Below are 42,244 nucleotides of genomic sequence, written 5' to 3' on the forward strand. Positions count from 1 at the left end.
AGATCCTGGATTTGTGTCAGGGAAAAAGCAGGAAGATAGTGATAATGCTGTTGATCAGCGGCAAGATGATCAATCAGCTGATATGCAGGATGAGCAAGGCACTGAGCGAGGAGCTGAGGGACTTGGAGAACTGGATGGAACGAATCCTGGTTCTAATCATCATCCTATGGATAGTTAAACTTAAAAAAGATGGACATGGCTGTCAAAGCGCTGTCAACGCAGCTTGGGGAGCAGCTGGAAGATTATTTTAATAATAAACCTGTTTAAATTAATGATTATGGATCCTTTTAATATCATTATCAATGCCGGCGGCGAGCAGATTGACCTGAACATTCACCCGCAGGAATCCGGTACTTACAAAATTGTATACCATGGTGCTCTGATAGGTGAGATTTTCTTAGGCAGTGATGGTGAAACGTGGCGGGCTTTAACTGCTGATGAGTTGCAGCCGGGCGGGTTTCCGGTTTATGAATATGACGAAACTTCTGGTCATCAGGACATTCTGCTGGCTGAGGATATGGTGCAGGAAATTGGAAGACAGATACCTAGATAATCTTACTGTATCGGATAATCATCTGATCTATCTGGGGATAGTTATGTAAAATAATAAAAATTTTAACACTTATTGGATACTAAAGAAAATTTTGGTGTGCAATTGGTACTTAATTATTACAACATATGGAGGAAACCACTACAATTCCCAAGGGTAGCGATGAAGGAAATATATGGATTTTGGAAGATGACCCGGATATAGGATATATTTTACAATTGATATTGAACGAGGAAGGATTTGAGACAACATTGTTTAACTCTGCCGTTACTTTTCGCATTGCAATTGCTCGTGAACTGCCGGATTTGTTGTTGATGGACGTAATGTTACCTGATGGAAATGGCGAAGAGTTATGCGCTGAAATCAAAAATGACCGACGGTCTGAACATTTGCCTGTTCTGATGATGTCCGCACATGCACGATTAGAACAGATCACTAAACATTGTGCCGCGGATGGGTTTATTTCAAAGCCTTTTGATTTAACACGCCTTTTGGCTATTGTACATCAGCAATTATCTTAAATGATGTCATCTAAATAACACAGGCGTAAACAACAAAAAATCTATGTTAAGAACTTTTGCGGAAAAAATAATTGACTTCAATTTCCATTTAGCTTACTCTGGAGCATTGCCTCCAGATTTCGGGGTGATAAATCCCTATTTGGACAATCCTGAAACGATAAATGTAATGAAGCAGTTTTATTATAAGTATTATAATGACAGCAGTCCCAGAAAATTTGTGATCGGTATCAATCCAAGTAGACATGGGGCTGGGGTAACGGGTGTTCCCTTTACTGATACAAAGAGGCTGAAAAGTGTTTGTGGTATTGAAATGAAGTCTGCTTATACACATGAACCTTCATCTGTATTTATATATGATATGATCAACACATTTGGTGGCCCAGTCGATTTTTACAAGCGGTTTTATATCAATTCACCCTTTCCGCTTGCCATTGTAAGACAGACAAAAGAAGGTAAATGGCTGAATGCAAATTACTATGATGATCGGACGCTTTTTCAGATGGTGAAAAGTTTTATGATCACTTGTTTGGAAAAACACATCAGTCTGGGATTGGAGACCGATGAGGTTTTTATTTTGGGGAGGAAAAATGCCAGGTTCATTGAAATATTGAATAAGGAAGCAAACTTGTTCAATAAATTGACTGTTTTAGATCATCCGCGTTATATACAACAATACAAATCAAAAGAAAAACAACAATATATCGATAAATATCTGCTGGAATTAAACAACTGAGAAATGAACAGACAAATGTAGTTTTGTTGCTTGTTCATAGCCAGGATTAACGACAAAAAACCAATTTATTATGATCAAAAGAATTCATGTGCTTGAGGATGATGAGGATATCAGGTAAATTATCGGAGTATTGTTAAAAGATGAAGGTTATGTGCTGTAGCTTTCTTCTTCAATTTTTCTTTCTTACAAACCCAGTTTGACTGCTGTATTTGTTGATTCTTTCATGATTAAGTTTCCGAGGGATTCTTGGTTTCGAGATATGAAAGATTATCAATTTTTTTGCATTTATTATTTGCCAAATGTGCGTGATTACTTCACTGGGAAGCTACACCATATAATGTGATTTGCTGATTTTTTGTTTAATGTTTCTTTAAATTATTGAAACATTTTCCCAAGTAAGTGGTTATTCTCTGGCAGTCCTATCGCAAGCTTATTTTTTATCTGATAGATTTTGAGGTAACAAGTTTTTATGCGCCTAACAGAATAGATAATGGAAACAAATAATTGTTGGATGTGAATCGGTGGACAGAAATTGCTGGTGGTGGAATGTCGGATTTCTTTCTTACTGACGAAACTGGTAATCTGGTGCAGCGAAAGCGACAGGTGGAGATCACATTAGGATCGATATTCCAGGGCTTGGCTAATTACCGGCTGAATTGAAACGTATAAAATGTTAACTATTTAAAATACTGAATTATGAAAAATCATTGGATATGTTTATTAGTTATTTGCTTTACCAGCGGGCTTCTGGCCTGTAATAATGCCGATCGTAATGGTCGGGATGAGACTGCAAAGGAGATGGTTGATTCTTTGAGTGACACTTCCGACAGGGCGCAAGCGCTAACTGCAGACGTTGATCTTAATGGTGACGGTAAAGTTTTCATCTTAAGTGCGGCCAATGGAGGAATGATGGAGGCTGAGGCTGCAGGTATAGCCATTAAACGAAGTAAGAATAAATTGGTTAAGGATTTTGCTGAGCAAATGTTGAAAGATCATCGTGCCGCTAATGCGGAACTAAAAAGAATTGCAGAGGGAAAGGGGATTGGTCTGGGCACTTCCTTACCGGATGAACTGGCTGCTCACCTGGCTAAACTAAACAGCCTTGAGGAGCGGGCTTTTGATTTGCAGTATATGCGCATGATGATTAATAATCATCAAAAAACGGTTGAATTATTTACATCTGGTACCCGTCTTGAGGATGCTGGATTGAGGGCTTTTGCTGTCAAAACGCTTCCGATTATCCAGGATCATTACCAAACTGCTATAGCTATTGGAAAAAAACTGAACATTACCAATGCAAATAACGGTGATGATGTTTTGGGAATTAGTCCTGCCAAAGTGGAAGATAAATAAGGTTGAAATTTCAAAAAGATTGTTTTCCAGTATACTCAATAGCTGTAGCAGTGTTTAAATGAAGAGCCAGGAGTTATTCTTGGACATATGTAAATATACTATGGAAACAAATCAAGAAATCATTAGTGACCTTAAAGGATTGGTCATTCTTGCTGGTTTAAAATAACCGTTTGTAAGCCTCCCGTTGCTTTCTGTTGGTGGTAATCTTTTGCTGGTGTTTTCATAATGTCTGGAGTGTTGCGGTAAGTGAGGGAAATCTATTTTTCTTATGTTGAAAATCATGATGATCAAAATTACATTTATAAGATCAGGGTAATATATTTATTTATACAACAAAGGCGCTTATTAAAACCAGCGCCTTTGTTGTATAGTTATAAATCACTTCCAGGGGTTGTTCCTGGTTCATGACTTGATCCAAGTGGTTTGTGTTTTCGCTCTGGTCTGGAGATTAAATCCGTTCTTCCCAGATCGGCTACCGATGAGGTTTCTCCGCTATCAGGCTGTTTTTCATTGATACGCTCTTCTGTTTCTTTATAAACTGTTTTTTTTGGCGTTTGCTCTTTTCCGTGGTTATCTTGTTTATTTTCCATAGTCTTAGGGATTAATGAAAATTGTTCCTTTAAAAGAACAACCAATTCAGGTATATGTTTTCTTTTTCTATAGTGTGACGCTTTAGATATCGTGCTTGCTCAGGAAATCGTTCAGGAGAAACGAGAGTGATATTGATATCCATATATTTGAGCCAAAAAAAATATTTGGGCGCAATGCCTTACAGTATAGGGGATGTGATGAGCACATTACCAATGTTTATGATAATAAAATCCCTGTCATAAATACTTCTATCTTGTTTTATCCTTTTATACGCTTGAAAACCCTTTGCTCCAGGCGTTCTTGAACTGAGCTTATCCTATTTCCGTTTTGATCCCATTGGACTGGCTTTGACCTTAAGTACAGCTTTCCTTTGATAACTTCCATTTCTAAATAATCATTTTGGTCCTTCACTGCCGGCAAGACAAGCAGGTTGTTCTTTAGGGTTAATTTAAATGTTCTGGAGGGGGCTACACCTGTACCGATATCGATAAACATGGCATAATCTTTACCTTGCTCAAAGTGTATTTTGAGTGTAAGTTATCAAGAGCGGGAACTTTTCTGTGTACCCATTCCATACTAGCCTCTCCAAACCTTGCATATACCACTTTGGCGATATCTGTTTGGTTTTTCAATGTTTGTTCCAAAAGCTTTTGGCTTTCTGAGTTCGTCCAATAAGTTTCTGTTGCCAAATTTACTAACGTGTCCCAAGCCCGACTTCCGTTGCTGTCAAAATATTGTTCAAGTTTGTTCATAGGTGGATATCATATCGTTTTTTGTTTATTGCTGTTTTATTTTGACTGCATCATCGCTTTGTGTTTGTAGTAGAGTTTGGAGCATCTTTTAGAAAAATCAAAATATACTTTATCGCTAAAGCCAGCTAAGTAGGTTTTATTAAACCACATTTTTGTTTTAATAGTGGGGATTTTTACCAGGTTTCCTTTTTCATTATTGGCCAGGTTATCATAAAAATTCCAGTTACCTATATAATCCCCGGTGAGTAAATTGACACTGGATTCGCCACTGCCATTGTTGTTGGCAGGGCCAAACTCGTAACGGCTCATACCAATTAGCTGGATCTGTTTTGTGTTTTTATCGTAGCGAAACTGGTTGTGATATCCGGCACGCATCCAATGGTTTTGAAACTCAAAGCCGTTTTTTGTTGCACTAACTCCGCTTTGCTGGTTCAGTATTTCTATGGGCTGGCTTTTTATGGGCTTGTACTGTCTGGAGGAAAGAAGGCACACAATAACTGATTCACCTGTATGTACATAAACGGTATCGTTCTTTCCGTCAAAATCAATGTCTTTGACCAGTTTTTGCTGTGCCTTGGATTGGCCAAAAGAAAATAGGATAAGGAGCAGGGGAGTGTATATTTTCATTTGTATCGTATATTCCTATATTATAAATTTATGCTTTTTTAATATGTTTTACGATGTCTATCATCTTTCTATTATTGGTTCCTAATTATTTTTCCATTGGGCAAAACCTCGTAATTTTTCGCTTTCTTGACCGGTCGGTTCTCAATCTAGCTGATTTCATCGACTATAATTTTATCCATTATCAGCAGGCTTTCTTTCCAAAATTGTGATTCTGCAATTTCATCATAAGCGATATCAACCTTACCAAGGATATTATAATCACTATCATAATTTATGTAATCAACTCATGTTCGTTGGGATGATAGCTAATGACCACAGATTTAAATTGAGTGGAGAATGGAACGGTATATCTGGAATAAAAATTATTTACAATTGGTTTACACGAAAATAGCAAAAACAAGAAGAGGTTATAATGCAAGTTTTTCATTTAGTTTCTGTTCTTTTTTATATCCATCGATTGTACAATTTGTTACCCCCTGAGTTTGCTTTCTTCATCCTTCAGGACTTTTATTTACTTATAGACAATGGAAGAACATGCAAAAGATTCCAGTTTGATGGACTTTCTACTGAACTTATTGGATTTGTTACCGCCCTGAGCAGTTTCAATTTCGATCAGATTCTCTTCAATGGCTAGTAAGTTAAAACTGATGTTGGATTGTGCAGTATGTCTGTCTACTGCTTTATTGAGCTGGTTAATTTGTTTTAGGCGATAATTGAGTTTTTATTGATCTGACCACACTGCCAATTCATTTCCTGATGGATCAACGAATTGAAATCTTTTTCCTCCTGGGAAGCTGAAAATATCTTTTGATAGTTGTCCGCCTGCATGGATAACATTGGCTTTCGCCACGGTAAGGTTTTCATGGTAAAGGATCACAAGGACTCCGTTTTTTATTTCCTGATCACTTTTGTAAAATCCTCCATCTAAACCGCATCCTGAAAATGCAATATAGTTCGGTCCGTAATCGGTAAACGACCAACCAAAAGCAGCGCTATAGAATTGTTTAATTGAAACAAGTTCTTTTGCCTGAAACTCGATGTAGTTGATGTGATTGTTTTGCATGTTGTCTAATTTAGTGATTATTCCATAAATAGGATAGTCTATCAAAATTTGATTAGCATGTCATAGTGATAAAATTCTCAAAAGTATTTTCTCATCATGCTATCGACAACTTCGTTGTCTTCTACTATAAAAACTGTATGTGCCACGTGATTTGTCTTAGTTATTAAATGGATTAGTTTTTGGATGGTGTAAACAGGGGAATGGTGAAATGGAAGGCTGAGCCATTTCCTTGTTCACTTTCAACCCAAATCTTTCCACCGTGGTCATTGATAATTTTTGAGGTGATGTACAGCCCCATCCCGAGTCCCGGGTGGCTGTCTGTGATTTCTTTATTCCGGTAGAATTTCTCAAATATGCGCTCAACATTTTCTGTGGACATGCCGACTCCCTTATCAATGACAGCAATTATGATCTGTTCCTGGGCTATGGTGCCTGTGATTTTTATGACTGAATTTGGTGTGGAATACTTGGATGCATTTCCGATCAGATTGGTCAGTACCTGTTCCATGCGTAGTTTATCGAGATTGACTTCAGTTTCGTCGCAACTGCTCCACTCCAATTCATTTCCCGGATAAACATGTTTAAGTACAGATAGCACCTCAGCTACAAATTGATTAATTTTAGTTGGTTCAAAGTTGTACTGTAGCTTACCGTTTTCAACTTTGGAAACGTCCATGAGTTGATTGGCTAAATAGCTTAGTTTATTGGTTTGCCCGTTTAGCCTGTCTATGATTTCATTGGCTTTTTCGCTGCATTCAGATCGCAGCATTTTGAGCATTTGCGCGTAGGCTTTGACGATGGTGATCGGGGTTTTGATTTCGTGACTGGCAATGGAGATAAATTCGTTTTTCTTTTCGTTGATTTCTCTTTCCCGTTTAATTTCTATTTCTTGTTCCCCTGTGATTTTATGGAGTACGCTGTTTTTGTGTTTGATTTGTTCATATGCGTTGATGGGTTCTTCTGTTTCAAAAAACGTTTTGATTAAATTGATTTTCAGCTGATCCAGTTTGAGGAATCGGGGAAGACCGATACGCATGGTAATTAAATGATCTGTACCGGAGGTATTCATTTCAAATTCCGGAACCAGTTTTTGAGCGTAGTAAAACCCTTCGTCCGATTTGGTTAATCTGGCTTCGCTGCTGAAGATAATTTGGGCCATCAGACTGAAGCGGGGGATGGCACCGTCGATATAAATGTTCAACAGGCCGTTGTTGGTATAATCTATGACAGTTCGGGCGACTTCTGATACGGCGGTTGCAAAAGTGGTCTGTGTAGCGATGGTGAGGCCGAGTTTTTCGGCGGCTTTCATGGATCTTTTATGGGCCAGTACCAGGTCCATTTCGTTTTCAAGCGATATGGTTATAATCTCGGTCATCTCTTAGTTGATTTTAATGATAATGATGGACATGTCATCTGTTCTGCGTGCCTGGTCTTTATAAAGTGCTGCGCAAAAAATTGCAGGGTCACATTTTTGGATCATTGGATATTTATTCATTTCCCAGCGGGTTTTGATTCCATCTGAGCATAAGATCAACTGGTTGTACTCTTCACTGCTATATTGCTGATCGTTCATGCTGCCGGGTATGTTGTGTCCGACTATTCCGTTGTAGCTCATGTGATTTTTGCTGGTACCTGGACCTAGCCATCTTGCGGCTATGTTTCCGATACCCGCTGAGGTCCATCGTTTCGCTTTAAAATCGTAATGGACAACATTTGCCACCATACCTCGCGTTTTTTTAATAGAATTATGGATGAATCTTAAGGTTTCCGTTGGGCTGATGTCGGGGAATACGCGGAATGAGGCTGCTGCTTCATTAATGGCTTTATTGGCTTCAGGTCCATGACCGAGTCCGTCGCATAGCATCAGCTTGATCCCGTCTTTGGTCAGTTTATAGGCGATACCGTCACCACTGGTAGTTTCTCCAGGTTTTGAAAGGACAAGTGGACGGATGGTCACTGGTTCCTTTTTTTGTGGTTTGCCTTTGACGTAGATTCGGCTGAGTATGATTGTTCCCCATCCGACTTGGGAATAAATGTCGAAAGTATCGGATAGTCGTTTAATGCTGCCCAAACCATGTCCCATAGTGTTACCTGTGGACACACCGTCGACAAGCATTCTGGATGGGTTGTGCATTCCCGGGCCTGAATCGATACAAATGAGTTCAATATAAGGCGCCTCCCCGTTTTGAAATGTACCAAACAGGATTTCCCCACTTTCTCCGTATTTGAAGAGGTTGCTCGTCAGTTCTGCTACAATAATGTCCAGTTCTGAAATACGCAGTTTGGTTAGGCCTGCAGTTTCAGCCAGGCGGTGTATATCTTTTTTGAGTAAAGAAAAATAGCTCCTGTCATTTGCCGGGAAGCTGGTATGTGTTGCATCAACCATTGGCCCATTTTAAAATCATCACTATCGTTCCTTCTCCTACTTTACTTTTTAAATCAAATTCATTGACGAGTCGTTTAGCGCCCGGAAGACCAAGTCCCAGGCTTCTTCCTGTTGAGTAACCGTCTTTCATGGCAAGCGAAAGATCTGAAATGCCGGGACCTTTATCGGTGAACGTAAGTCTGACGCCGTTGTCGCGGCCTTTTGAAACAATTTCAATAAGACAGAAGCCACCTCCGCCATATCTTAACATATTACGCAGCAGTTCGCTGGCAGCAGTAATCAGTTTGGTTTGGTTCACAAGGCCCATTTTGATCTTAACTGCGACTTCTTTTACACGATTCCGCAATAACACGACATCCTGCTCTTTTACGACCTGGATATTATCCTTACTCAGTGAGATAATCATCGTCTTCTTCTTCAGGTTCTTCTTCGGTGGTACCGATCATAGATTTAAGAAGATCCATGCCACGTTCCACATTCAATGCAGTATGGACGCCTTTTAAGGGAAGTCCTAGTTCAATCAGTGTGATGGCTACAGCAGGTTGCATGCCGACCACTACGGTTTCAGCATCCATAATTTTTGACATACTTGCGATATTCCCGATGATGCGTCCCATGAAAGAGTCCACTATAGAAACAGCCGAAATATCAATTAAAACACCTCTTGCATTGGTTTTGCTAACCATTTGTACCAAATCTGCTTCCAGGTTCAGTGCAAGCCGGTCGTAAAGGTCTACTTGTATGGTAACCAGCAAGAAGTTTCCCATCCTAAGAATAGGAATTTTATCCATGGCGATATATTTTAGTTTTTAGCGATTGTTGTTCTTTTAACTTCCAGTTTGAGCACTTTAAATGCATACGCAAGGGCTGTTGCCAAACTTGCTTTGGTGATGATGTTGGATAGATCAATACCAAGATGTACCACAGTTTGCGCGATTTCTGGTCTGATGCCGCTAATGATGCATTCTGCGCCCATTAACCTGGTTGCACTTACTGTTTTAATTAAATGTTGCGCAACTAATGAATCGACTGCAGGGACACCTGATATATCCAGGATGGCGATGCTTGAGCCTGTTTCTACGATCTCCTGAAGAAGGTTCTCCATTACGATTTGCGTTCTGGAACTGTCCAGAGTTCCGATGATGGGTAGGGCAAGTATACCGTCCCAAACGCGGATGACTGGGGTAGATATTTCGGCAATTTCATCTGTTTGTCTGAGGATTACTTCTTCACGACCTTTGATAAATGTCTCAAATGTAATGATGCTCAGGTTGTCCATTACACGGCTGATCTTGCTGGATTCTTCAAACAGTACTTTAGGATCTGAGATCTCTTTTTGTAAGATAGACAAAAGTGCATCTTTCAGGGAGAAAACAAACCGCCCAGTTTCTCTAGGACTGAATCCCTGTCTTGCCCTTGTAATGGCAATTCCCCCAAGTATTTCAATCACAGGATTCCAGTTGTCGCCATCCAGATCTTCCATGTCGTTAGAAGTCAAGTTATTAACTAATGAGGAGATGAGTTCTTCAGATTGACCTCTTAGGTCTTCATTGCTGATCAGATCTTCACGAAGACCTTCATCTGCGAGTTGGTTTTTCATCCAAAGTTCAAGGATGTTTTTTTTTTGTTTTTGTAGCAATTTGTGCAAGTTAAATGACATGTTGAATGACAGGTTAAGGGTTTAATCTAGACTCACCAGACGTGATAATTTATTAGGCACGAAAGGTATGAATATGGTTTTGTAAAAGAAAATATTTAAAAAAATAAACAAACCTTTAGTTTACTTTTCTTTTGATTTCGATTTTATCCTTTCCCACGATATGAATGGACCAATGCTTTTTTGTTTTCAAGATAAATGGTCTCAAACATCAGGCCCTAAGATAATTGGTTAGTGCTTCAGTTATCTCAGTCGAAAAGGATTGTCCGGTTTTGTTATTCAGTTGATGCTGTCCGGAGTTGAATTTTTCTATATAAGTGCCTGTTTTGCTATTGAACTTGAGGTAGCCCTGATCAAAGTATCGTTCCTGTATTTCCCCTGAAGAATCCATAGAACGGAAGACTAACTTTTGAACATTTCCGGATTGTTTTTCGAGGATTAACCATAGGTAAACATCAGCAATATCAGCTTTTTCATCCAGGTCATAGCGTTTGATTTCAATGACGGCATGTGTTTGGTTTTCCAGAAAGTATAGGCAGGTAAAATCAGGTTTCATTTGTTTCAACAATAGGTAATGTTAAAGGCGAAAATATAAAAAAACATTGATGCTTGTTAGTGATATTTAATTTAACAAATGATTTTAGGAACGGTTTTTATTAGAGGTTTCACTTGAAGAGATAGAAGTAGAACATGGCTTTTAAGATCTGGCTCATGGAGCGATTGCCTGTTACCCATTCGCCCTGAGCGGTTTCAATTTCGATCAGATTCTCTTCAATGGCCAGTAAAGTAAAACTGATGTTGGATTGTGGGGTATGCCTGTCTGCTGCTTTATTGACCTGGTCAATTTGTTTGCTGGAACTATAGCTCTTTACTAAGCGCTGGCTTTGAGCCTGCTTTGTTTAGCCTTTTTCCTGATTAGTTTTATGGTGCTGCCTGCAAACCGACCTTTGGATTTCAATTCCTGGGCAAGCATTTCTTTAGTAATGGATTGATAAAGTGCCTTTGTCGAGCTATCTGCTTCGGCAAAACCGGGTACCGAGCTGATCACTATGGCCAGTGCATAGTCTAGGACTTGAGGTAATTTTTTCTTGAATAATCTTGCTTTCATGGTAGACCATCAGCAGTACAATATTTGTGCCTGATTTTGCTGGAATAGGATAGTTTTCAATAGCTTGACATGGCGTTTTATTCTGGAAGGTTTCAAACCAGAATTCTGCCTTTGGGCTTCCTGTCCACCTCTTCAGCTTTATCGAGTTGCTTTGATTTTGCAGATTCAATCTCGCGCAGGGATATTGTCAATACGACATATAAGGCCATTTGCAGAAATTCGCTTTCTAAGTTTTCAAATGTGGCTGAAATGAAGTGCCCGCTTTGGAGGTATGTTCCCAAGCCAATCTCCTAATCTCAGTGTTCCCCAGGATGATAGGTTTACGTTTACTACTGCTAAGCAGTGTTGCAGGTGATTGTTCTTATTTGACCAAATACTAGTCAGCCCCTTTATTCAAGGGGCTGACCAGATTTTTAGGCTGCCTTTCGGATCACACCCAGTACGATTTGATAGGCTATTACTTTAGTCTGGAATATTTGCTCGCTGGCGTGCAGTATTTTAATATCATTGAGTACTGACGGTTTTGCGGTTACTTTGTTTAGCATAATTTGCTCCAGTAAAGGTAGATCAGTATTACCAGTAGCACCAGTTGCTTTACGGTTTAATAAAGCCAGGCATTGTTTGATGCGTTCCTTTTGTTGTGGTAGATCAGCCGAGGTTAATGCCAGCGCTTTTTTAAGTTCATCCGTAAATACTGCTGCAGTTAGTTTTTCTATAACCTTACCGTATTTCTTTTCTGAGGTAAGAAACCCGTTGAGTTGCTGAAGGTATAGCTCTGCTAAATCAGTGAGGACTGGTTTCATAAATTATACGGATAAGCCTGCGTATTGTTTAAAATCAGTTTCCTCCGCGTAGGTCTTAAAGCGCTGGATATCTTCCCGGATCATTCGCTCGAATATTCCATTAAATAAAGATGCTATGCCTCTGCCAACACTGCCAGCTGGTGGAAAGTAGTCGATTTCTATGTGCAGTTCAGTTCCTGTGCCGTTTAATGTTTCGCGGAATTCTATTTTGCCTGCGTTGTCTATCATTGATCCTTCCAGGGATTGCCAGCCAAGATAGGTTCCTGTTTCTTCTCTGGTAATTTCAGCATTCCAGTTTAAATCTATTAGTCCACCCGGGGTATTGGCCGTCCAGAGCGAAACTTTCTCACTGATTTCCTCCACGCTTTTCAGATGTTCCATAAATTTTGGGAGGTTTGATAGCTCGCGCCAGAAGGCATATACTTTATCTATTGGGGCATTGACGGTGATGTCTTCGGTAATATTGATGGCCTGGGGATCTGTGGTGTCTTTTCCGAGTTTTTGAGAGAGGGGACAAACTCCTGTAGCTCCACGGTAAAGCATCAGTGCGCCAGCAGCAGTGCCTTGTAGACCAAGGAAGGGATGTTTACCAATTTTCTTTAAACTTTTGTATAGTAACCAGCTTCCTGCCAGTACGGAGACAATTCTTTCTCCCTGGTCGATGTTTTCTTTTCCCGTGGTACTCAAACTGAAGATATCCAGACGTTCTAAAATTTGATTACTCAATTGGTTTTTCATAAGTAAATGTTTTTAATAGTTAATTGGGATAGGATTTAGATGCTTTGGGATAGCCTTTAGCAAAATTAGCTAAAGGCTATATTTAATGTCCTGGTTATTCTGCTGCTGCCTGGTCGTTGATAGAAGCAACCGCGATTTCGGTCAATGCCACATCAGTTGCTTTTTCATTGTCCAGGGTGAACTGCAAGAGTTCCGCAACATCGTTATGCCCCATGTTTTGTGCGAAAACTACCAGTGTTCCATAAGTGGCAATTTCGTAATGTTCTACTTTTTGGGCGGCCAGGATAAGTCCCGCGTCACGGATTAGTGTGCCTGCATCCGTATCTTCAATAATACTGTCTGCTTCTTTTAACAGGCCCTCCATGGCATTGCATTTTTTAGCCTGAGGTTTCTCCTCTAATAATTGAAACACTTGTTCCAGCATAGCGATGTGATCATTGGTTTCCTGAGTATGTTTATCAAAAGCTGCTGCCAGTTCTGGGCTGGTTGCTGCTTTTTTCATTTTGGGAAGTGCTTTTGAAAGATGCTTTTCTGCCCAGTAAATGTCTTTTAATTCGTCTACAAAGAATTCGTGGAATTCCGAGTTTTCCATTTTCCCTGTTTTTGATTTGCTAGCGGTCTTTGTGCCTGCTTTTGTTGTAGTTGCCATAATTTTTAGTTTTTCGTTAGTTATATGTTTTTGATACTGCGATATTATAATCAACTGCGGCTAATTAACCAGTGGCCTCAATAATTGTTTAAACTTTTTAAAATGAGGTGTTAAGATTTCTGATCGCTGGCTATCAGTCGTTTCTCGGTTGGTATTAACATTCGGTTTGATATTTTGTTTAAGAATGTTTGAATAAAATTAAACTTAAAAAATTATTAAACAATCTCAATTTCAGGTTGTTCCAATAATTCAACTATAAATGATATGATGATAGCAGTAGTGTTTTACAAATCAGGATATAAGTTATTTAACTAGAAAACAGATGGTTTTGTGAAAGTAGTTTTGAAACCATAATTGATAAGATGATGAAAAAGAAGGAAAATAAAGCTGGTGACAAATCGGTTTCTGCTGAATTGGAGGATCCGACAAAGAAATATCCTAAACCACCTTTTAAGAAACAAAAACAACCCTGGCCAGGACTGGCCTGTAAGATGGATCCTATGCCTGATCATGGGGAGATTAGTTATGTCGGCTCAGGCCGATTGACTGGGCGTAAGGCGTTGATCACCGGTGGGGATTCCGGAATGGGACGTGCAGCAGCGATTGCCTATGCACGGGAAGGAGCTGATGTGGCTATTAATTACCTGCCGGCAGAAGAACCGGATGCAAAACAAGTTATTGAACTTATTAAAAAAGAAGGACGAAAAGCGGTGGCTATTCCGGGTGATTTACGCGAAGAAGCCTTCTGTACACGACTGGTTGAAAAGGCAGTGAAAGGCTTAGGTGGATTAGATATTTTAATCAACAATGCAGCTCATCAGCAAACCCGGCCGTCTATTTTGGACATTAGTGCTGAGGATTTTGATTCGACGATGAAGACCAATGTTTATGCGCCATTTTGGATTACAAAGGCTGCTTTGCCGCATTTGAAGCCTGGGTCTGTAATTATTGTCACAACTTCTGTGCAGGCTACCGATCCTTCACCCGAATTATTTGATTATGCGCAGACCAAGGCTGCCAACACCAGTTATGTAAGGTCGCTTGCCAAACAACTGGGACCAAAAGGAATTCGTGTGAACGGTGTTGCACCGGGTCCAATATGGACGCCTTTACAGGTGAGTGGTGGTGCTACGATGGAGAAGTTGAAAAATTTTGGTGGCCATACACCTTTAGGCAGACCAGGCCAACCTGCTGAATTGTGTTCTATTTATGTACAGTTAGCAGCAAGCGATTCCAGTTATACCACAGGACAGGTTTATGGAGTGGCAGGTGGTGATGGACAACCTTAAGTTTTACTCCTTAGTTTACGGTATTTATAGTGACCTTTAATGAAATGATTAAAATACCTGCCTTTTGACCCCGCGGCTTTCAACATATTAGCAATATCGACTGGAACTGATTTGTATACATAAGTAATTCCCGAGACAAAAGTAATGTACAACAAACATTTTGTAGGTTCATATTTATAGCTTTTGATGACAGAAGAGGGCATTTTAGTATGGGTTTCGTGTAGGAGAAATAGAATTCGCCATCTTTACCAGGGATTTAAGCCCTAACTAATCAGCCTGTAATCCCTGGCTTTGCAGATGACGATTGCTACTTTGATGTGATTCTCTTCTTATGAAGATACGCTATCTCTAAGTGCCTTAATCTGATCGTGTGAGTTTCTCAAATCAGTTTTTTGCTCAGAAATGATGCTTCTTAAGTTTCCCGAAAGTCCTTCGGTCTCTAAAGCCATTTTGTAGGCTTTTTGGGCGGCGTCTTCACCGAATTCACAGTTGTTTAAAACAGTTTCACGGTCATGACCTGTAAACATTGCTTTTACGTCCATCCAGGCACGATATATTTTTCCAGATGTGGTTGTCCCGGTCTCTGCAGGAGCCCCCAGTACCTGTACTTCCTGTGTTAGGGTCGCCTTGTGCTGGCCGCTTTGACGGATCATTTGTAGAAATAAGGGTTTCAGATCGCTGTCTTGTACCTTTAATTCTTCAACTGCTCTTTCATAACCTGTAATTCTGTCGTTGTTGATCTGTATCAGATCGTTTAAGATTTCTGTGTTTACTGTGTTGTTTTCCATTTTTGTTTTTTGTTGATGTCCTATTTAAACATTCGTGGTAGAGAATGGTTTAGAGTTTTTTCAGTCACAGTAATCTGATAACCATTTACCAGGTTCACCTCGCGCCAACCAAGACTTGAGCCGGCTTCTGGTCAGAATGTTTTGAGCTGTGGGACCAGTTCTGCTATGGCACTTCATGATGCTGGGGTACTTTCGTTGGTAGCTGTTGGGGATGATAGTGAGGTTTTGCCTGTTGATAGTGGTGGGATAAACTATGTATATACTGATGATTGTGATCAAAAGGTTAAAGAGTATTATCAAACCTTTATTGACTGCGTTGGTCAGCCGCCGCTGGCTTTTAAAGATTTTCCATTTCAGTCGCTGATCGATAAGGGGTGGTAAGTCCGGCCAGACTCAGGTTTCGCTCGGAGGAGATTGGGGCTGAGGAGTTGGAAAAAGGGAATGAAATAGTGGATAGAGATCAAAAAGGACAATATTTTATGATTGTACCTGGGGTTACGATCAATGACAGTTTTCAGGTCATCGATCGTAACGGATTGGCTAACCCAAGGATATATATCATGGCAGTCCCTTATATAGTTGGATATAATCCAGATTATTCTGGTATTGATTTCAGTGAAGCTGCTTCACGGGTTATATTTAATGGTTTAATTACAGAAATGTAAAAAAATAAAATAATACAGATGCAAACGATACTTTTTTACTGATTTAAAATAATTCTGCATTCTACATCATGAAATTCCTTAATTAGATGAAATGGAAATAAGGTGCTGACTTCTCATGCAGAAATGGAGCTAGAAAAGTTTTCGATTTATCCTATAAATTTTTCAGGCGACTTTAATGGGATAGATACAGTTATTTCAGTGCCATTGGTGTTTGAATTTATCTTAATTTCACCATTAAGATATTGGACACGGCGGCGAATGGACTGCAAGCCTATTGTTGATCTTCCCTTGTCAGGTTTCTTTTCATCTAAGCCTATTCCATCATCATTGATGGTTAATAATAAATTATCATCTTCCTCATAAATCAGAATATCCACCTTTTTAGCTTTGGCATGTTTGATAATATTGGTGATGGCCTCTTGAATGATGCGGAGTAATGCTATTCGTGTGTCCATTTCGACGCCTGATAATGCGCTATTGTCTATGTGAATATTTTTGTTGTATCTGCTATCAGGCAGAGAATTATCTGTCAATAATATGATTTGCTTTTCAAAAGACTGTTCTTGTTGTTCATCAGCAGCACTGAACCATTCATGGCTTTTGTTTCGGGCAGCTTTATATGCATTTTCCGTTTCCTTTTGGAGCATATTCAATTTTCTTTTCAGGTCAATATCCTTGGTATCCATCTTTAGTATTTCTAATTGATGTCTGATAGCGGCAATGGACGATGAAAGGCCATCATGAAGGTCTTGTCCAAGGCGTTGTTGCTCTTCCTTTACAGCTTGGTGTTTAGCCTCTTCCATAGTCATGATTTGCATATTTGCCATATCATTGAGCGATTCTATCTGTGCTTTCGCTTTTCGGTCCCGATGGAGCATCATTAAATAGATGCCCAGTACAATCATAACTGAGGAAAATGAAATGACCAGCAACCATATGGTTCGTTGCTCATTTTTTTCGCTTAGTAACTTATTGTGGTCCTGTACAGCATTGTATGCAACATAATCATTGATAAACTTTTTTGATTTTTCCCATTCTGCTGTTATCGACTTGTCAAGCTCGAAATAAACTTTGATGATTTCATCTTTATCCCCTAGTAGTTTTGCCGTTTCTAATGCATTGTGTAAAATGTAAATTTCTATGGAGCTGTCTCCATTTTTTTGTGCAACCTCATAAGCCTGGTAATAATATTCTAGCTGTTTTTTAGGATCTTTATCATGAAATTCTGTCATTATAAAGAGTGCGTTGATCACTAGGTCTGTGTTGCCAATACGCCTTGCATCAAGTAACGCCTGGTTTGCAAGTGTTAAAGCTTCCTGTAATTTACCTTTTGAAATTAACAAACGTCCTTGCCATAGTCGATTGTAAATCAGTACAGCATTATCTTTATAGCGGCTTGCAATTTCATTGGATTTGCTCATGTAGTAATGAACACTATCTTCTGGAAGATCTGATTTCCGGAGACAATAGTGCGCATATACCTTGGACATAATACTATCTTTTTTCAGCTTTTCTCCGATTTGGAAAGTCTTTTGCAAGATTGAAATAATCTTTGACCGGTCGGAGACACCCTTATTCATAACAGCGGTCATATCCAGGTATACGGTAATGATTTTTTCGGTATCGTTAAGTCGCTCATACTGGGATAATATCTTTCCGAACAGTTCTAATGATTCCGCATATAACCCTCTTTTATAGAAAGCGAAGGCAATGGAATGGCTGGCCTCTATTTGCCCCCTCTGATAATGTATATTGGCTGCCATACCTTTGGCCTTAACTCCATAATAAAAACAGCTGTCTGCATTTCTGCTTCGGTAAAGTGTCCCGAGTCTGTTTAAGCTGTTGATCAGGGCAATGCTGTCTTTGATTAAAGATAATCCTTGTAATTCCTGCTCGATTTGCCGGATTTGTCCATGTGTGGAGTTGCTACAAATATAAATCAATAAAATAAGGAGCAAAGATCTTTTCATAAGTTTTGTCTAATGCAGCAAAAGTATAGACTTAGAATCATCATTATAACATTTTTTTGGTATTTATTCTTGGCTAGCTCTGCAGCTTAATCTATTGTAGTCTAAATGGTTTAGCTAATTTCCTGGCTTCATATAGAAAGATATTGCTATTCCATTAATTATTATGGTATAACTGAACTATTGGACACAATCGGATCAGAAAATTTGAAATCATATATTTTGAATAGTTCGGGAAATATGTAGTGAAAATAAATTTCTTCTACTACTTTTGGGGCAGTTAATAAACCTATGCGTATGAATAAATTAGCTGCCAAACCAATCAGCTTTCTGAACGATTTAGGTTATACTAATGTAATTTATTGTATTAACCTTAACAGTCTAAATTGTGAATTTAACTTCTTGCAGGAAAGTTTTTCCCAGGAATAAGCTCTTCTCATCTAGTATTTTGTTAGCAACTAAGCTAACTGTACTTATGTTATTTATTGGATCCCCTTGGGTTTCTGCTGAGGAATTCGCCAAGCGAATTACGCAATCTCAGAATTATATCTCTCATAGCCATATTTTTAATGAGATACGTGGTCTTGTTACAGATGCAGAGGGGCGACCGTTATCAGGTGCTTCCATTCAAATCAAAGAAACCAAGCGTGTTACAGTAAGCAATACCTCTGGTCAATTTACTATTGATGCCAAAGTCGGGGATATCCTTATTGTCAAATATATGGGTTATGTAACTAAAGAACTTGCTGTAACCAACGCTTTTGATGTCTTGAAAATTGTTTTGGAAGCGACTAAAGAAGACTTGAAAGAAGTTATGGTAACTGCATTAGGAATAAAACGGGCAGAAAAGTCTTTGGGTTATGCTGTACAAAAAGTTTCAGGAAATGCAATTCAGACTGTTAAAGGTGTTGATTTGGGAACTTCATTAACTGGACGAGTAGCTGGTATGGTGATAAAAAATTCAACTGAATTTAATGTTAGACCGGCTTTGGAACTACGCGGCGAAGATGCCTTGTTGGTAATTGATGGAGTACCATACCAAAACATGACTTTAAGGGATGTTCCTACTGATGACATCGAGAGTATGGATATACTTAAGGGATCAACCGCTTCGGCATTGTATGGATCAAGGGCAGCAGGGGGCGTTTTATTAATTACTACTAAGAAAGGCGCTTCAAGTAAAGGACTTTCTGTTGAGTTTAATAGCAATACTATGTTTCAACTGGGTTATCTGGCTATACCAAAAGTGCAGTCTTCTTATGGACGTGGGCAAAATGGAGAGATCGACAATGATTATGTATGGGGGCCGAAGCTGGATGTTGGTAACACTGCGAATGATTGGAACCCGGTTACAATGCAATTTGAAGAGAATAGGCCTTTGGTTTCTTTGGGAAAAGATAACCTGAAGAATTTTATGAATACAGGTTTAATTACCAATAATAATATTTCATTGGCACAAACCGGAGAAAATGGCAGTTTCAGGATTGGCCTTAATCATGTTTATAATAAAGGGCAATTTCCCAATCAGAACCTCAATATCATGAACTTTACTTCTGGTGGAGAGCTTAAAATAAGTGATAAGTTCAAAATAGAAAGTAGATTTGGAATAAGTAGACGTACTGCACCGCAAATTTGGGGCGGAGGATATGATACTCAGGGTTATTTATATCAGCTCATCATGTGGACAGGTACAGATTACGACATCCGAGATTATAAAAATTATTGGAAAGAACCTAATAAAATTCAGAATTGGATGTACACCAGTTGGTATGATAATCCTTACCTGATTGCTTACGAGAAATTGGATGGGATTGTCCAAAACACGGTAAATGTGAATGTGACTGCTAATTATCAGCTTAATCTGGATTTTAATTTGATGCTGCGTTTGGGCTATGATAATTATAGCAATCAGGAAACCATGACCAATCCAACTGCAAACATCTTTTCTACTCGCGGCGCAGATATCGGTGGATGGGACGCAAAAGGTTTGTACCGCTTGTATAGCAAGACAGGATTCAGTACAAATGATGATTTGATATTAACTTATCATAAGAAAGTTAGTAAGTGGTCATTTGACGGCTTAGCAGGGGGTACATTGTACTACTATTTAAATGAAAGCTTAAATATGGCGACCAAAGGAGGATTAATTTCTCCCAGATTCTTTTCATTGAAAGGTTCTGTGGAGCCAGCTACAATTGATCAGGGTAAAGATGGCTCTTCGCAACAAATTAATAGCCTCTATGGTCGGGCTTCAGTGGGCTGGAATGATGCTGTTTTCTTTGATTTTACAGGGCGGAACGACTGGAATTCTGCACAGCCTAAAGCGTCCAGATCATTTTTCTACCCTTCTGTTGGTTCTAGCGTGGTGCTTTCTGAATTGGTAAAAATGCCTGATGTGGTAGATATGTTTAAATTGCGTGGATCATGGACCCTATTTAAATATGCATCTGATCCTTATCACATCAACAGTCCTTACACCACAATTACTTCGGCATGGAATAACTTGAATTCGGCAGATTATTCATCCTACCTGGTTGCAAATAATGTTTTACCAACTTCGGCCCGTACCTGGGAAATTGGTGCTGCAGCTTATTTTTTGAAAAAACGTTTGCATTTTGATGTGACGTTCTTCAATAAATATTATTATAACCGCCAAACAGATTTAAATGATGTGGGGAATACAGCCTTTCTACCTCCTTCAACCGGTTTTAAAAGGGTCATTGTAAATACCAAAGAAACTTTTGAAAGAAAAGGATTGGAAATTGTCCTGGATGGATCACCAATCAAAACAAATGATTTTGAATGGCAAAGTATCATCAACTGGTCTACTCAGCATCGTTATTATGTGGATACGGATCCGGTTTATACGCCAGACAACCTTTGGGCAAAAAAAGGAGAAAGAATGGATGCTTATGCCGGAACTTATTGGCTTAGAGATCCGGAAGGGAATGTTATTTATCACAATGGATTTCCGGTGGAGAGTGATTACGACAGACAATATGGTTATGAAGACCCCGATTTCAGTTTTGGTTTTATCAATAACTTCAGGTATAAGAACTGGAACTTAGGCATCAATATAGATGGTCGTATAGGTGGCTTAATGTACAATTACATGTATGATAAGATGTGGGACACGGGTACAAATCCCGATACAGATAATCAGTACCGTTACGATCAGGTGGTTAAGGGATTGAATAATTATGTAGGTGAGGGTGTTAAGGTGATTTCAGGTGAAGTTATTTATGATAAATATGGCATTATTACCAGTGATACACGTAAGTATGCAAAAAATGATGTCCAGATAGGATACCAAAGTTTTGCACAGGAGTTTAGAGGCGGAGATATGGGAATCCAAAGCCAATCTTTTGTTAAACTTCGTGAAGTTTCCTTGTCCTATTCTTTTCCTGCCAATGTTGCTACTAAGCTTGGGCTAAAAAGAGCTTCGGTTGCTTTGACTGGACAAAATTTATTTCTGTGGACCAATTTTAAACTCTCTGATCCAGATATAGGTGCCGAGGATCTCAATTCACCTTCGCAGCGTATGCTGGGTTTTAACATCAAAATAGGTATTTAAATACATTTAATTATGAAAAGTAAAGTGTTAATATATATAGCGATAATACCAGTACTGGCAATGCTGATTAATGGCTGTAATAAATTTGATGATATCAATACCAATCCGAATACAACAACAGAAGTAACCTCTGGCTTGTTAGCTACTTCTTTGATTCTGAACATAACAAAAACAGATATAGGCAATACAAAAGAGTTTATGCAGCCTTTTCTTTTAGGAAAATACCTGACCTGGGGAGAAGGACAGGAAGATTTTCAATACAATATATTGGGGCGTTCGGATTTTGATAGATTGACCACATTGAGAAATATAGGGCCAATGGAAAATTATGCAACAAGCGATGCGCTTAAGAAATCTTATCAGGCTTTAGGACATTTTATAAGAGCCTGGCAATTCTTTATCTGTACGATGCAAGTAGGAGATATTCCATATACTGACGCAGGGAAAGGCTTAAGTGATCAGGTACTTCAACCCAAATACGATACACAAAGGGAGGTTTTTTTAGGAATATTAAATGAATTGGATCAGGCTGATTTGCTGTTTTCTCAGGGAAGCAATTTTGAGGGCGATCCGGTTTATGGAGGAAAAGTAGACAATTGGAGAAGATTAACTAATAGTTTTGAGCTGCATGTATTGATGAACCTTTTCAAGAAAACTAATGATATAGAGCTGAAAGTGGTAGAGCGGTTTAAGAATATTGTTTCGGGTCGACCGCTGATGAGGGATTATAAGGACAACTTTGCTTTGGCATATAACAACGTTGCGGGCCAGAATTATCCTTGGTCTGATGTACCTGCCGGGTCGAGAAATTCTTTTGTGAAATCTAATTATACTATGCTTAGCAACACGCTCATAGATCCGTTAAAAGCCATGAGCGATAAACGCTTGTTTTATTATGCCCGCCCTTCGACCGTTAAACTCAACGAAGGAATCTTGCACTCAGACTATGCGGCATATTTAGGTGTTGAACCTTCAGATGTTTTTTCGACCTTACAGACTATCCGGTTAACTAAGGACTATGCAGATATCAACTACCGTTATGTGGAGCTTGTTGATGCAGAGCCAGTAAGTGTTTTTAGTTATTGGGATTTACAGTTTATTTTGGCAGAGGCCACAGTAAGGGGCTGGATTACCGAAACGCCTGCACAAAAGTATTACGCGTCTGGGATTTCAAGTTCAATGAATTTTGTTGCTGCATATACCCCCGATCTTCCTGATTATAATCACAATATGAAAATGGATGAGGATTATATTGCTACTTATCCATCAACTGCTGCAGTGGCATTAGCTGGGACAAATGAACAGCAGATTGCTCAGATTATCACTCAAAAGTATTTGGCTAATTTCTTACAAGGTAGCAAATATCAAGCCTGGTTTGAAAATCGCAGAACGGGTTACCCGGTATTTGTCCTAAATACTTCAACAAACCTTAATTCCTCATCTTCCAATTTTCCATTGCGCTGGCTTTATCCATCCAATGAGCTGGACTATAACGCTGAAAATGTGGCACTAGCTATTAAAAGCCAATATGGGGGCAGCGACGATACCAATCAAGTAATGTGGATTTTAAAAAATTAATATTTGCATGGCTATCCTCCAGTCATAATGCTTGTTCTAATTGGCATGAGTTACAATTCGCTTTATCTTTTCATCTAATTCATCAGTTGCTTTTTCCAGTACCTGGAGTTCTTCTTTAGTTGCTTTATAACCTTCAGCTTTAAATAAATTCATCAGGCCCATGATAGAGGCAACAGGTTTGCGCAACTGATGAGATTGAATATTTGCGATTTCACGAAGTGATTCATTTTGCGTCAATACTTTACGTTCTTGTTTTAGCCTTTCGGTAATGTCTGTTGCATTATAGGATACGCCAATGATTTCAGTATCTGTATTATAGGCTGGTTCGAAAGTAATGTGCCAACAGATCTTTTGTTTTGTATAGGTTAGTTCTCTTTCAATCTCAACAGATGCGCCGGATAAAGCCTTAAAATAATTGCTGCTGAATTCTTTTAAAAAGGATTTTTGAACGTAATCAGTTATTGTTGCTCCTTGTTTTACATCTACACCATGAACTTTTTTGATGAATTTAGCCAGGGCTTTGTTGAACGCGAGTATTTCGAGATTTTTGCCGATAAGCAGGTGGCATGAGTTAGAACTTTCAAAAAAGGAGCGGAGCTTGATTTCTGCACTTTTAGTTTCTATAAACTGTTCTTTTAGAATTTTTAAGCTGGATTCAAACTCAAGAATGTTGATGACCTGCCGGGATAGTATTTTTAATGTCTTTTGCTGGAGGAGAGTTAATTTTTTAGGTTTTTGTCCGATCACACATAAACTCCCAAGTATATGTCCGTCTTGAGTGGTCAACGGAGCCCCGGCATAAAACCGGATACTCGGAAACTCTGTAACCAGCGGATTATTGACGAAACGATTATCTTGCAAGGTGTCAGGAACCATTAATGTTTCTTCCCGCTGTATAATGTGGTTGCAAAATGAGACTTGCCTGCTGGTAGTTTCGAGATTTGTTCCTGTTTTAAATTTGATGTATTGCGTGTGCTCATCAATAAGTGTAATGAGTGCTGTGGGTACTTTACAGATGTTGGCGGCAAAGTTAACGATATCCTGCAGATCCTGTTCTTTACTGAAATTGAGGTTTAAAAAACGGTGAACAGCCTGTAATCTTTCGAGTTCTTTTTGAGGCATTTTTTCCAGTTTAAGATTTACACAATTTGAGTAATGTTATTTTAGTTAAACAAAAGTTTATAAAATTAGTTTTAGATAATATACTGATAAATGTCAGTTAAATAATTTTTTTTCATGAAATCAATTGGTTTAATATGCCTTATATGTTCTATTATGCTGATTGCTTTCGGAACTAAAACCATCCAGGCAGATAAGACATAGGTTGGGGCTATACATACACTAATTAATGCTGCACATATAAGGATAAAGCAGATGTATCGTTATTTACGTTGTTCTTTCAGTTGAAACTGTACGTCATTTTTTAAAACTTAAATCAATTTTGGCTTGAGGTTGTTGTTTTAATTAAGGTAATAGGTCATGCTATGGATGATAACCTTCGGAGGCTGTTTTTGGTCTGCTTTTTTTTAAAATAAATAATCATTTGCGATGTGTGATTTTTCGATTGAATACCCCAAATCCAAGGATGATATGGTGGGGCAGTTAAGGGCTGCTATTGAAGGCCAGACTGATGGTGTTTTTAATGGCGATGTTTCTTCTGGTGCGTTCTCTTTTTCTGCCAGGGGATTTGAATTGGCTGGAGGGTACAGTATCTCTGGTGATCTTGTAGAGGTGAGAATTGCTAAAAAGCCGTGGCTACTTTCCTGTAGAAAGATTGAAGCTGAGATTCGAAAATATCTGGAGCAGGCTGATATGAATTCATCGCAGGATTGATGAATGGAATTGTAAACAGATTTTTTTAAGATAGATACTAGCCTATGAATAATCAAATGCCCAAAGGATTCAAGTCAATTTTGTCGGATTTTAAGCATTATCTGGAGATAAGGGTTGAGCTGATCAGGTTGAATGCCATTGAAAAAGGAGCTAAGCTTGCTGCTGATTTATTAAGCAATGCTATTGTATTATTTTGTTTGATTATAGCCTTTCTGGCCTCAGCAGTTACGCTCGCTTTTTATCTGTCAAGCCTATTACACAGTTATGTGAAAGGGTTCGGTTTTGCAGCCTTATTTTTTATGCTTTTAGTCTGTCTTGTGCTTTGGAAAAAGGATGCGCTGGAAAAAATAGTCGCAGGATTAGCGATAAGAAGATACTTTGAAAAACACTGTGAAAATGGAAAATGGGAGGATTGTCTGGATGAGGAAGAAAGTGGGGTTAATGCCAGGAGTTAATTTAATGTTGAAGAAATGGAGATAAATCAGAAAGCTGAACACTTCTACGATAAGTTTTATGATTGGTTGCTGTTAAAGGGACCGCTGATTTTATTGGGTATAGCTGTTTTACTGGTTGGGCTTTGGCTGATCAGGTTATTTTCACGCTGGATGCAAAACCGGATGATGCGTAAAAAAATCAATAGTTCACTAAAACCTTTTTTTCTTAGTGTAACGGTGGTTGTGTTGCGGATATTGCTGGTTTTTCTGGTGATGCAGATTATGGGTATTCAGCTGACCATCTTTGCTGCTTTAGTAGGTGCAGTGGGTGTTGCCGCAGGTTTGGCATTATCTGGTACAATGCAGAATTTTGCCAGTGGTGTGCTGATCTTGTTGTTGAAGCCTTTCCGTGTTTCAGATAACATCATTGCTCAGGGGCAGGAAGGTACTGTAACTTCAATACAGCTTTTTTATACAGTGGTCACTACTTTTGATAACCGTACGGTGATTATCCCGAATAGTAAACTGTCTAATGAGGTGATCATTAACATTAGTGCAATTGGTAGCAGAAGGCTGGATCTGGAACTTAAATTTAATTATGGGATCGATCTTTCAAAGGTCAGAAAGGTAATTGATGAGACTATTGCAGAATCAAAGTCGATATTAAAAACTCCTGAGAAAAGGGTTGGTATTTCCTTGTTGGAGGAGAATGGTTATAAAGTGATGATCAATGTCTGGTTGAATTCTCATGGTTTTCACGATGCCAGGATGATCTTCCAGGAAAATTTGCTCGAGAATCTGAAATCTTCTGGTATTAAGCTACCAGGGATGGATGTAAAATCATAATGTTATGGAACAGAAACGGATTACATTAAAGGGAATTTGGAATGTCATTAAAGAAACTTTTACAGGATTTAGCGATCATAAGGTCACTAAGCTAAGCGGATCGCTTGCTTACTATACTGTGTTTTCGATGGCGCCGCTTTTGGTGGTGATCATTTCTTTATGTGGCATATTTCTGGGCCAGGAGGCTGCTCAGGGCGAGATTTATAAACAGTTAGCTGGTTTTATGGGCAAGCAAACTGCCCTGCAGCTCCAGGAAATTGTTTCAAAAGCGGCGATAGGCGACAAGGATAAGGTTGCCTTTATCATTGGTCTTGTGACTTTGCTTGTTGGTGCAACTACGGTTTTTGCAGATATTCAGGAATCGATCAATACCATATGGGGACTTAAACCTAAACCAAAACGGGGCTGGTTAAAGATGTTGCAAAACCGCTTCATTTCTTTTTCCGTAATCGTTAGTCTGGGTTTTATATTATTGGTTTCCTTGGGTATAACCACTGTGCTGGATGGTTTTAGTACCCGTCTTCAGGCCAGGTATGCCGATGTGTCTGTAGTTTTGTTTTATATCCTGAATCAATTGCTCACGTTGATTGTGATTACACTTATTTTTGCGGTCATCTTTAAAGTATTGCCAGATGCGCTTATTAAGTGGAAGGATGTATTGTCTGGAGCTGTAGTTACTGCAGTCTTGTTCATGTTGGGTAAATTTGCTATTTCCATTTATATCGGTCAAAGTGATGTTGGTAGCACCTATGGAGCGGCAGGATCACTGGTTATTTTATTACTTTGGACTTATTATTCCTCAATTATTTTGTATTTGGGCGCGGAGTTTACTAAAGCCTATGCAGTTGCCTATGGTTCGGAAATTCGTCCGGCTCATTATGCGGTTACTACTAAAGAAATTGAGGTGGAAACAGGAAATGCCTCTGTGCAGCATAATGCTTCTTCTTGATTTTGTTACAAGCTTTCAGCGATGCTATTTATCGTCATGATTTGTAAATACAGGCTATATGCAGCACATGACACTGGTGCTTACATTCGTAAGCCTTATGATTTATAATGAAAGTTATTGGACATATTTATACTTTATTTTCGTTCCAATAGTAGCTATCAGGATAAATCCTTTGTCCGAAAATAGCCGTACCCACTCTTATAATTGTTGCTCCCTCGGCAATTGCGGTTTCCATATCGTTACTCATTCCCATTGATAATTCCTGCATTTCTACATTAGGAATTTTTAAGGCAATGATTTGTTGCTGAATGTTTTTAAGTAACTGGAAGCACTTACGCACTTTTTCGGTTTCTGCACTGAACAGACCTATGGTCATTAATCCTTTTATTTTGAGGGTGTCCAACTGTGCAACTCGTTTTACCAATTCAATAGCATTATCAGGGCTTGTACCAAATTTGCTTTCTTCGAAGGATGTATTTACCTGTATTAAAACTTCTATGGTTTTGTTTTCAAACAGTAAGCGTTGGTGTAATTTTTCTGCCAAATCCAAGCGGTCAAGAGATTGTATGCAGGAAACATCACATTTCAAAAGGTCTTTAATTTTGTTGGTTTGCAAATGCCCTATAAAGTGGTTTGTATGCGGAACTTCCTGTAAAGTCTTGTGTTTTTCTTTAAGTTCCTGCACTTTGTTTTCAGCTATAAGAGTTTGTCCTGCCTGCAATGCAATTTTGATACGCTCGGCTGGTACGGTTTTAGTCGCCAACAGCAATTTAACTTCATTCGGATTTCTATCGTTTTCTTTACAGGTTTTATTTATCCGCTCTCTTATGATGGCTATGTTTTGTAGGATTTCTTCGTTCATACTTCTACACTTTTTTGTTTTTCTTCCAGTTCTTTTAGCAATACCGATTTTAATAATGTAAAGGTGTGGTCTTTAGCTTCGGCAAATGAGATGTTGTATTTGCGTTCTATGTTCTGTAATTCTGTCGGAAATCGGGATAATACCTTGTTATAATATTCATTTAAAATTTTGGGTGAGGGCATTTCAAAATTTATTCGCAACTGAAACCTCCTTAACAAAGCTGCATCAATAATTTCGGGGTGGTTGGTAGCACACAACAACAATGCTTTTTCGGGGTAGTAGTCTATGAGCTGTATTAAAGTATTTACTAATCTTCGCATTTCGCCTACGTCTTTATCATCGTTTCCTCTTGCTTTTCCGATTTGGTCAAATTCATCTAAAAACAAAACGGCTTTTTCCCTGCCTGCTTTGTCAAATACCTGTTTGATGTTCTGCGATGTTTCGCCAATGCGTGAACAGACTACATTGCTCAAATTGAGTATCAAAATGTTTTTACCTAATGCTTGTGCAATGGCCTTTGCGGTCATCGTCTTGCCACAGCCCGAACTACCATGAAGCAATATTTTGTTGTTTACAGGCAGTCCGTATTGGCTCAATTCTTCAATATATTTATGTTCCTTAATAAGTTGTTCAAACTTTTGTCTGTTAGCTTCATCAAGGAATACATCGTTTAAAGCAACCTGTTCTTTATCGTTTATAATGAGGTCAAATACATTCATAGTTATTTATTTTAGAATATTCATTGAAAACAAAACATCCCTTAATTCAAAATCCGGTTTGTTGTTACTGTACATTTTTAGGAGAACTGCCGAAAGTATAATTCGGGATAAAGTGGAAATTCCTGCATAAATGATAATACTTCTTTTCTAACAAGCTTAATTTCTGTTTCATTATCCGCATTTGTTAAGACACGGTCAACCAAGTCAACAACTTTGAGTATTTCCATTTCTTTTAAACCACGAGTTGTAATGGCAGGTACTCCTAATCGAATGCCTGATGTTATAAATGGTGATTTATCATCAAAAGGAATTGTATTTTTGTTTAGCGTTATATTGGCTTTTTCCAACGCTTCTTGTGCTTTTTTTCCTGTTAGATTTTTATTACGAAGATCAACTAACATTAAATGATTATCTGTTCCTCCGCTAATTAAATTATATCCTCTCTCTGTAAATGCACCAGACATTGTTTGGGCATTGGATATAATTTGATTGCTATATACTTTAAAATCATTCTGTAAAACTTCCTCAAAAGCTATGGCTTTTGCAGCGATTACATGCTCTAAGGGGCCACCCTGTACACCGGGAAACAAAGCAAGGTCAAGCAATTGAGACATGGTGCGAAGTTGTCCTTTATTGTCTTTAATTCCCCAGGGATTTTCAAAATCATGTCGTAACATAATAACCCCACCACGTGGGCCACGCAAGGTTTTATGGGTTGTTGAAGTTACTATATGGCAATGTTCAAAAGGATCATTTAATAACCCTGAGGCGATTAGTCCGGCGGTGTGGGCAATATCTGCTAATACCACGGCTCCAATTTTATCTGCTATCTCCCTGATTAACTTATAATCCCAATCTCTGCTATATGCAGAACCTCCGCATATAATCATTTTTGGCTTTTGTTGCAAAGCCGTTTGCTCTAGCATTTGATAATCTACCAACCCTGTATCTCTATTTAAACCATAAAATAGGGCTTGATGATTTTTACCACTAAAATTGGCTGGGCTGCCATGTGTAAGATGCCCGCCCATAGTTAAATCCAACCCCAATATTTTATCACCGGGTTTAATGCAGCTTAAAAAAACAGCAGCATTCGCCTGTGAGCCGCTATGAGGTTGAACATTAGCCCAATTAATATTAAAAATTTTCTTTAGGTTTTGAATTGCAATCGTTTCGATTTCATCTACAACTTCACAACCTCCATAATATCGTTTACCAGGATAACCCTCTGCATATTTATTTGTAAGGACTGTACCCATTGCCTGCATTACCTGTAAGGATGTAAAGTTTTCGGATGCAATTAATTCAATGCTATTGCGTTGCCGCTCTAATTCCTTGTTTACTAAATTGAATATATGATTAACATTTTCTTTCATGTGATTATTATTTAAGTGATGAGTTGGACTAATAGAAATTAACTTAAGTTTATGAAAACGGCGAACATATTTAGTCCGCCGTTTGTGCTACTTCCACCAATAATAATAATTGTGATTACCGTCATATTCAAAACCGCAACGTGGATAGAGCTTGTTGCCAATGTCGTTGGTCTTTTCTGTTTCCAACATTAATCCACAAGCTCCTGTTTCTTCGCACCATTGTTTACTTCGGTCTATCAATGCTACCGAAAGTCCTTTACCTCGATAATCGGGATGAACGAATAAATCGCTCAATAGCCACTGTTTTTTTAGTTTGATGTAATGATAAAGTTTGTATAACTGAACAAAGCCTACTGCCTTGTCTCCTACATAAACAATGAAAATATTGGATTGCTCATTGTCTAACCGCTCTTGTATAAACTGTTTGCATTTTTCATAATCCTCCGTTTGACGGTAAAAAACCCTGTAAAGATTGAATAGTGTTGCTGCTGTGTCTAAGTCTTCCAGACCTACTTTCTTGATATTGTATTCCATTGCTTGAAATTATTATGATTGAGACAGCAAAATTACCTCTAAGTAGGACTATCTTTGTAGTCCAGTTTAAACATAAAAGGTAGTCCACTATGTTTCCATACGAACATATTATACAAATAGATAAAGAAAGTAAAGTACCTGTTTACAGGCAAATTGCAATTTCGATAATCAATGCGATTAGAAATGGTACATTGAAAGCTGGTACGCATTTGCCAGGTAGCCGTGAATTAGCCAAAACCTTAGGTGTACATCGCAAGACGGTAATTGCTGGTTATGAGGAATTGGATGCGCAAGATTGGATTATGATTGTTCCACGAAAATACGTTGCTGTATCGGAACATATTCCTTTGTTTACACCTCAAAAATGGAGCGAACCCAATATACAGACACCTTATGAAAATAACTTGAATGTACCTTTTAGGATGATAGAGAAAAATGCTTTTAATGAAAATGGCATTTTCTGTCCCGATATTATTATAGATGACGGACATCCTGACGTAAGAATATCCCCGATAGATGGTTTATTAAGAACCTACCGCTCACTCACTTCCCGAAAATATGCCATTAAAAATGCCAATATCGGAACATCCCAGGGAACGTTGAAACTTAGGGAAGAACTGGTCAGCTACCTGTCGGTAACAAGGGGATTAAACATTTCTGTTGCTAACCTATTAATTACTCATGGTGCGCAAATGAGTATTTATTTATCTGCCCAGCTACTTTTAGGGCATTCATCAAAAATCATTGTTGGAAAGCCAAATTATCCGGTTGCGAATAAAACATTTGAGGAAACAGGAGCGAAAATTATTGAGGTAAATGTAGATGAAAAAGGTATTGATACAGACGCTATCGAGAAGATATGTAAACGAAAAAAAATTGATGCTGTGTATGTAATCCCTCATCACCATTATCCTACAACTGTAACATTAAGTGTAGAAAGACGAGTAAAATTATTAGAACTTTCCAAACAGTTCTCCTTTACCATTATTGAAGATGATTATGATTACGATTATCACTATACGTCTGCTCCTTATTTACCTTTGTCAAGTGGCAATCACAACGGGAATGTGATTTATATCGGCTCTTTTTCTAAAATATTAGACCCATCTTTACGGATTGGGTTTATGATAGCTCCGAAGAATTTTATTGAGCAAGGCACTGCTTTGAGAAAAATCATAGATGTTGGTGGTGACGGGTATATGCAGAATGCTTTGGCTATGTTGATAAAAGAAGGCGAACTGAAAAGACATCTGAAAAAAGCAAAGAAATGTTATCACGAGCGTAGGGATTTTTTGGATGTGTTGTTGAAAGAAAAGTTAAGCGAATATGTTTCCTATATCTTGCCCACGGGTGGAATGGCGATTTGGTTAAAACTGAAACCTGATTTTCCTATTGCCCAACTTGCAGCAACCGCGCAGTTTAAAATTATCCGATGGAATATGGAACAAAATGCATTTAGGTTCGGGTTTGCCTCAATGAACGAAACAGAACTGGTACAGGCGGTTGAGGCATTGAAAATGGAGTTGCAAAAGATTAAAAGAAAAGTTTAGATTGCAACCAGTTTTTACCAAATTCCATCGATAAACTCAAGCCAGTATTTAAAATACCATTCGACATATTCATTCGCAAATTATTTTATTTTAAGTGAAAAATAATCTCTTGGTTATCCAAAAAGATAAAGGTAAGATGTTGGTTTATTGCTGGTTATTTTATCCATCAACTTGAATGTTGTTTAGTATTTTGGTAAATTCTTTAAAGTCACCTTTGTGTCTGCTTGCCCCGGTTGTCATTTTTAAATACCATTTTTCGGTAAAGTGACTTTTAAACCAATAAAAAACGGGTATCCAATTTTTTGATTTTACAACAATGCAAGAATAATTTTCCAATTCAGGTCGTTCAATAGTTAAATCATCAATGTTTTTTTTTAACCCTGTTTCTTTTACCCAAAGGTCTATCCAATACTTGTCGTTTTCAAATTGTTTTGCTGGAAATGATGTTTCTAAGCTTACAAAACATTCGATCCCTTTACCTATTCGAAAGGTATAAAATGGTGGTTTGTTGTTTGAAACAGTTTCTGTTAAAGTCCAGGGAGAAGGAATGTTGTCCAAACGAAATCCGCTGGCCGTTTTCAAACTGTTTAGTTTCTGTTTGTTAATCTGTTTTTTGTGAATAGGTTTTGATATCGGAAAATTAAGTTCTGAGATATGGTCAGCTATTTTTTTTACTTCTCCTGTTTCGTGAAACCAAGAGAATATCTCGCTACTCAAATGTTGTTGGTTTTCTTTCGTTGGCAAAAGTAATAAGAAGTCGCCAGAGCCATTTGATGCTATTGCTATTCCGTTAGCAGGAAAATTACCCCAATTTCTAGCTTGTTTGGTTTCTAGAACAATATGATTGGAAGTCCTACTTATTCTTTTTTTATCTGACTTGTCAAAAAATGGAAAGATTTGCCAGTCATCGCCCTTGGTGGTTAGTTCTCCACCATTTTCCTTCTGCATTTTAGCTTTGAAACTTTCAGGAAAGAGAAGTCCAAGCTCTCGCTCAGTTTCTGAGATATATTTGATGTCTATTGGGAATGGCATTTGTCAATTTATTTTTAGGTTTGGCTTTTGTGATTACTAACCTCGGGTGGAAAATTTACCACAGCAAAAAGGTAGTGTTATTTTACATCACTTCAATAAATCTATATTTTAATTAGTAATTTTTAATACCCAAATTACGTAATGTTTATATGTAATGTTAATTCGGTTAATCCATTTTGTGTTTCTAAATCACTTACTATGCCAGTTAATTTCTTCATCAACAAACCTTTCCATCATCTTCAAGTGGCTAAGTGGTAGTACACAGATTCGTAATTTTTACCAGCATAGCTTTTTAAATAGCTTTGACTAAGAGTTGAAGTATTTAAAATAGGAAGATTCAGCAGGCTTCAAAAAATCTTGCTATTTTTGCCTTAGTTTATTTAACTCCGGGTAAATTCCTAATTGATTCCTAAATCAGAGTCTATATTAAGCCCAAATAATTGTCCTTCACATTATGAAAATTCTGATCATTGAAGATGAAATAAAAATTTCCGAAACCATAAGACGTTTTTTGGAATCTGAAAAATATATAGTCGAATCTGCCTTTGATTTTGATTCTGCGATAGGAAAAATAGCTTTATATCAGTATGATTGCATCCTGCTGGATATTATGTTGCCAAATGGCAGTGGAATGGATATTCTCAAAGAAATAAAAAAAGACAAAAAGGAAGATGCAGTCATTATTCTTTCTGCAAAGGATTCGGTGGAAGACAAGGTTTTAGGACTGGATCTGGGCGCAGATGACTATCTTTCAAAACCATTTAATCTTTTGGAACTACATGCACGGATCAAATCTGCCATCAGAAGAAAAAATCGTACAGACGAAAATAGCATCAATTATAAAAATGTAATGATTATTCCCGATGACAGAAGGGTACTTGTTGATGAGGTGGAAATAATACTTAACAGAAAAGAATACGACCTACTTTATTATTTTATGATCCGTCCAGGGAAAACATTGCAAAAAACAACGTTAGCCGAACTGGTCTGGGGAGATTACATTGTTCAGGCAGACAGTTTGGATTTTATTTATTCCCAGATAAAAAACTTACGGAAGAAACTTAAAGACAATAATGCTGAAATTGATTTTCAGGCGGTTTACGGAATTGGTTATAAGCTTATATAGATGAATGTTTCGCTAAAGAATTTTATCCTAAAACATCTGGTAATTGCCCTTTTATTTATCATTGCAATATGGGCGGGGCTTTTTTATGCTTTTATTTTAGATGAGCTTTACGATAATACCGATGATGGACTTAAGAATCTTAAAATTCAAATTATACGGGAAGCCTTCCTTGACGAAAAAATTCTGGAGACCAAAGAATTTGATTTTCAACAATTCCGCATTACCCCCATCAACGAAACACAATATAAGAAAGGTGATTTTTTCAGAAATGAGCTATTTTTTATGGAATACGATGGGGAATTAGAACCTTATCGTGTTTTGGAAACTTATTTTACCGACAGTAATAAAAATTCTTACAAACTCGAAATACGGACTTCTACAGTTGAAGAGGATGATTTTGGCGAAGATTTATTCCTGGCCCTTATTGCTTTATATCTTTTTTTGGTGATAAGCACTATTATAATTAATCATCTGGTGTTAAAAAAGGCATGGAAACCATTTTACGGTACTTTGAATAATTTGGGGAAATATGAATTTGGAACCACAAATAAAATAGATTTCCCAGCAAGCCGTATAAAAGAATTTAGCCGCCTCAATAACGAGATTAACAAAATGATCAAACGAAATGAAGAATCTTTTTTACAGCAAAAATATTTTATAGAAAATGCCGCTCACGAACTGCAAACTCCACTTACCATTGCGATCAACAAGCTTGAGTTACTACTTGAAGATGAAAGTATTTCTGAAGAAAATTTGCTTGAAATTAACCTTACAAGAGAAGGTTTACTACGTTTGGTAAGGCTCAACAAGTCTTTGCTTACCATTTCCAGAATTGAGAATAACCAGTTTGGTGAAAGGCTGGAAATGAGTTTTAATTCGGTTTTAGAGAATATATTGGAGGGCTTTTCAGAAATGGTACACTATAAAAATATTGAACTTTCTTTATCGGATAAAGGTGTTTTCAAAGCTAATATGAATCCCGACTTAGCTTACATTCTGCTTTCTAATCTGTTGTTAAATGCCATAAAATACTGCAACGAAGATGGAGAAATAGGCGTTGAAATTACTGAAGATAAAGTTGTTGTGAAGAACACTTCAGTGGCTAATTCTCCGTTAGACAACGATTTAATTTTTAACAGATTTTATAAGCAGTCCAAAGATAATACTTCGACAGGGCTAGGACTTTCTATCGTTAAATCGATTATAGGACAGCATTCGGATTTATTTGTCGAATATAATTTCGAGAACAATTTTCATACTTTCTCCTTGAAGCATAGAGATTCCTAATTTTTTCCTAATTCGTTAAAGAGCTTTGTTCTATAATTTAAATCATATTTATGAAAAGCTCAATAATTAAAATCGGATTTTTTGGATTAGTGATATCTTTTATTGCAATGAATGTCACTGCACAAGAAAAGCTAATCAACAGGAACGAATTGCCTAAAACGGCTCAGAAGTTTATTTCAGACTATTTTAAAGATCAAACGCCGGATTATATCATAGTTGATAAGAAATACTTTTCTACCGACTACAAACTCCAATTTGCAGATGGAACAGAAATTGAATTTGATGGTGAAGGTAACTGGACCGAAGTAGATGGAAACAAAAACATTATCCCTACAGGTTATCTCCAAAAAAACATTCTGAATTATGTGAATGAAAAATTTCCCAATGCAAAGATCATCCAGGTTGAAAAAGGAAAATTTAAGCAAGAGGTTAAACTCTCTAACGGGCTGGAATTGGAATTCACCTCTAAAGGGGTATTTAAAAGAATAGAAGACTAAATAATAACATTAAAATTAAAGAAGATATGAAAAGAATATTTTTTGCAGCCGCAGTAGTTTCATTAGCTTTTACAGCAATATCCTGTTCAAAAGACGATGACCATTCAGAGAGTTTAATTCAAAAAAGCGAGCTAGCTTCAGAAGCCAGGACATTTGTAGATACTTATTTTTCCGGGAGCCAAGTGTTACGAGTAGAAAAAGATACTAGAAGCACAGACGAATATTATGAAATTTATTTTGAGGGTGGAATTGTGGCCGATTTTAATCAATCAGGTAAATGGACAGAAGTTGATGGAAATAATCAACCTATTCCAACAGGATTTATCCTTCCTGCTATCGTAGACTATGTTACGATGAATTATGCAACTTCAGCTATCGAAAGTATTGACAAAAAGCCATATGGATTTGATGTGGATTTGCTGAACAATACTGAGTTGCGTTTCAGTTCAACCGGAGTATTTTTAGGATTGGAAAACTAATCATAAGAAGAAAATCAGTATTTTCCCTTTTACTATTTTCTTCTACCAGTATCATACTCATATACTAATTTACTACATCATAATGTAGTAAATTAGTATATGAGTATTTAATTTTCACCATATCTACTATCAAGACCGCTTTTGCCTTTCCTTCATGTGTCATGCATTTTATTGCTATTTTGTTGAATGATATAGCATTTAATTGCTATAATGACAGTATGCGTATTATCACTCTGCTGGAGTAGCATTACTTTTATTCGCATTAAGTAAGACTCAAAATTTAATTTTTTTATAAAATGCGTTTGATTATAAAAAATGCCAAAACTGTCTATGTTACTCCAGCCTCAGAATCACACCATTTAGATATAGATATTGAGGAAATAGAAACGGATGAACTACTAAGCCATATTGATATTGTTACAGCAATTGAATATTATGGTATGACAGAACTATTGGATACAATAGGAGAGGCTCATCTGAAATCACATTTGGAAGGTCTTAAAGCAGGACTTACCTAAAAATACCTGCTAAAATAATATTTAACGTCATTTGATTTGTATTTCTACAATTTTTCTGAGTATTTATTGTTTGCAAAGCGATTGCTTTTAGTAGCTCAATTAAGTTACTACATATTTTAACAAAGGATGGATATACTTACCCTGTAAACAATAATGGCCTTTATTTCACTTTTTTGGTGAATAACAATGGTTTTCTAAATCAGACTACACAAGAACCTATTTATAAAAGTTTAAATACTTCAAAGGATTTAAGTGGACTGTAGTTGAAATTCTTGAAGAACTAGTAAGGATGATGCGTGATAATCCGACTCTTGAAATTGAATTGGGCTCCCACACAGACTCTAGGGGATCTGATATTTATAATCTCGATCTTTCTCAACGACGAGCTAAATCGGTAATGAATTATCTGATTAATCGAGGAATTTCCAGGAATCGGTTAAGGACAAAAGGATATGGTGAAACCCAATTGTTAAATCGTTGTAAAAATGGTATAAAATGTTCTGCTCAGCAACACCATATGAATAGACGAACAGAGTTCAAAATAATTAAATACTAAACGTTTGGTAAGATTTTAATGATGTTAAATCGCTCCAGAGCAAACTCAGTACCGTAACGCTCCTGGATTCGAGTAGGGGCGAACAGGAAGCTAGGTATGAGAGTTGAATGACCACCTGAGGGTGGTCATTCTATAGTTTAAAAATTAGTAAATGAATAGAATATATTAAAAATTGGGCCTATCGTATAAATTCTGCAGCGATGTTTAGATTAGTTCCTGCTCACGTGCATATGACAATAACTCAGTAATTGAATTTACATTTACCTTAGCCATCATGTTGCGCCGATGTGCTACAATCGTATGTTTACTGAGATACGCCTTCTCGGCAGTGTGAGCAATGGATAATCCTTTTGCAAAATACTGTAGGATTTCCAACTCCCGCGATGTAAATGATATTTTTCTTTTGTTATCTGTATGATCAACAATTTTACCGATTACTGGGCATATATACTGATGACCATATGCTATGGTGGTCAGGCATTGGATTATAGTATCAAATCCGGATGACTTGGAGATAAATCCCTGTGGCTTATAATCCAAAATACTAGTTACCACCGAAGGGCTGATTGTTGAACTCATTATAATTATCCTGAGCTGTCGATTCAAGCGCTTTATCTCATTAATAAGCATAAGACCATTCTCATTTTTAAGATAATAATCAAGAAATAGGTAAATGCTTGTTTTTGAGTGTTTAATGATAAATTTTGTTAATTCTCTTTTATCATTAAGTGTGTGAACATCGTTAAAAAGTTCCAATCGTTCTATTAATGCTGCGAAAGAATCCGCAAATAAAAGATGGTCATCGAAGACAATAGCAATAGCGTTGATTTTCTCCATAAATTTTCCTAAAGTAGTAAAATTTAAAAGGAAAAATAGATAATTTTTCAGCTAGTTCACTTATAAGATATTGTTTTACCGATTGATGCCTAGTAATTGTCTAATTGCTTAATTCTTTTTGTGTGTTTGTTTTTAGGCGTAGCGAATTGCTCTTCAAGTGTCTATGAAAACAATAAAAAATATAAACGGAGATCAGATTAGCTCCTGCTTACGTGCATAAAACAATAGTTCTGTGATAGAATTAACTTTTACCTTTGCCATCATTTTGCGACGATGTGCTACAATCGTATGCATGCTTAGATGCGTTTGCTCAGCGGTTTGAGCAATAGATAATCCATTTGCAAAGTAATGAAGCACCTCGAGTTCGCGCGCAGTGAATGGTAACTTTATAGTTGAGTTTGTACTTGAGGCAATATCACTAATTGTAGGAGAAACATATTGCTTTCCCTGAATTATTGTCGTAAGACATTCAACCATGACATTAAAACCTGATGATTTGCTTACAAAACCATCGGGATTGTAGCTCAGAATATTTGTAATTGTAGTGGGACTTATTACTGAGCTTACTATAATTATTGTAATGTGTTTGTTTAACCGTCTTGCTTCGTTAATTAGTGGCAGGCCATTCTTATTTTTAAGATAATAGTCTAAAAACAGATAAATAGGGGAATCATAATGTTTAACTAAGAAAGAAATTAATTCTCTTTCTTCGCTAATTGTGTGAACGGAACGGAAGAGGTCTAGCCGCTCAATAAGTGCTGAAAATGAATCTGCGAATAGAAGATGGTCGTCAAAGACAATTGCAATTGCTTGAGTTTTTCTCATAAATGGTTCTAATACTGCAAAAGTAAAGGATTGGATGATTGTAACTTATATATAGATGCTTTAATAGCTAATTAATGTTATTTGTATATCATACAATAGCAAATTCTTGTTTCTTGTTTTCTAAACTGATACAATTTTTAACGATAAATAGTCATCTCTTTTTCTTCTTTATTTTTAAGGGTATTGAAATAATGCTTCTTTCTTTGCTATTAGACATAGCATTTTTTTGCTATTGTCCTAAAATATATACCATTTTTTTGTAAAAAAACCATATTTATGACGTTGGCTCAATACTTTGATGTTAATTTTATTTCACCATAACTATCTAAAACGTTCATCAATCGCATCTTTTATGAAGATAAAATTACAATCTCTTCTGTCTAAGAAAAAAGGACATACTCATCAAAAAAAAATCATTGGTTCATTGCCAGGATACAACCTTGAGCTAAGTGTAAAGTATAAAACCAATAGTTTTAAACAATTTTTTAATCACCGCCTAGCTAGTACGATGAAGAAAGTCATGTGGATAGGTTTGATATTTGGATGCCATGTAATGGCATCAGCTCAGCAGAAAATAAAAGATGGCACAGTGTCGGGTAGCAATTTACCTAATAAGGATGCATTGTTAGAGTTAGAAAGTAAGAATAAAGGAATACTTCATACACGAGTTAGCTTAACTCGGACAACCGAGGCGGAACCACTCACAGCTCATGTTGCGGGTATGATGGTTTACAATACTTCAACCGTAAATGATGTTGTGCCAGGAATTTATTATAATGATGGTACAAAATGGGTGTTCGTACGAAGTTCAAGTTCTATTCTTGTTGAAAATCAGCCTGGAAAAACCGGGAGTCCTGGTACCCCAGGTGCCGTTGGAGGCCCGGGACCAGGAGTTGCTATTGTAAATAATGATAGTGGAACCTGGGTTTTTAATCCAACAACAAATAGTTGGACAAATATTAAAGGTGCTAATGGTACAAACGGTACTTCAGTAACAAGTGGTACTACAACTCCAACAGGTACAGGAGCCGCTGGTGATACTTATATCAATACTACTACAGGAGAAACCTATGTTTACAATGGCACGACCTGGATTCCGACTGGAAACATTAAAGGTCCAGCTGGACCTCAAGGTGTTCAGGGGCTTGCTGGCACTAACGGTACAAACGGGATTGATGGTAAATCAGTTACTAGCGGTGCAGGTGCTCCAACAGGTACAGGCGCTACTGGCGATACTTATATCAACACGACAACAGGTGATACTTATACTTATAATGGTACTACCTGGGTTCCAACTGGAAACATCAAAGGTCCTGCTGGAACTAACGGTACAAACGGTACAAACGGAACCAATGGTACTTCAGTGACTAGCGGTGCAGGTGCTCCAACAGGTACAGGCGCTACTGGCGATACTTACATCAACACCACAACAGGTGATACTTATACTTACAATGGTACTACCTGGGATCCAACTGGAAACATCAAAGGTCCAGCTGGACCTCAAGGTGTTCAGGGGCTTGCTGGTACTAACGGTACAAACGGTACAAATGGAACCAATGGTACTTCATTGACTAGCGGTGCAGGTGCTCCAACAGGTACAGGCGCTACTGGCGATACTTACATCAACATAACAACAGGTGATACTTATACTTACAATGGTACTACCTGGGATCCAACTGGAAACATCAAGGGCCCTGCTGGACCTCAAGGTGTTCAGGGGCTTGCTGGTACTAACGGTACAAACGGTACCAATGGAACCAATGGTACTTCAGTGACTAGCGGTGCGGGTGCTCCAACAGGTACAGGCGCTACTGGTGATACTTACATCAATACAACAACAGGTGATACCTATGCTTACAATGGTACTACCTGGGATCCAACTGGAAACATTAAAGGTCCTGCTGGAACTAACGGTACAAACGGTACAAACGGAACCAATGGAACCAATGGTACTTCAGTGACTAGCGGTGCAGGTGCTCCAACAGGTACAGGCGCTACTGGCGATACTTACATCAACACCACAACAGGTGATACTTATACTTACAATGGTACTACCTGGGATCCAACTGGAAACATCAAGGGCCCTGCTGGACCTCAAGGTGTTCAGGGGCTTGCTGGTACAAACGGAACCAATGGAACCAATGGTACTTCAGTGACTAGCGGTGCAGGTGCTCCAACAGGTACAGGCGCTACTGGCGATACTTACATCAATACAACAACAGGTGATACCTATACTTACAATGGTACTACCTGGGATCCAACTGGAAACATCAAGGGCCCAGCTGGAACCAATGGAACCAATGGTACTTCATTGACTAGCGGTGCAGGTGCTCCAACAGGTACAGGCGCTACTGGTGATACTTACATCAATACAACAACAGGTGATACCTATGCTTACAATGGTACTACCTGGGATCCAACTGGAAACATCAAAGGCCCTGCTGGAACTAACGGTACAAACGGAACCAACGGAACCAATGGTACTTCAGTGACTAGCGGTGCAGGTGCTCCAACAGGTACAGGCGCTACTGGCGATACTTACATCAACACCACAACAGGTGATACTTATACTTACAATGGTACTACCTGGGA

50 protein-coding genes (1 of these 50 only partly in view) are annotated in these 42,244 nt (G+C 37.9%); 23 read left to right on the top strand and 27 right to left on the bottom strand.

Annotated elements, in window-relative coordinates; genetic code table 11:
- The 6 genes from WC623_RS21445 to WC623_RS21470 form a co-directional block, all read left to right on the top strand.
- On the top strand, positions 1-178 hold the 3' portion of the coding sequence (locus WC623_RS21445) for a hypothetical protein (protein WP_372854980.1). 86 nt of this gene lie to the left of the window's left edge; only the last 178 of its 264 coding nucleotides appear in the window; its start codon lies beyond the left edge, outside the window; the stop codon is at positions 176-178.
- A gap of 99 nt (positions 179-277) precedes the next feature.
- Entirely contained in the window at positions 278-553 is a 276-nt protein-coding gene (locus WC623_RS21450) for a hypothetical protein (RefSeq protein ID WP_372854982.1), read from the top strand.
- A 125-nt stretch (positions 554-678) separates the two neighbouring features.
- A complete protein-coding gene (locus WC623_RS21455) occupies positions 679-1,071 on the top strand; it encodes a response regulator transcription factor (protein WP_372854984.1) in 393 nt (130 codons plus the stop codon).
- A 43-nt stretch (positions 1,072-1,114) separates the two neighbouring features.
- Entirely contained in the window at positions 1,115-1,804 is a 690-nt protein-coding gene (locus WC623_RS21460; protein WP_372854986.1) for an SMUG2 DNA glycosylase family protein, read from the top strand.
- Between the two features lie 513 nt (positions 1,805-2,317).
- On the top strand, positions 2,318-2,464 hold the full coding sequence (locus tag WC623_RS21465) for a hypothetical protein (RefSeq protein WP_372854988.1): 147 nt from the start codon (positions 2,318-2,320) through the stop codon (positions 2,462-2,464).
- A gap of 36 nt (positions 2,465-2,500) precedes the next feature.
- The gene (locus tag WC623_RS21470) at positions 2,501-3,157 is read left to right on the top strand and encodes a DUF4142 domain-containing protein (protein ID WP_372854990.1); all 657 of its coding nucleotides are present in this window, start codon (positions 2,501-2,503) and stop codon (positions 3,155-3,157) included.
- Positions 3,158-3,528: 371 nt separating this feature from the next.
- Here the strand turns inward: WC623_RS21470 and WC623_RS21475 are convergent, their stop codons facing one another.
- From WC623_RS21475 to WC623_RS21550, 16 genes are all read right to left on the bottom strand, one after another.
- Complete coding sequence (locus tag WC623_RS21475) at positions 3,529-3,747, bottom strand: hypothetical protein (protein ID WP_372854992.1); 219 nt, start codon at positions 3,745-3,747, stop codon at positions 3,529-3,531.
- Positions 3,748-4,006: 259 nt separating this feature from the next.
- Positions 4,007-4,243: a hypothetical protein gene (locus WC623_RS21480; RefSeq protein WP_372854994.1), complete on the bottom strand. Its 237-nt coding sequence runs from the start codon at positions 4,241-4,243 to the stop codon at positions 4,007-4,009.
- Positions 4,216-4,500, bottom strand: coding sequence for a hypothetical protein (locus tag WC623_RS21485; RefSeq protein WP_372854996.1), 285 nt, complete (start codon positions 4,498-4,500; stop codon positions 4,216-4,218). Before WC623_RS21485 ends, WC623_RS21480 begins: the two co-directional genes overlap by 28 nt.
- Positions 4,501-4,536: 36 nt before the next feature.
- On the bottom strand, positions 4,537-5,127 hold the full coding sequence (locus tag WC623_RS21490; protein ID WP_372854998.1) for a hypothetical protein: 591 nt from the start codon (positions 5,125-5,127) through the stop codon (positions 4,537-4,539).
- A gap of 721 nt (positions 5,128-5,848) precedes the next feature.
- Positions 5,849-6,190: a VOC family protein gene (locus WC623_RS21495; RefSeq protein WP_372855000.1), complete on the bottom strand. Its 342-nt coding sequence runs from the start codon at positions 6,188-6,190 to the stop codon at positions 5,849-5,851.
- Between the two features lie 172 nt (positions 6,191-6,362).
- A complete protein-coding gene (locus WC623_RS21500) occupies positions 6,363-7,565 on the bottom strand; it encodes an ATP-binding protein (protein WP_372855002.1) in 1,203 nt (400 codons plus the stop codon).
- Between the two features lie 3 nt (positions 7,566-7,568).
- Entirely contained in the window at positions 7,569-8,576 is a 1,008-nt protein-coding gene (locus WC623_RS21505; RefSeq protein WP_372855004.1) for an ATP-binding protein, read from the bottom strand.
- Positions 8,569-8,982, bottom strand: coding sequence for an anti-sigma regulatory factor (locus WC623_RS21510; RefSeq protein ID WP_372855006.1), 414 nt, complete (start codon positions 8,980-8,982; stop codon positions 8,569-8,571). The genes WC623_RS21505 and WC623_RS21510 overlap by 8 nt, the downstream gene beginning before the upstream one ends.
- Complete coding sequence (locus WC623_RS21515) at positions 8,963-9,367, bottom strand: STAS domain-containing protein (RefSeq protein WP_015807934.1); 405 nt, start codon at positions 9,365-9,367, stop codon at positions 8,963-8,965. The genes WC623_RS21510 and WC623_RS21515 overlap by 20 nt, the downstream gene beginning before the upstream one ends.
- 11 nt (positions 9,368-9,378) lie before the next feature.
- On the bottom strand, positions 9,379-10,236 hold the full coding sequence (locus tag WC623_RS21520) for an STAS domain-containing protein (protein ID WP_372855008.1): 858 nt from the start codon (positions 10,234-10,236) through the stop codon (positions 9,379-9,381).
- Between the two features lie 208 nt (positions 10,237-10,444).
- Positions 10,445-10,789, bottom strand: a complete 345-nt coding sequence (locus tag WC623_RS21525) for a hypothetical protein (RefSeq protein ID WP_372855010.1) — start codon at positions 10,787-10,789, stop codon at positions 10,445-10,447.
- A gap of 315 nt (positions 10,790-11,104) precedes the next feature.
- Entirely contained in the window at positions 11,105-11,341 is a 237-nt protein-coding gene (locus WC623_RS21530) for a hypothetical protein (RefSeq protein ID WP_372855012.1), read from the bottom strand.
- Positions 11,342-11,433: 92 nt separating this feature from the next.
- Positions 11,434-11,622, bottom strand: a complete 189-nt coding sequence (locus WC623_RS21535; RefSeq protein ID WP_372855014.1) for a DUF6766 family protein — start codon at positions 11,620-11,622, stop codon at positions 11,434-11,436.
- A 132-nt stretch (positions 11,623-11,754) separates the two neighbouring features.
- On the bottom strand, positions 11,755-12,144 hold the full coding sequence (locus WC623_RS21540) for a DUF892 family protein (RefSeq protein ID WP_372855016.1): 390 nt from the start codon (positions 12,142-12,144) through the stop codon (positions 11,755-11,757).
- Between the two features lie 3 nt (positions 12,145-12,147).
- Positions 12,148-12,831 carry an SRPBCC family protein gene (locus WC623_RS21545; protein ID WP_372855018.1) on the bottom strand — a complete coding sequence of 228 codons (684 nt, stop codon included), beginning with the start codon at positions 12,829-12,831 and terminating at the stop codon, positions 12,148-12,150.
- 145 nt (positions 12,832-12,976) lie between these two features.
- Positions 12,977-13,531, bottom strand: a complete 555-nt coding sequence (locus tag WC623_RS21550; protein ID WP_372855020.1) for a ferritin-like domain-containing protein — start codon at positions 13,529-13,531, stop codon at positions 12,977-12,979.
- A gap of 362 nt (positions 13,532-13,893) precedes the next feature.
- On the opposite strand from WC623_RS21550, the gene WC623_RS21555 reads away from it, so the two are divergent.
- Complete coding sequence (locus tag WC623_RS21555; RefSeq protein WP_372855022.1) at positions 13,894-14,820, top strand: SDR family oxidoreductase; 927 nt, start codon at positions 13,894-13,896, stop codon at positions 14,818-14,820.
- On the opposite strand, the gene WC623_RS21560 is transcribed toward WC623_RS21555, so the two are convergent.
- The gene (locus tag WC623_RS21560) at positions 14,817-15,023 is read right to left on the bottom strand and encodes a KTSC domain-containing protein (protein WP_372855024.1); all 207 of its coding nucleotides are present in this window, start codon (positions 15,021-15,023) and stop codon (positions 14,817-14,819) included. The genes WC623_RS21555 and WC623_RS21560 overlap by 4 nt on opposite strands.
- 126 nt (positions 15,024-15,149) lie before the next feature.
- Positions 15,150-15,608 (bottom strand): PA2169 family four-helix-bundle protein, encoded by a 459-nt coding sequence (locus tag WC623_RS21565; protein WP_372855026.1) that lies wholly within the window; start codon positions 15,606-15,608, stop codon positions 15,150-15,152.
- Positions 15,609-15,749: 141 nt separating this feature from the next.
- Between WC623_RS21565 and WC623_RS21570 the strand changes: the two genes are divergently transcribed.
- Together WC623_RS21570 and WC623_RS21575 are read left to right on the top strand one after the other, a co-directional pair.
- A complete protein-coding gene (locus WC623_RS21570; protein ID WP_372855028.1) occupies positions 15,750-15,989 on the top strand; it encodes a hypothetical protein in 240 nt (79 codons plus the stop codon).
- Positions 15,983-16,273: a hypothetical protein gene (locus WC623_RS21575; RefSeq protein ID WP_372855030.1), complete on the top strand. Its 291-nt coding sequence runs from the start codon at positions 15,983-15,985 to the stop codon at positions 16,271-16,273. The genes WC623_RS21570 and WC623_RS21575 overlap by 7 nt, the downstream gene beginning before the upstream one ends.
- A 146-nt stretch (positions 16,274-16,419) precedes the next feature.
- Here the strand turns inward: WC623_RS21575 and WC623_RS21580 are convergent, their stop codons facing one another.
- Positions 16,420-18,243 carry an ATP-binding protein gene (locus WC623_RS21580; RefSeq protein WP_372855032.1) on the bottom strand — a complete coding sequence of 608 codons (1,824 nt, stop codon included), beginning with the start codon at positions 18,241-18,243 and terminating at the stop codon, positions 16,420-16,422.
- Between the two features lie 472 nt (positions 18,244-18,715).
- Here WC623_RS21580 and WC623_RS21585 point away from each other — a divergent pair, with 472 nt between their 5' ends.
- Both WC623_RS21585 and WC623_RS21590 read left to right on the top strand, forming a co-directional pair.
- Complete coding sequence (locus WC623_RS21585) at positions 18,716-21,814, top strand: SusC/RagA family TonB-linked outer membrane protein (protein ID WP_372855034.1); 3,099 nt, start codon at positions 18,716-18,718, stop codon at positions 21,812-21,814.
- A gap of 12 nt (positions 21,815-21,826) precedes the next feature.
- A complete protein-coding gene (locus tag WC623_RS21590; RefSeq protein ID WP_372855036.1) occupies positions 21,827-23,392 on the top strand; it encodes a SusD/RagB family nutrient-binding outer membrane lipoprotein in 1,566 nt (521 codons plus the stop codon).
- Positions 23,393-23,428: 36 nt separating this feature from the next.
- Here WC623_RS21590 and WC623_RS21595 read toward each other — a convergent pair whose 3' ends face one another.
- Entirely contained in the window at positions 23,429-24,514 is a 1,086-nt protein-coding gene (locus WC623_RS21595; protein ID WP_372855038.1) for a GAF domain-containing protein, read from the bottom strand.
- A gap of 426 nt (positions 24,515-24,940) precedes the next feature.
- Here WC623_RS21595 and WC623_RS21600 point away from each other — a divergent pair, with 426 nt between their 5' ends.
- From WC623_RS21600 to WC623_RS21615, 4 genes are read left to right on the top strand one after another with little or no spacing between them, the layout of a single operon-like run.
- Positions 24,941-25,225 carry a hypothetical protein gene (locus WC623_RS21600; protein WP_372855040.1) on the top strand — a complete coding sequence of 95 codons (285 nt, stop codon included), beginning with the start codon at positions 24,941-24,943 and terminating at the stop codon, positions 25,223-25,225.
- A gap of 44 nt (positions 25,226-25,269) precedes the next feature.
- Positions 25,270-25,680, top strand: coding sequence for a phage holin family protein (locus tag WC623_RS21605; RefSeq protein ID WP_372855042.1), 411 nt, complete (start codon positions 25,270-25,272; stop codon positions 25,678-25,680).
- Between the two features lie 15 nt (positions 25,681-25,695).
- Positions 25,696-26,505, top strand: coding sequence for a mechanosensitive ion channel family protein (locus tag WC623_RS21610; RefSeq protein ID WP_372855044.1), 810 nt, complete (start codon positions 25,696-25,698; stop codon positions 26,503-26,505).
- Positions 26,506-26,509: 4 nt separating this feature from the next.
- Complete coding sequence (locus WC623_RS21615; RefSeq protein WP_372855046.1) at positions 26,510-27,454, top strand: YihY/virulence factor BrkB family protein; 945 nt, start codon at positions 26,510-26,512, stop codon at positions 27,452-27,454.
- Between the two features lie 127 nt (positions 27,455-27,581).
- On the opposite strand, the gene WC623_RS21620 is transcribed toward WC623_RS21615, so the two are convergent.
- The 4 genes from WC623_RS21620 to WC623_RS21635 all read right to left on the bottom strand — a co-directional run bounded on the left by WC623_RS21620 (position 27,582) and on the right by WC623_RS21635 (position 30,945).
- Complete coding sequence (locus WC623_RS21620) at positions 27,582-28,316, bottom strand: YggS family pyridoxal phosphate-dependent enzyme (protein ID WP_372855048.1); 735 nt, start codon at positions 28,314-28,316, stop codon at positions 27,582-27,584.
- Complete coding sequence (locus WC623_RS21625) at positions 28,313-29,035, bottom strand: AAA family ATPase (protein WP_372855050.1); 723 nt, start codon at positions 29,033-29,035, stop codon at positions 28,313-28,315. The genes WC623_RS21620 and WC623_RS21625 overlap by 4 nt, the downstream gene beginning before the upstream one ends.
- Positions 29,036-29,112: 77 nt before the next feature.
- Positions 29,113-30,411 carry a serine hydroxymethyltransferase gene (gene glyA, locus WC623_RS21630; RefSeq protein ID WP_372855052.1) on the bottom strand — a complete coding sequence of 433 codons (1,299 nt, stop codon included), beginning with the start codon at positions 30,409-30,411 and terminating at the stop codon, positions 29,113-29,115.
- 87 nt (positions 30,412-30,498) lie between these two features.
- Positions 30,499-30,945 carry a GNAT family N-acetyltransferase gene (locus WC623_RS21635; RefSeq protein ID WP_372855054.1) on the bottom strand — a complete coding sequence of 149 codons (447 nt, stop codon included), beginning with the start codon at positions 30,943-30,945 and terminating at the stop codon, positions 30,499-30,501.
- A gap of 89 nt (positions 30,946-31,034) precedes the next feature.
- Here WC623_RS21635 and WC623_RS21640 point away from each other — a divergent pair, with 89 nt between their 5' ends.
- Entirely contained in the window at positions 31,035-32,495 is a 1,461-nt protein-coding gene (locus WC623_RS21640) for a PLP-dependent aminotransferase family protein (RefSeq protein ID WP_372855056.1), read from the top strand.
- Positions 32,496-32,654: 159 nt separating this feature from the next.
- Here the strand turns inward: WC623_RS21640 and WC623_RS21645 are convergent, their stop codons facing one another.
- A complete protein-coding gene (locus WC623_RS21645; RefSeq protein WP_372855058.1) occupies positions 32,655-33,527 on the bottom strand; it encodes an SMI1/KNR4 family protein in 873 nt (290 codons plus the stop codon).
- A 454-nt stretch (positions 33,528-33,981) separates the two neighbouring features.
- On the opposite strand from WC623_RS21645, the gene WC623_RS21650 reads away from it, so the two are divergent.
- From WC623_RS21650 to WC623_RS21675, 6 genes are all read left to right on the top strand, one after another.
- Positions 33,982-34,653 (top strand): response regulator transcription factor, encoded by a 672-nt coding sequence (locus WC623_RS21650; RefSeq protein ID WP_372855060.1) that lies wholly within the window; start codon positions 33,982-33,984, stop codon positions 34,651-34,653.
- The gene (locus tag WC623_RS21655; RefSeq protein WP_372855062.1) at positions 34,654-35,940 is read left to right on the top strand and encodes a sensor histidine kinase; all 1,287 of its coding nucleotides are present in this window, start codon (positions 34,654-34,656) and stop codon (positions 35,938-35,940) included. It begins immediately after the preceding gene.
- A gap of 50 nt (positions 35,941-35,990) precedes the next feature.
- Complete coding sequence (locus tag WC623_RS21660) at positions 35,991-36,437, top strand: PepSY-like domain-containing protein (RefSeq protein ID WP_372855064.1); 447 nt, start codon at positions 35,991-35,993, stop codon at positions 36,435-36,437.
- A 26-nt stretch (positions 36,438-36,463) separates the two neighbouring features.
- Complete coding sequence (locus tag WC623_RS21665) at positions 36,464-36,916, top strand: PepSY-like domain-containing protein (RefSeq protein ID WP_372855066.1); 453 nt, start codon at positions 36,464-36,466, stop codon at positions 36,914-36,916.
- A gap of 296 nt (positions 36,917-37,212) precedes the next feature.
- Entirely contained in the window at positions 37,213-37,434 is a 222-nt protein-coding gene (locus WC623_RS21670; protein WP_372855068.1) for a hypothetical protein, read from the top strand.
- A 268-nt stretch (positions 37,435-37,702) separates the two neighbouring features.
- Positions 37,703-37,990: an OmpA family protein gene (locus tag WC623_RS21675; RefSeq protein ID WP_372855076.1), complete on the top strand. Its 288-nt coding sequence runs from the start codon at positions 37,703-37,705 to the stop codon at positions 37,988-37,990.
- 204 nt (positions 37,991-38,194) lie between these two features.
- Here WC623_RS21675 and WC623_RS21680 read toward each other — a convergent pair whose 3' ends face one another.
- Both WC623_RS21680 and WC623_RS21685 read right to left on the bottom strand, forming a co-directional pair.
- Positions 38,195-38,827: a LuxR C-terminal-related transcriptional regulator gene (locus tag WC623_RS21680; RefSeq protein ID WP_372855070.1), complete on the bottom strand. Its 633-nt coding sequence runs from the start codon at positions 38,825-38,827 to the stop codon at positions 38,195-38,197.
- A gap of 192 nt (positions 38,828-39,019) precedes the next feature.
- The gene (locus WC623_RS21685) at positions 39,020-39,652 is read right to left on the bottom strand and encodes a LuxR C-terminal-related transcriptional regulator (protein WP_372855072.1); all 633 of its coding nucleotides are present in this window, start codon (positions 39,650-39,652) and stop codon (positions 39,020-39,022) included.
- A 352-nt stretch (positions 39,653-40,004) separates the two neighbouring features.
- On the opposite strand from WC623_RS21685, the gene WC623_RS21690 reads away from it, so the two are divergent.
- Positions 40,005-42,244 (top strand): beta strand repeat-containing protein (locus WC623_RS21690; protein WP_372855074.1); only part of this gene is annotated, 2,240 nt, incomplete at its 3' end.

Origin of the sequence: Pedobacter sp., from assembly GCF_041645105.1 — a bacterium.
Classification (GTDB): Bacteria; Bacteroidota; Bacteroidia; order Sphingobacteriales; family Sphingobacteriaceae; genus Pedobacter.

Excerpts from the sequence above, each read along its gene's own strand:
- WC623_RS21550 (WP_372855020.1), bottom strand. The coding sequence starts at position 13,531 with ATGGCAACTACAACAAAAGCAGGCACAAAGACCGCTAGCAAATCAAAA.
- WC623_RS21520 (WP_372855008.1), bottom strand. The coding sequence starts at position 10,236 with ATGTCATTTAACTTGCACAAATTGCTACAAAAACAAAAAAAAAACATC.
- WC623_RS21600 (WP_372855040.1), top strand. The coding sequence starts at position 24,941 with ATGTGTGATTTTTCGATTGAATACCCCAAATCCAAGGATGATATGGTG.
- WC623_RS21620 (WP_372855048.1), bottom strand. The coding sequence starts at position 28,316 with ATGAACGAAGAAATCCTACAAAACATAGCCATCATAAGAGAGCGGATA.
- WC623_RS21515 (WP_015807934.1), bottom strand. The coding sequence starts at position 9,367 with ATGGATAAAATTCCTATTCTTAGGATGGGAAACTTCTTGCTGGTTACC.
- WC623_RS21660 (WP_372855064.1), top strand. The coding sequence starts at position 35,991 with ATGAAAAGCTCAATAATTAAAATCGGATTTTTTGGATTAGTGATATCT.
- WC623_RS21615 (WP_372855046.1), top strand. The coding sequence starts at position 26,510 with ATGGAACAGAAACGGATTACATTAAAGGGAATTTGGAATGTCATTAAA.
- WC623_RS21460 (WP_372854986.1), top strand. The coding sequence starts at position 1,115 with ATGTTAAGAACTTTTGCGGAAAAAATAATTGACTTCAATTTCCATTTA.
- WC623_RS21595 (WP_372855038.1), bottom strand. The coding sequence starts at position 24,514 with ATGCCTCAAAAAGAACTCGAAAGATTACAGGCTGTTCACCGTTTTTTA.
- WC623_RS21510 (WP_372855006.1), bottom strand. The coding sequence starts at position 8,982 with ATGATTATCTCACTGAGTAAGGATAATATCCAGGTCGTAAAAGAGCAG.
- WC623_RS21650 (WP_372855060.1), top strand. The coding sequence starts at position 33,982 with ATGAAAATTCTGATCATTGAAGATGAAATAAAAATTTCCGAAACCATA.
- WC623_RS21680 (WP_372855070.1), bottom strand. The coding sequence starts at position 38,827 with ATGGAGAAAATCAACGCTATTGCTATTGTCTTCGATGACCATCTTTTA.
- WC623_RS21560 (WP_372855024.1), bottom strand. The coding sequence starts at position 15,023 with ATGCCCTCTTCTGTCATCAAAAGCTATAAATATGAACCTACAAAATGT.
- WC623_RS21490 (WP_372854998.1), bottom strand. The coding sequence starts at position 5,127 with ATGAAAATATACACTCCCCTGCTCCTTATCCTATTTTCTTTTGGCCAA.
- WC623_RS21485 (WP_372854996.1), bottom strand. The coding sequence starts at position 4,500 with ATGAACAAACTTGAACAATATTTTGACAGCAACGGAAGTCGGGCTTGG.
- WC623_RS21540 (WP_372855016.1), bottom strand. The coding sequence starts at position 12,144 with ATGAAACCAGTCCTCACTGATTTAGCAGAGCTATACCTTCAGCAACTC.
- WC623_RS21500 (WP_372855002.1), bottom strand. The coding sequence starts at position 7,565 with ATGACCGAGATTATAACCATATCGCTTGAAAACGAAATGGACCTGGTA.
- WC623_RS21655 (WP_372855062.1), top strand. The coding sequence starts at position 34,654 with ATGAATGTTTCGCTAAAGAATTTTATCCTAAAACATCTGGTAATTGCC.
- WC623_RS21685 (WP_372855072.1), bottom strand. The coding sequence starts at position 39,652 with ATGAGAAAAACTCAAGCAATTGCAATTGTCTTTGACGACCATCTTCTA.
- WC623_RS21475 (WP_372854992.1), bottom strand. The coding sequence starts at position 3,747 with ATGGAAAATAAACAAGATAACCACGGAAAAGAGCAAACGCCAAAAAAA.
- WC623_RS21640 (WP_372855056.1), top strand. The coding sequence starts at position 31,035 with ATGTTTCCATACGAACATATTATACAAATAGATAAAGAAAGTAAAGTA.
- WC623_RS21480 (WP_372854994.1), bottom strand. The coding sequence starts at position 4,243 with ATGTTTATCGATATCGGTACAGGTGTAGCCCCCTCCAGAACATTTAAA.
- WC623_RS21505 (WP_372855004.1), bottom strand. The coding sequence starts at position 8,576 with ATGGTTGATGCAACACATACCAGCTTCCCGGCAAATGACAGGAGCTAT.
- glyA (WP_372855052.1), bottom strand. The coding sequence starts at position 30,411 with ATGAAAGAAAATGTTAATCATATATTCAATTTAGTAAACAAGGAATTA.
- WC623_RS21470 (WP_372854990.1), top strand. The coding sequence starts at position 2,501 with ATGAAAAATCATTGGATATGTTTATTAGTTATTTGCTTTACCAGCGGG.
- WC623_RS21625 (WP_372855050.1), bottom strand. The coding sequence starts at position 29,035 with ATGAATGTATTTGACCTCATTATAAACGATAAAGAACAGGTTGCTTTA.
- WC623_RS21530 (WP_372855012.1), bottom strand. The coding sequence starts at position 11,341 with ATGAAAGCAAGATTATTCAAGAAAAAATTACCTCAAGTCCTAGACTAT.
- WC623_RS21590 (WP_372855036.1), top strand. The coding sequence starts at position 21,827 with ATGAAAAGTAAAGTGTTAATATATATAGCGATAATACCAGTACTGGCA.
- WC623_RS21585 (WP_372855034.1), top strand. The coding sequence starts at position 18,716 with ATGTTATTTATTGGATCCCCTTGGGTTTCTGCTGAGGAATTCGCCAAG.
- WC623_RS21555 (WP_372855022.1), top strand. The coding sequence starts at position 13,894 with ATGATGAAAAAGAAGGAAAATAAAGCTGGTGACAAATCGGTTTCTGCT.
- WC623_RS21645 (WP_372855058.1), bottom strand. The coding sequence starts at position 33,527 with ATGCCATTCCCAATAGACATCAAATATATCTCAGAAACTGAGCGAGAG.
- WC623_RS21580 (WP_372855032.1), bottom strand. The coding sequence starts at position 18,243 with ATGAAAAGATCTTTGCTCCTTATTTTATTGATTTATATTTGTAGCAAC.
- WC623_RS21565 (WP_372855026.1), bottom strand. The coding sequence starts at position 15,608 with ATGGAAAACAACACAGTAAACACAGAAATCTTAAACGATCTGATACAG.
- WC623_RS21605 (WP_372855042.1), top strand. The coding sequence starts at position 25,270 with ATGAATAATCAAATGCCCAAAGGATTCAAGTCAATTTTGTCGGATTTT.
- WC623_RS21525 (WP_372855010.1), bottom strand. The coding sequence starts at position 10,789 with ATGAAACCTGATTTTACCTGCCTATACTTTCTGGAAAACCAAACACAT.
- WC623_RS21635 (WP_372855054.1), bottom strand. The coding sequence starts at position 30,945 with ATGGAATACAATATCAAGAAAGTAGGTCTGGAAGACTTAGACACAGCA.
- WC623_RS21450 (WP_372854982.1), top strand. The coding sequence starts at position 278 with ATGGATCCTTTTAATATCATTATCAATGCCGGCGGCGAGCAGATTGAC.
- WC623_RS21665 (WP_372855066.1), top strand. The coding sequence starts at position 36,464 with ATGAAAAGAATATTTTTTGCAGCCGCAGTAGTTTCATTAGCTTTTACA.
- WC623_RS21495 (WP_372855000.1), bottom strand. The coding sequence starts at position 6,190 with ATGCAAAACAATCACATCAACTACATCGAGTTTCAGGCAAAAGAACTT.
- WC623_RS21610 (WP_372855044.1), top strand. The coding sequence starts at position 25,696 with ATGGAGATAAATCAGAAAGCTGAACACTTCTACGATAAGTTTTATGAT.
- WC623_RS21670 (WP_372855068.1), top strand. The coding sequence starts at position 37,213 with ATGCGTTTGATTATAAAAAATGCCAAAACTGTCTATGTTACTCCAGCC.
- WC623_RS21455 (WP_372854984.1), top strand. The coding sequence starts at position 679 with ATGGAGGAAACCACTACAATTCCCAAGGGTAGCGATGAAGGAAATATA.